We start from the raw sequence: 56754 nt of genomic DNA on the forward strand, positions 1-56754 counted from the left end.
CCCCCGGCGCTCCGCTGACCCGCCGCGAGGCCCGCGAGCGCGAGGGCCGCATCCGGCCCGCCGCACCCGCCGCCGCTCCCGCGCAGCCCTCGGCTCCCGCCCCGGTGCACCCCGCCCCGGAGGGATCGTTCTCGTCCCGCCGCGACCGCCGCGAAGCGGAGGGGCACCGGCTCCGCACGGCGCCCGCCCGCCGCGGAGCCTCCTTCTTCCGCCCGTCCCCGCGCACGCTGGCGCTCGCCGTCTCCGGCGGGCTCGTCGTCGTGGCCGTCGCGTCGAGCCTGAGCCTCACCGTCGGCACCGGCTCCTCGGCCGAGTCGGCCACCGCGACGCCCTCCGCTGCTCCGACCTCGACCAGCGTCGCCGTGCTCCCCGCGACCACTGCCTCCGCCCGGGTCGTCCTCAGCTCCGTCTCCACCACCTCCGGCACCGTCGCCGGCGGCACGAGCGTGACGCTCGAGGGATCGAACCTGGACTCGGTCGCCACCGTCCGCTTCGGCGAGGCCGAGGGCAGCGTCGCGGTCGACAACCCCGACCAGATCACGGTCACCGCCCCTCCGGCCGACGGAGAGGCAGCGGGCGAGGTCCCGGTCGCCTTCTTCGACGCCGACGGTCAGGCCATCACGTTCGACGCGGTCACCGACTCCGCCGCGGCGGTCACCGTCGACGGGACCCCGGCCGACGCGGTGCAGCCGGCCGTCGACACGTCGGGCGCCGCGGAGGGCACGACGGCCGAGGCCTCGACCGACCTCGCCGCCCCGACCGCGACCGCCACTCCCAGCCCCGCCGCGACCGGCGTGCTCGCCAGCACGAAGGTCGTCGCCTCGGCGATCACCTTCGCCTACACGCCCGACCCGGCGATCGAGGCCGCGAAGGCCCAGGCCGCGCTGGACGCGAGCCGCCTGGCCTCGCAGCTCGACTACCTCTCCACCTACTGGAACGACTACAACTCGGCCCAGTACGGCGTGATCTCGGGCAACGACTGCGTCAATTTCACCTCGCAGTCGCTGATCGCCCGCGGCTGGGAGATGGACGGCGAGTGGAGCTACTCCTCCTCCGGCGGCTACAGCTCAGCCTGGGCGTCGTCGACAGCGTTCAACGCCTACCTCGCCGCGCACCCCGAGCGCGCGACCGCCATCCCCGACTCCGAGCGGAGCCGGGTGAAGCCGGGCGACATCGTCCAGTTCGACTGGGACGGCTCGGGCGACTGGGACCACACGGGCGTCGTGACCAGCGTCGACGGCGACAGGATCCTCTACTCCTCGCACACCGCCGACAACCACGACCAGAGCATCGACGCGGCCTCCGCCGGCCGGATCATGTTCTGGGGCGTCTGACGCTCGACGCACCCGCTCCACGCACGACGACGGGGCCGTCACCGCTGATGCGGTGACGGCCCCGTCGAGGTTCCGGTCAGATCACTTCTTGAAGACGTCCTTGACGTCCTCGCCGACCTTCTTGGTGTGGGCCTTGGTCTGGTCGGCCTGGCCCTCGGCCTCGAGGCGCTCGTTGTCCGTCAGCTTGCCGACGGCCTCCTTGGCCTTGCCGACCAGGTTCTCGGCTGCGTTGCGGATCTTGTCGTCTGCACCCATGAGGGGCTCCTTCTGTTCGGTGTGACCATCCGCCGGCGGGTGCCGGGGAAGCTGCGGGACCGGGGTCAGGCGACCCGGTCCTCCTTGGAGAAGCCGGCCCGGGCGCTCGAGGCGACCTCGAGCAGGACCGGCAGGCGGGCGCCGAGCAGGGCGTCGAGCGCGTCAACCTCCTGGTGCACGGCGTCGACCACGGTGCGGGGCGAGACGCCGCCGCGGGGGAGGACGCGCACCTTCAGCGCGGTCTCGGAGCCGTGGCGGTAGGCCGCGACCGTGACGTCGAGGAGCTCCGTCCGCCCGGCGAGAGCCGTCTCGAGGACGTCCTCCGCGAAGCCGGTCGCGATCTCGATCCCTCCGGCGGGCGTGCCCTCGGCCTCGTCGCGGAGGACGGTGCCGGTGCGGCCGTGACCGTGGGCGAAGGCCATCACCAGCGCGAGGACGATGCCGAGGAGGCAGATTCCGACGACGGCGTAGAGCGGCCACAGGACGGCGGCATCGCTCCAGGCGGTGCCCTCCTCGGGGGAGAGGCGCGAGACCAGGGCCGCGCCCTCGCCGTCGGCGAAGGAGAGGACGGAGTCGCGGACCGGCTGCGAGACGGCGATCAGGACGGCTCCGGCGCTGACCAGCGCGAGCACGAGGCCCACGACGAGCAGGACGAGCCGGTTGACGAAGCGGTTGCTCGTGGTCATCAGATCCTCCCGGAGGTCGAGACGCGGACGGTGGAGCGCGGGGCGGGCTTCGCGCCGATGCGGGCGAGCTCCTCGTCGACGGCGCTCTGCACGGCGTCGCGGTCGACCGCGATGCCGGAGGCGGGGGTCACCTCGACCAGTGCGGTGCGCCGGCCGAGCGAGGCGCGGGTGTCCTCGCGGCGGGAGTGGGCGGCCGTGCGGGCTGCCCGAGCCAGGGAGGAGGCGATCACGCCGTCGTCCACGACCACGGCGAGGCGGTCGTCGTCCACGGTGTGGCGGGCCCGGGCCCCGGGCGCCAGTGCGAGCACCAGCAGGACCAGGGCGAGGACGCCCGTGCCGACGGCCACGCCGATGAGGGCGGGGTTCGCCAGCGACGCGACTCCGACGATCGCGCCCAGCAGGGCGGACGGTGCGGCGAGCAGGGGCGCGGCGCCGAGGATCGCGAGCACCGCCTCCGTACCGACGTAGGCCGCGACCAGGGCGATGAGCACCAGGACGACGATCTGCGCGGCGGAGCGGGACTTGTGGGTCTCGCGACGGAGGTAGCGGCTGTAGCGGGTGTCGGGCGCCGACAGTGCGGGGCTCATGCGACTCTCCTCGTGCTTCGGGTGCGGGTGCCCGTGACCCGGATGTCGATCCGGCTGACGGTGCGCCCGGTCAGCGCCTCCATGCGGGAGGCGATGCGGGTGCGGTCGCCGTGCAGGCGCTCGAGCAGGGAGCCGCCGGCCGGGGCGGTGCCCGGCTCGACGACGACCGGCGCGGTCACCGCGAGGGCGAGGCCGCCCCGGTCGTCGGAGAGGCGGACGCGGATCGCGGAGACCTCCACGCCCAGCTCCTCGTGGACGATCGCCACGGCGGCGCGCTCGATGGAGCGGACGGTGATGGTGACGGTGCCCGCCACCGGCGATGCGGGACGCGTGTCGAGAGCGGTCACAGTGGGCTCCTAGCGGGAGGTGGTGCGGCCGCGGAACACGTCCACGAGGCTGCGCACGTCGAGGGTGCCGTCGGCGATGCGGGCGATCACGACGCCGAGGGCCATGAAGAGGGCGGTGAGGACGAAGCCCCAGAAGCCGAACATCAGGGCCGCGAAGGCGAGGATCGCGCCGACCACGACACCGAGGACGGTGCTGCGGCCGCCGGGGGCGGTGGGCGCGGGGCGCTGGAAGTCGCTCATCGGACGCGGCTCTCGGTGGCCTCGTCGTCCTTGTCGTCGCCGGGGATGTGCACGTCGACGACGGCGACGTTGATCTCGGAGACGGCCATGCCGACCAGCTCGGTGATGGCCTCGGAGACGGCGGCGCGGACGGAGTCGGCGACCTTCTGCATCGGCACGGGGTACTCGACGACGATGGTCACGTCGGCCGCGACCTGGGTCTCGCCGACCTCGACGCTCACGCCCTGGGCGTGGTCGGCGCCGCCGACGGCCTGGCGGATCGCGCCGAAGGCACGGGCGGCGTTGTTGCCGAGGGCGAAGACGCCGGGCACCTGGCGGGCCGCGATGCCGGCGACCTTGGCCACGACGCTGTCGTCGATGACCGTGGTGCCCTGGGCGGTGCCGGAGGTCCGGGAGCCGCCGAGGCTCGTGACCGTGTCGACGGAGGTCTTGTCGACGCGGGCGGTGGAGGGGGTGCGCGTGGTGTCGCTCATGAGGTCTCCTGGACGTCTCATCGGCTGCCGTTGCTGAGCAGACCGGGGTTGAAGGCCCGGCGGAAATCCGGTCGGGCTGTGCTTTCATGAGTGAGACGGAGCCCGGACGGCGTTCGTCACGGTGCTCGGTGGACTTTTTCCTGAGCGTCACCTGAGAGGCGGCCCGAGGCCGCGTGAGCGGAGAGGGAGGAGGCGCCGTGCCCGGACTGGAAGCGGCGAGCGACGCGCTGCTCGCCGAGCGCTCCGCCGAGGGCGACGTGCGCGCCTTCGAGGTGCTCGTCAAGCGGCACCAGTCGATCCTCCGCGCCTACGCCTGGCGCCTCACCGGCTCGCAGGCCGACGCCTCCGACGCCGTGCAGAACGCGCTGATCACGGTCTGGGCGCAGCTCCCGCAGCTCAAGGAGCCGGCGAGCGTGCGCAGCTGGATGATGCGGATCGTCAGCCGCTCCAGCGTCGACCTGCTGCGCCAGCGCCGCCCGACCGACGACGTCGACGCCGTGGAGCATCCCCCGGCCCGAGAGCCCGGCCCGTTCGAGGCCGCCGAGCAGAGCGACGCCATGCGGGCTCTCGCGCACGCCCTGTCCGAGCTGCCGGAGTCGCAGCGGCAGTGCTGGGTGCTGCGCGAGGTCGGCGGGGAGTCGTACAACGAGATCGCCGATCACCTCGGTCTCACGGTGACCGCCGTGCGGGGCAAGCTGGCCCGCGCGCGCGAGTCGCTGGTCGTGGCGATGGAGGACTGGCGATGAGGGAGCAGACGCGATGAACGCGGACCAGGGTCCCGGCGACGGGCCGGAGCGCGCGGGGGAGCACGACGTCGTGCTGCCGCCCGCGCTCGAGCAGGAGGCGGACGCGACGGAGCAGGAGGGCGACGGCATCGGCATCGACGAGCTGAGCGACTACCTCGACCGCGGGCGCACGCCGTACGACCCCGCCATCGAGGAGTCGCCGGAGCACCGGCGCACTCTGCGCGCCCTCGAGCGCGTGCGCGCCCTCTCCGGCGCGCTCATCGACGACGACGCCGCACGCCTGCCCGCGCCGGAGGAGAGCTGGTTCGGCTCGATCCTCACCCAGGTCCGCCGCGAGTCGCGGGCCGGACGCGACATCCCGCTGGCGAGCGTCCAGCCCGACGTGGCGCTCACGATCACCGAGGGAGCGGTCCGCGGACTCGTGCGCGAGGCGGGGGACAGCGTCGCCGGCGTGCTGGTCGGCCGCTGCCGCCTGGTCGGCGACATCGCCGAGCCGGGCGCAGAGGTCGTGGTGGAGCTGACGATCTCGGTCTTCTGGGGGGTGCCGATCGCCGAGGCGGCCCAGCAGGTGCGCGAGCGCGTGCACTCGCGGCTGCTGACCCAGACCGAGCTGCGGGTGTCGAGGATCGACGTCCGCGTGGAGGACGTCTATGTCCCCGGGACGGAGGAGTCGTGAGCGGCCTCGAGTCGGCGGCCCCGGTCGATCCGGTGTCCGCGCTCGCTGCGGAGCTGCGCGCCCTGGACGGCGTCGCGACCCTGATGCCGGCCAGGCCCGAGGTGCGCGACGTGCTCGCGCACGCGGCGACGGCGCTGAGCGCGACCGGGATCGTGGTCGAGCCGCTGGGCACCGCGAGCGGCGGCACGTTGGCCGATCCGGTTCTGGTCCGCGTCGCGGGGGACGAGGTGTCCGTGGCCGTCGACCTCTGCGTGACCGCGGAGGCGTCCGCGCCGGACGTGGCGCGCGCGATCGGAGCCGCGGTGCGCGAGTGGTGCGTCCGGGTGCATCCGGAGCTGCGGCCGCGGGTGACAGTCCGGGTCGCCGCGATCGACTAGCCGGATCGGGGAGCGGGCGCGGCTGTCCGCCGGGCGGGACGCCCCGCCGTGAGGAGCGGAGCCGGGCCGAGCGCTCTCGTGCTTCTCCGGAGTGCACCGTGCCGACCGGAGCGACGGTGCTGCAGGGCGCCCGAGGTCGGTGTCCGCTCCGTCCTCCCTGAGGAGCTTCCCGCTCAGGCGAGCCTCCCCGAAGAGCTTCCCCCTCAGGCGCGCTCGGCGAGGAACGCGTCCGTCTCGGCCGCCGTCGGCGCGGACACCGCCGCTCCGGCGCGGGTGACCGAGATCGCCGCGGCCGCGCTCGCCCAGCGGGTGAGGGCGACCAGCTGCTCCGGATCGTCGAGCCGTGCTCCCGTGGCGGCGAGCCGGGCCGAGAAGGCGCCGCAGAAGGTGTCGCCGGCGCCGGTGGTGTCCACGGCCTCCACCCGGAAGGCCGGGGTGCGCTCCGGCTCGCGGTCGCGGACCGCCACGACGACGCCGTCGGAGCCGAGGGTGACCAGCACGAGCGGCACCAGCGCGGTGAGGGCAGCGGTTAGCGCGTCGTCGTCGGCGGCGGTGATGCCGCGATCGGCGGCGAGCTCGCGGGCCTCGTGCTCGTTGACGATCAGCACGTCGAGCACCGCGAGGAGCTCCTCCGGCAGCGGGCCGATCGGGGCGGCGTTCAGGATCGACACCGTGCCGCCGGCGCGCGCGGCGCGGGCCGCCTCCGTCACCGTCGCCGTCGGGATCTCGAGCTGGAGGAGCAGGGCGTCGGCCGCCGCCACCAGGGCCGACTCCTCGGCGGTCAACCCGACCAGGGCGGCATTCGCTCCGGAGTCGACGACGATCGCGTTCTCCCCGCGCTCGTCAACGGTGATCTGCGCGGTGCCGGTGCGGACGTCGCCGCGGCGGGCGCGCAGCTCCAGCGGCTCCTCGCCGAGGACCGCGGCGAGCCGGTCTCCCGCCGAGTCGCGTCCGAGGCTCGTGACGAAGACGGTGCCGGGCTCGGTCCGTGCGGCCGCGACGGCCTGGTTGAGGCCCTTGCCGCCCGGGAAGGTGCTCGCGTCGAGGGCGAGCACCGTCTCTCCGGGAGCGGGGATGCGGGCGACCCGGTGGACGTGGTCGAGGTTGGCGCTTCCGAGCACGAGGAGGGGCATGCCCTCGACGTTAGAGCACGCGCAAGGGGGTCCGCCGCGGGCTCGGCCGCACCTACGGTGGAGGCATGGAAACTCGAATCCTCGGACGCACCGGCGCCCCCGTCTCCGTCGTCGGCCTCGGAACCTGGCAGCTCGGTGCCGACTGGGGGGACGTCGCCGAGACCGACGCCCTCGCCGTGCTCGACGCCGCAGTGGAGTCGGGGGTGACCCTCTTCGACACCGCCGACGTCTACGGCGACGGCCGCAGCGAGCGGACGATCGGCGCCTACCGCGCGGCGCACCCCGACGCGCAGGTCTTCGTCGCCACCAAGATGGGCCGTCGCGCGGAGCAGATCCCCGCCAACTACGTGCTCGACAACTTCCGCGCCTGGACCGACCGCTCGCGCGCCAACCTCGGCGTCGACACTCTCGATCTGGTGCAGCTGCACTGCCCGCCCACCTCCGTCTACTCCGACGACGCCGTCTACGACGCCCTCGACACCCTCGTCGCCGAGGGCACGATCGCCGCCTACGGCGTCTCGGTCGAGCGCACGGAGGAGGCGCTGACCGCCATCGCCCGCCCGAACGTCGCGAGCGTCCAGATCATCCTGAACGCCTTCCGCCTCAAGCCGCTCGACGAGGTGCTGCCCGCCGCCCGCGAGGCCGGCGTCGGCATCCTCGCGCGCGTCCCGCTCGCCTCGGGCCTGCTCAGCGGCCGCTACACGACCGAGACCGTGTTCGCGCCGGAGGACCACCGCAGCTACAACCGCGACGGCTCCGCCTTCGACGTCGGCGAGACCTTCTCGGGCGTCGACTTCGCGACCGGCGTGGAGGCCGCGCAGGAGTTCTCCCGCCTCGCCGACGACCACGGCCTCGCCCCCGCGGCGGCCGCGCTCGCCTGGATCATCCAGCAGGAGGGCGTCACCTCGGTGATCCCCGGCGCCCGCTCGCCCGAGCAGGCCCGCGCCAACGCGGCCGCCGCCTCCGCCGCGCCCCTCGGCCCCGCCTTCATGGAGGCCGTGAACGCCCTCTACGACACCCACTTCCGCCCCACCGTCCACCCGCGCTGGTAGCCGGCCCCGCCTCACCGCCGCTCAGTCTCCCGAGAAGGCTCGTTCTCCACTCCGAGAACGAGCCTTCTCGGGCGACGGAGCGCAGCGCCTAGGAGTTCAGCGCCGCGTCCACGATCGTGCGCGCCTCGGCCTGGACCTCGTGCAGGTGGTCGAGGCCGCGGAAGCTCTCGGCGTAGATCTTGTAGACGTCCTCGGTGCCGGAGGGGCGCGCGGCGAACCAGGCGTCCTCGGTGACGACCTTGACGCCTCCGACGGCCGCGCCGTTGCCGGGCGCCTTCGAGAGCTTCGCGGTGATCTCGGACCCGGCGAGGGTCGTCGCCGCGATCGCGTCGCCGTCCAGCTTGCCGAGGGCCGCCTTCTGCGCCTTCGTCGCCACCGCGTCCACGCGCTCGTAGACCGGGTCGCCGAAGCGCTCGGTCAGCTCGCGGTAGAGCGCCGACGGGCTCTTCCCGGTGACCGCCACGATCTCGGAGGCGAGCAGCGCGAGGAGGATGCCGTCCTTGTCGGTGGTCCAGACGGTGCCGTCGAAGCGGAGGAACGAGGCGCCCGCGGACTCCTCGCCGCCGAAGCCGACCGAGCCGTCGACCAGCCCGGGGACGAACCACTTGAAGCCCACCGGGACCTCCCAGAGGCGCCGGCCCAGCGACTCCGCGACCCGGTCGATGATCGAGGAGGAGACCAGCGTCTTGCCGATCGCCGCGTCCTCGCGCCAGCCGGTGCGGTGGCGGTAGAGGTAGTCGATCGCGACGGCCAGGTAGTGGTTGGGGTTCATCAGCCCGCCGTCGGGGGTGACGATGCCGTGCCGGTCCGCGTCGGCGTCGTTGCCGGTGAGGATGTCGAAGTCGCCGGCGCGCGCGACCACCGAGGCCATCGCGCTGGGGGAGGACGGGTCCATCCGGATCTTGCCGTCCCAGTCGAGGGTCATGAAGCCCCAGGCCGGGTCGACCTCCCCGTTCACCACGGTCAGGTCGAGGCCGTGCATCTCGGCGATCAGCTGCCAGTAGTGCACGGAGGCGCCGCCGAGGGGGTCGGCCCCGATCCGCACGCCGGCCTTCCGGATCGCGTCGAGGTCGATGATGTTCGCCAGGTCCGCGACGTAGTGCGTGCGGTAGTCGTAGGTCTCGACCGCGGAGGGCTCGGCCGAGGTCACGCCGCGGTTGCCGTCGGCGATGAGCTCGTTGGCCCGGTCGGCGATCCAGGTCGTCGCGTCGGAGTCGGCGGGGCCGCCGTGCGGCGGGTTGTACTTGAAGCCGCCGTCGCGGGGCGGGTTGTGCGAGGGGGTGACCACGATGCCGTCGGCCCGGTCGGTGTGCGCGGGGTCGTTGTTGTAGCGGAGGATCGCGTGGCTGAGCGCCGGCGTCGGCACGAAGTCGTCGAACTCGTCCACGAGCACGCGGACCTCGTTGCCCACCAGGACCTCGAGGGCGGTGGTGAGGGCCGGGCGGGAGAGCCCGTGCGTGTCGGCGCCGATGAACAGCGGGCCGGTGATGCCCTGCTCCGTCCGGTACTCGACGATCGCCTGGGTGACGGCGGCGATGTGGTCCTCGTTGAAGGCCGTGTCGAACGAGGATCCGCGGTGGCCCGAGGTGCCGAACACCACCTTCTGAGCCGGGTCGGAGACGTCCGGCTTCTTCTCGTAGTACGCCCTCACGAGGGCCTCGACGTCGATGAGATCGGAGGCCTGTGCCGGCTTCCCTGCGCGATCGGTCATGCGGTCCATAGTGGCAGTTCGGCCCCCTCCAGGGGTACCGCGGCTGGCTAGGCTTGCGCCATGCCCGACAGCGCCCCCGAGACCCGTGCCTACAGCTATCTCGGGCCCAGCGGCACGTTCACGGAGGCGGCCCTCGCGCAGGTCCCGGAGGCGCGCGGACAGCTGTGGCGCAGCGTCGCGAACGTGGGGGAGGCGCTGAGCGATCTGGTCACCGGCCGCAGCGACGGCGCGGTGATCGCGATCGAGAACTCGGTCGAGGGCGGAGTGACGGCCGCGCAGGACGCGCTGGCGCGGATCCCGGGGCTGCGCATCGTCGGCGAGTACCTGGTGCCGGTGTCGTTCATCCTGGTCGGCCGCCCGGGGACGAGCCTCGAGGAGGTGCGCACCATCGCCGCGCACCCCGTCGCCTACGGGCAGTGCCGGGTGTGGCTCGACCGCGAGATCCCCAGCCACGAGCACCTGCCGGCCTCCAGCAACGTCCAGGCCACCGTCGACCTGCTGGGCGGATCTCCCGCGGACGCGGCCATCGCCCCTCCCGGGATCGTCGCCCACCACGACGTCGCGGTGCTCGCGGAGCGGATCGGCGACAACCCGAACGCCGTCACGCGCTTCGTGCACGTCTCGCGCTCGCACGCGCTGCCCGAGCCGACCGGCGCCGACAAGACCAGCGTGATCGCCGAGCTCCCGGCCGACCAGCCGGGCGCCCTGCTCGACATGCTCGAGCAGTTCGCGACCCGCGGGGTGAACCTGAGCATGATCCAGTCGCGGCCGATCGGCGACGCCCTGGGCCGGTACCGGTTCGTCATCGACCTCGACGGGCACGTCCAGGACGAGCGGGTCGCCGACGCGCTGATGGGGCTGCGGCGCTTCAGCCCGAAGGTGATCTTCCTCGGCTCGTATCCGCGCGCTGACCGCCGCCCGGTCACCTCCGTGCGACGCTACGACGACGAGGTGTTCCTCGAGGCCCGCGACTGGCTGCGCGGGATCCTCTCCCACGAGCCGGAGGTCGACGATGACCGGGGACGACGATGACGGGTCGCGACGATGACTGACGACGACGACCAACGGGTCGACCCGCGCTACGACCCGGCCTTCCAGCGCGGGTTCTCGGGACCGGTGGAGCGTCTGAGAGGCGACGAGCGGGCGTTCGCCAGGCCCGGCACGGGTGCCGCCCCCGGCGCTCCCGCCGCCACGTCCGGAGCCGCCGCTCGTCCCGCGCCCCCGGAGTCGCGCGTGGTCCGCCCCGGCTCCTCGTTCGCGCCGGGACCGCGCCGCATCATGGCCCTGCCCGACATCGCCGGAGCCGCCGAGGGCCGGCGGTCGCACCGCCTCGGCGCCGAGACCGCGCCCGCACCCCTGCCGGAGCCGGCCGCCGACCCCGCTCCCGCAGCTCCCGCCGAGCCCGCGCGCGAGGCGCCCCTGCTGAGGAACCCGTGGCTCCTCGTGCTCCTGCTCACCGGCCTCGCGGGGACCCTGATCGGCCTCGCGCTCCTCTACACCGGCTACTCCTCGCCGCCTCCGCCCTACTACGGCGACTCCGACGTGCCCTCGCCCGCGTGGATCCAGCGGCAGCTCCTCTACTACTCCTGCATCCCCCTGCTGGGCTGCCTGCCGGCGTCGCTGCTGCTGGCGGTCGGAGTGGCCGCGCTGCGGTGGCGCGGCGTCGTCGTGCGGCCCCGCGCCGAGGAGCCGCGCGAGTCCGCGCAGCTCCTCGAGGCCGAGGCTCAGACTCCGGACGCGCCGAAGAGCAGGCCGAGGAGGTAGGTCACCAGGGCCGCGCCGTAGCCGATCCCGAGCTGGCGCAGCGCCCGGGCCAGCGGCGGGGCGCCTGAGAGCAGCCCGACGACCGCGCCGGTGGCGAGCAGGGCGATGCCCACGAGCACGCAGGCGACGACCACCGCGGCGAGCCCCGTCAGGCCGAGCAGGTAGGGCAGCACCGGGATGATCGCGCCCGAGGCGAAGAAGCAGAAGCTCGACAGCGCCGCGCCCATGCCCGTGCCGATCGACTCGTGCTCGTCGACGTCGGGGTCTCCTGCGGGACCGCCCAGCGTGATGGGGGAGGTGACGGCGCCGCCGCGCAGGCCCGTGAAGACGGAGGCGGCACGCGCGTCGGCCTGCTCCTGGGTCATCCCGCGAGCGCGGTAGACCAGGGCGAGCTCGTTCGCGTCGACGTCCAGATCGGGGACGATGCGGTTCGCGTCGAGGTCCGGGCTGGAGGCCGAGAGCAGCTCGCGCTGCGAGCGCACCGAGACGAACTCGCCCGCGCCCATCGAGAGGGCGCCGGCGAGCAGGCCCGCGATGCCCGTGAACAGGACGACCCCCGTCCCGACTCCGCTCGCTCCCACTCCGAGCACGAGGGCGAGGTTCGAGACCAGGCCGTCGTTCGCTCCGAAGACCGCCGCGCGGAACGTCCCGGAGAGGCGGTTGCGACCGCGCTCCGCAAGCCCGCGGACGACCTCGCCGTGGATCCGCTCGTCGGCGGCCATCGCCTCGGTGGCGTCGTCGTCGTCGGCGTAGGGGGAGCGGGCCTCGGCGCGCTGGATCAGGGCGAGGACGAACACGGAGCCGAAGCGGCGGGTGAGGAAGCCCAGGAAGCGCGTGCGGAGGTCCGGGCGGGGCGCGGGCTCCGCCGCGGAGCCGAGGAGCTCGCGCCAGTGCTCCTCGTGGCGGCCCTCGGCCACGGCGAGCGCGAGCAGGATCTCCCGCTCCTCGCCGGAGCGGCGGCCGGCGAGGTCGCGGTACACGGAGGCCTCGGCGAGCTCGTCGGCGAGGTAGCGGCGCCAGCGGCGCACCTGGGCGGGACTGGGGGTGGGGGCGGTGGTCGCCATGCGATCTCCTGGCTCAGGTCCGCCGACCCGCGCGAGAGGACCGGTCAGGACGTGCGTCGACTGACCGAAGGTCTCGTTCGCCCCGGCCGGAGCCGGGGTGGAGCGCCGGGCCCGGATCGTCCCGGACCAGCATGTCGACGCGCCTCGTCGTCCGCTCGGCGGACGGTGGGAACTACTCCCCTTCGCGGGGACCACCGTAGCCGAGATCGGAGGAGAACGCCCGGCCGATCCGCGGGCCGTCGGGCGGACGTCCGCCCGGCCCGGAGCCAGAGCGTCGTCGCGCACGCTCGCGCCGGGTCAGAGCGAGGCGGTCGCCCGGGCGGCGCGGCGGGCCTGGCGCTCGTGCTCGGCGTCCAGGAGCGTGCGCGTGGCGGGGACCGCCAGGAACTCGACCAGGGTGTCCGTCTCCTCGACGATGCGCTCGGCGCGGCCGAGCGGGTCGGTGCGCAGGAGGCGGCGGGCGGCGGACGCGACGTGCGCCGGCTTCGCCGCCAGGGCGCGCACGCGCTCGTCGACGCGACCGGCGAGGTCGGCGCGCGGCACGACCTCGGTCACGAGCTGCCACTCCAGCGCTTCGGCCGCGCGGACCGGGCGGCCCGACAGCACGAAGTCCAGGGCGCGGCGGCGGCCGACGACGCGGGGGAGCGCGGCGGTGACTCCGACGTCCGGGACGAGCCCGACGTCGCCGTACGCGCTGAGGAAGAGGGCGGCGGGAGTCGCGATCACGATGTCGGCGGCCAAAGCGAAGGCGATGCCGGCGCCGGCGACCATGCCGTCGATCGCGCAGACGACGACGGCGCGGCTGTCCTCGAGCAGGCGGATCACCTGGGCGGTCGTGGTCGCGACGTCGCGCAGGTAGTGGTCCGGGTCCTCGGACCCCATGATCGCCGAGATGTCGCCGCCCGTGCAGAACGCGCGGCCGGCCGCGGCGATCACGATGACGGAGCAGCCGGCGTCGGCGTCGAGGTCGGCGACGGTGCTCAGCAGCAGTCGCGCGGTGCCGAGGTCGATCGCGTTGAGGGCGTCGGGGCGGTTGAGGGTGACCCGGGCGACGGAGCCGTCGCGCTCGAGGACGACGCCGGGGGTCGCGTCGATGAGGGGGGTGGCGTGCATGGAAGAGCCTTCAGGGGAGCAGGGGTGTCGAACGCGGGGGGACGTTCTCGGGGGACGACTCACATTCGCAGCCGTCCGCGCGATCGGATGCCTCCTCGCGGCCGATGCTCAGCCGGTCCCGGGGGTACGCGCGGGCGGCGGCCCGTCCCGGCCCTCCTCTACACTGCTGGGGTGATTGATCCCGTACTTCTGCGCGAGAACCCGGACGTCCTGAAGCGCTCGCAGGAGGCGCGCGGCGACTCCGTCGAGCTGGTCGACGAGGCGCTCGAGGCCGACCGCGTGCGCCGTGCGGCGATCACCGAGGCGGAGCGGCTCCGGGCCGAGCAGAACGCCTTCGGCAAGACCGTCGCCAAGGCTCCGAAGGACGAGAAGGCGGCCCTCGTCGCCGAGGCCCAGCGCCTCGCCGCCGCCGCCAAGCAGGCCCAGCAGGAGGCGTCCGAGGCCGACGACGCCTTCACCGTGCTGGTGAAGCGCATCGCCAACCCGATCATCGAGGGCGTCCCCGCGGGCGGCGAGGAGTCGTTCGAGCTCGTCAGGACGGTCGGCGAGCGCCCCGTCTTCGACTTCGCCCCGCGCGACCACCTCGAGCTCGGCGAGCTGCTGGACGGCATCGACATGCAGCGCGGCGCGAAGGTCAGCGGCGCGCGCTTCTACTTCCTCAAGGGCCTGGTCGCCCGCCTCGAGATCGCGCTGATGAACCTGGGCCTCGAGAAGGCGCTCGCCGCCGGCTTCACCCCGCTGATCACGCCGACCCTCGTGCGCCCCGAGATCATGGACGGCACCGGCTTCCTCGGCGAGCACGACGACGAGGTGTACCGCCTCCGCGACGACGACCTCTACCTCACCGGCACCAGCGAGGTCGCCCTCGCCGGCTACCACGCCGACGAGATCCTCGACCTCTCCGGCGGCGCGAAGCGCTACGCGGGCTGGAGCACCTGCTACCGCCGCGAGGCGGGCTCGGGCGGACGGGACACCCGCGGCATCATCCGCGTGCACCAGTTCAGCAAGCTCGAGATGTTCGTCTACACCCTCCCCGAGGACGCCGAGGCGGAGCACGCGCGCCTCCTCTCGTACCAGGAGGACGTCCTGCAGAGCCTCGGCCTGCACTACCGCGTCATCGACACGGCGGCCGGCGACCTCGGCCAGAGCGCGGCGCGCAAGTTCGACGTGGAGGCGTGGGTCCCCACGCAGGAGACCTACCGCGAGCTGACCTCGACCTCGAACTGCACCACGTTCCAGGCCCGCCGCCTCGACACCCGCTACCGCACCGAGTCGGGGAGGACGGCTCCGGTCGCCACCCTCAACGGCACGCTCGCGACCACCCGCTGGATCGTCGCCCTCCTCGAGACCCACCAGCGGGCGGACGGCTCGGTGCTCGTCCCCGAGGCGCTGCGGCCCCACCTCGGCGGCCTCGAGGTGCTCGAGCCCGTCGCATGAGCGCGGCCCGCGCCTCCGGCCGCCGCCTCGTCGCCCTCGACATCGACGGCACCGTCATGCACGAGGACGGCACCATCACCCGCGCGGTGACGGACGCGATCACCCGCGTGGCCGCCCAGGGCGACGAGGTGATGCTCGCCACCGGGCGCTCGCCCTCCTCCACCCTGCCGGTCGTCGAGCGCCTCGGGATCTCGCCCGAGTACGTGATCTGCTGCAACGGAGCGGTCACGCTCCGCCGCGACGCGTCCGGTGCGTACGTCCCCGAGACGGTCGAGACCTTCGACCCGACGGAGGTCCTCGAGACCATCCGCCGCTCCCTCCCCGACGCGCACTACGCCGTCGAGGACGCGGACGGCGCCTTCTTCTACACCGAGGCGTTCCCGGGCGGTGCCGTGATGGGTGCCGAGACGACCCACGTCCCCTTCGAGGAGCTGCTCGGCCGGCTGTGCACCCGCGTCGTCGTGATCTCGCCCGAGACCGGCATCGAGGAGTTCACCTCGCTGGTCGAGGAGATGGGCCTGCACCAGGTCAGCTACGCGATCGGCTGGACCGCCTGGCTCGACATCGCCCCGCACGGCGTCAACAAGTCCACCGCGCTCGAGGTCGTCCGCGAGGAGCTGGGCATCGAGCGGAGCGACGTGGTCGCGCTGGGCGACGGCCGCAACGACATCGAGATGCTCACCTGGGCCGCCGCCGAGGGCGCAGGGCTCGCGATGGGGCAGGCGCCCGACGAGGTGCGGGCCGTGGCCTCCGCCGTGATCCCCTCGGTCCACCAGGACGGCGTGGCGGTCGCGCTCGCGGCGCTGCGCTGACCACGGTCCCGCGCGCTCGGCGGTTACTATCGGGTGTCGCTCCTGCGGGAGTGGCCGGGAGGGCTGTCCGAGCGGCCGATGGAGCCAGTCTTGAAAACTGGTGGGCGGAAACGTCTCGTGGGTTCGAATCCCACGCCCTCCGCCACGCCGTCCGCCGCGCCGTCCGCCACGCCGTCCCGTTCTTCGCGTCGCTTCCCGCCGGCGCCTTCCGACGCCCGTCCTGGCGCGCGACGACGGAGGGCCGCCCGCTCTCCTTCGGAACGCGCCACCCCTCTGTATAGGATTGCGCGACGCCCGGGACCGACGCCCGGCCCTCACCTCCGCACCACTGACGCCTCGACACCGGGAGACGGATGCGCCGCACGGGCCCTTCGACACAGACTCGCGACACTCCGCGCACGCCGCGCCCCTTCGTACGGCACGGCCGCCAGAAGCGGCACACCCTCGCGCGGACCCTGGTGAAGGGAGCCGCCCTCGTGGGCGGTGTCGGCGTGGTCGCCTCGGTGTCGGTGGTCGCGATCGCGGCGACGCTGATCGTCCAGTCCGTGCAGCCCTCGGTCGACCTGCACCCGGGCGCGGCCGGCTCCAGCGTCGAGGCCGGAGGCGCCCCGGAGATCGGCGCACTCGAGGGCGGCTTCAACGTCCTCGTCGTCGGCAGCGACTCGCGGAAGGGCCAGGGCGACGCCTACGGCGACCCCGACGAGGAGACGAGCGTCCTCAACGACGTCAACATGCTGATGCACGTCTCGGCCGACCACAGCAACGCGACGGTCGTGAGCTTCCCCCGCGACATGTACGTCGACATCCCGGAGTGCGTGAACGCCGCCACGGGTGAGACGATCCCCGCCCGGTACGACACCAAGATCAACGAGGCGATGGGCAGCGACGTCAGCCTCGGCTGCGTGGCGGGGGTCGTCGAGGACCTCATGGGCGTCCGGGTGGACTACGGCGCGGTCGTGCAGTTCAACGGCGTGATCGAGATGTCGAACGCGGTCGGCGGAGTCGACGTCTGCGTCGCGACCGAGATCGCGGACCCCTACACGAACACCTACCTCGAGCCGGGCGTGCACTCGCTCGAGGGCATGGCGGCGCTGCAGTTCCTCCGCAGCCGCCACGGCATCGGCGACGGCAGCGACCTGACCCGCATCAGCAACCAGCAGGTCTTCCTCTCGGCGCTCGTGCGCCGGATCAAGAGCGCGGACACCCTCCTCAACCCGGTCGCGCTCTACGGTCTCGCGAAGGCGGCGCTCGGCAACATGACGCTCTCGACCGGTCTCGACAACGTGAACACGATGGTCCAGATGGGACTCGCGCTGAAGGACGTCGACCTCGCGGACGTCGTCTTCGCGCAGTACCCGACCGGGGCGACTCCGAGCGGAGTGGAGCCGGACCGCGCCGCGGGCGACGTCCTGGCGAGCGCCCTGCAGACCGATCAGCCGATCGCCATCACCGGCGGCACGGGCGCCGGCGCGACCGTGGAGGGCGAGGCGGCGGCCCCGGCCGATACCGCCGCTCCGTCGGGCCCGGCGACCGCGGATCCGCTGGCGACGGCCGAGGCGGCACCCGGCACTCCTGCACCCGGCACTCCTGCAGCGACTCCCGAGGACGGATCCAAGGTTGCCCTGCCAGAATCGGTCACCGGCCAGAGCGCCGACCAGCAGACCTGCTCGGTCGGCTTCTTCGGCTGAGCCGAGGGCGGGCGGCACCACGGGTGCTCTCCACCTCGCGCGCTGACTCCGGGACGACACGCGTCCCGCAGCCGAGAGAGAGTACGACCCGATGAGCGAACGCGCGTCCACCCGGACCACAGCAGCACGGCACGGCCGCCTGCGCCGCCCGAGCGGCGTGCGCTTCGCCGCGCGGATCCTCGCAGCCTGCGTGGGCGTCGGCGTGCTCAGCGCGGTCTGCATCGTGGCGATCGCCGCCTCGCTGATCGCCGGGAGCGCGCGTCCGTCCGTCGACCTCGGGATCGACTCGGGCGGAGGCGACGTGCCCGAGATCGGGGCGATCGAGGGCGGCGTCAACATCCTGCTCGCCGGCAGCGACAGCGCCGACGGATCGGCCGCCGGGGCCTACGGCGAGCGTGCCGAGAACCTCAACGACGTCACGATGCTCATGCACATCTCGGCCGACCACTCGACCGTGGAGGTCGTCAGCTTCCCCCGCGACCTCTACGTCCCGATCCCCTCCTGCACCGACCCGGCCACCGGCGCCGTCTCGGACGCGGTGGACTCGGCGAAGATCAACACCTCGCTCGAGGCCGGCGGGCTGGCGTGCACCGTGCAGACGGTCGAGCAGCTGACCGGGCTCGAGATCCCCTACGCGGCGCTCATCCAGTTCGAGGGCGTCATCGAGATGTCGAACGCGGTCGGCGGAGTGGACGTCTGCGTCGCCACCCCGATCCAGGACGAGTACACGGGGCTGAACCTCGACGCGGGCACGCACACGCTCGTCGGCGCCGAGGCGCTGGCGTTCCTCCGCACCCGGCACGGCGTCGGCGACGGCAGCGACCTCACCCGCATCTCGAGCCAGCAGGTGTACCTCTCATCGCTGGTGCGCAAGGTGAAGAGCGCGTCGACGCTCTCGAACCCGGTGAACCTCTACGGCCTCGCGAAGGCGGCCGTCTCGAACATGCAGCTCTCCACCTCGCTCGAGAACGTGAACACCCTCGTGTCGATCGGCCTCGCGGTGAAGGACGTCGACCTCGCGAACGTGGTCTTCGTGCAGTACCCGACCTTCATCGACGGCAACGGCGTGTACCCCAGCGAGGACGCGGCGGCGGCGCTGAACGCGGCGCTCCTCGCCGACCAGCCGATCGCGCTGAGCGGCACCACCGGCGGCGGCTCGCAGTCGACGGGGGAGGAGCCCGGGGCGACCAACGCTCCGGCGGCCACGGAGTCGCCGGCCACCGACGCCCCCGCGACCGACGCCCCCGCGACGAGCGCACCCGACGGGCCGGTCACCCTCCCGAGCGACGTCTCCGGGCAGACCGCGCAGCAGGAGACCTGCACGATCGGCCGGCCCCTGTCGGACCAGTAGGCGGCTTCTCGCCTTCCCGCGGAGGGGCGGGCGCCCGTGTCGCGAGGCCCTCGCGGGTGCGGTTATGATGGTCGTCGTGCGTCTGCCAGCGGGCGCTCGGGAGTCGTCGCATAGTCCGGTCGAGTGCACCACCCTGCTAAGGTGGAGAACCCTTTATTGGGTTCCGTGGGTTCAAATCCCACCGACTCCGCATCGTCCGAAGGCCCCGCTCAGGCGGGGCCTTCGTCGTTCCCGGCGGTGCCGGTGTCGCCGCAGTGCCGGGGTCTCGCGGTGCCGGAGCCTTCCGGCCGGTGCTCCGCCGCTCGCGCGCGGCGTCGGCGGCCGATGCGACCCGGCGCCTCAGCCGGCCGGGATCCGCCGCCGATCCGCCGGGCGGGTGCGCTCCCGGAGCGGCTACCCTGATCGGATGCCCAGCCCGATCCTCGACGCCCTGTCCGCCCCTCCCGCGCGGAGGGACGTCGCCTCGATCCGCGGTGCTCTCGCCGAGGTCGCGATCGGCGACTCGGTGCGCGTCCTCGTCCGCTCCCCGCGCTACGGCCTCTACGGGATCGAGGGGGTCGTCCGGCAGGCCGTCGGCGGCGAGCTCGTCGTCGCGGACGTCTTCCTCGGCACGGGGACCGAGATCCAGAGCGTCGCCCTGGCTCCGGACGCCGACGAGGTCGGCGGGGAGCGCTCGGCCGAGGGGCTCGAGCACGGGGACCCGGTGCGCGTGGCGTTCTCGACTCCGGCGCTCGGGTCGTTCACGATCACGGGCCCGCTGACGGCCGGCGGCCGCGACGGGTTCCTCCTCGTCGGCAGCTGGATCGTCGCGGACGGCGGCGAGCCCGGCCGCCATGTCGACCGCATCGAGCGCCTGACGGACGTCGGCGTCCACGAGAAGCACGTCCCCGGGCGCCGCTCCGCGGTCGAGGACTAGCGCCTCAGCTCTGGCAGTGCGGGCACCAGTAGGTGACCCGCAGCTGCAGCTCGTCGTCGCCGAGCTCGCCGCGTTCGATCGGAGTGCCGCAGCGCCGGCACGGCTTGCGGTCGCGGCCATAGACCCAGAGCTGCTGGCCCGGGCGCAGGTTGCCGGTCGTCGTGCGCTCGATCCGCTCGCGGTTCACGGTGATGAGCCGCTTCGCGAGCGCGGTGGTGCGCACGAGGTCGCCGCTCCCGCCGACCGGGCGCGTGGGCAGCACGCCGCGCAGGAAGCACAGCTCGGCGCGGTAGACGTTGCCGAGTCCGGCCATGATCCGCTGGTCGAGCAGCGCGAGCCCGATCGGCCGCTCCGGATCGGCGGACAGGCGTCGCAGCGCCTCGTCCGCGTCCCAGTCGGCGCCGAGCAGATCGGGGCCGAGGTAGCCGACCACGTCCTCCTCGGCCGAGCGCGGGACGATCTCGAGGAGCCCGAGCTCGAAGCCGACCGCCTGCCAGTCCTCGGTCTCGAGGACGATCCGGGCCTGGAACGCCGGCCGGTGCCACTTCGGCCGCTCGCCCTCGCCGCGGGCGTAGAGGTGCCAGCTCCCCTCCATCTTGAGGTGGGAGTGGATCAGCGCGTCGCCGACCCGCATCAGCAGGTGCTTGCCGCGGGGGACGACCTCGTCGATCGTCTCGCCGGTGAGGTCGACCGTCGCGTACTTCGGCACGCGGACGTCGCACCGGGTCAGGACCTCGCCGTCCAGCGCCTCGGCGAGGTTGTGGGCGGATCGGTAGACGGTGTCACCCTCGGGCACGCGGGCTCCCTCCGGCGCTCACGAGCGCATCCTCAGGCCGCGCGGATTCGCGACGAAGCCGGCGGCGACGAGGGCGTCGCCGAAGGGCGTGCCGAGCGCGAAGACGCCGTCGATCTTCTCGACGGTCAGCTTCTCGACCCCGCGGGAGCGCACGAGCTGCGAGAGGGCGCCGGCCGCGTCGGCGAGGGCCGCCTCGTCGGCGGTGAAGGTGAGGGCGGTCTTGCCGCCGCGCTCGAGGTAGACCGCGAGCGCTCCGTCGACGACGGCGACCAGCGCGCCGGCCTTCCGACCGGGGCGGTGCCCCTCGCCCTGCGGCCACGGCAGAGCGGCGCCGAACGGATTGGCGGGGTCGGTCGCCGCCAGCGCGAGCACCGGTCGTGAGCGCTCCTGCGCCTCGTCCTGCGGGGCGAACGTGCGGAGCCGGTCGACGCTGCCGGCTGTGCCGAACTGCGCTGCTCCCAGCTTCTCGATGAAGTAGCCCCTCCGGGCGCGGCCCTGCTGCTCGAAGCCGCTCAGCACCTTGTAGGCGAGGGCGAAGCCGCCCAGGACGCCCTCGGCCTGCACGGAGCCGCGGGTGACGATCCCGTACCGCTCGAGCAGCGTCTCGCCGAGCGCGTGCCCGCGGATCGTCGCGTCCGACTCCGCGAGCGGCACGATCGACCAGCGGCCGCCGGCGGTCGGCGGCCCCACGCGGGTGGCCATCGTGGGGCGGGCGGTCATCCGGCCCCGGGGCGCGCGGGCGCGGGCGGGGGCGCGCGGCTGGCGGTGCGCGCCGCCGGTCGAGCCGACGAGGGTGCGCAGCGGCGCCAGGGTGTCGTTCGTGACGAGCCCGGCCCAGACCAGCTCCCACAGGGCCTCGACGAGGCCCGCGTCGTCGGTGGAGCCGACCGCGTCGGAGAGCTGGCGGAAGAAGTAGCCGCCGCCCGAGCCGAGCACGCCGACGATCTCCTGCTGGAGCTCGGTCAGGGTCACGGACTCGGCGGCGGGGACGGGGAGGGTCAGCCCTGCCGTGTCGGCGAGATGGAGGCTCACCCAGCCGTCGTTGCCGGGCAGGGTGCCCGCGCCGGCCCAGAGGACCTCGCCGGTCGCGGTGAGCTCGTCGAGCATCGCGGGGGAGTAGTCGCGCACCCGGGCGGGCAGGATCAGCGACTCCCAGGCGGACGCGGGGATGGGCGCGCCGGCCAGCTGGTCGATCACGGAGGCCACGCCGTCGATACCGCGGAGCGAGCCGCCGACGTGCTGCCAGGCGGGGAGGAAGCGGGCGTACGCGGCCGCGTCCACCGGCTCCACCTCCTTGCGGAGCGCGGCGAGAGAGCGGCTGCGCAGGCGGCGCAGCACCTCGGCGTCGCACCACTCGGTCCCGGTGCCGGTGGGGCGGAACTCGCCCTCCGAGACGCGGCGCTCGCCCGCGAGGCGGCGCAGGGTGTCGGTGACGACCGCGACGCCGAGGCCCAGGCGGGTGGCGACGGCGGCGGCGGTGAAGGGGCCGTGGGTGCGCGCGTAGCGGGCGACGAGGTCGCCGAGCGGATCGCGGACGGGGTCGATGAAGGCGACGGGGACACCGATCGGCAGGGGCACGCCGAGAGCGTCGCGGAGCCGGGAGGCGTCCTCCATCGCGGCGTACCGCTGCTCACCGCCGAGGCCCACGGGCAGGACGCGCTTGGCCTTCACGAGCGCGGCCACGTCGGCCTCGAGCACCGCGCGCTCGATCGCGGGCGCCTTCGCGACGTCCGCCGAGGCGACCGATTCGTCGACCAGGCGCTCCCCGAGCTCGTCGAGCGTCAGCGGGCCGAGCAGCCGGAGCAGGTCGGCGGCGCCCTCGAGCCCGCGGAGGCGGCGCTCGGGCTCGACGCGCTGCAGCTCGCGCTCGATCTGCGCGAGGACGGCCGGGTCGAGCAGCTCGCGCAGCTCCGCCCGGCCGAGCAGCTCGCCGAGGAGCGTCGCGTCGACCGAGAGCGCCGCCGCGCGGCGCTCGGCGAGCGGGCTGTCGCCCTCGTACATGAAGGCAGCGACGTAGCCGAAGAGCATGGACCGCGCGAACGGACTGGCGGTCGGCGTCTCGACCTCGAGGATCCGCAGCTCGCGCCCGTCCAGCCGTGCGGCGAGCCGGAGCAGCGCGGGCAGGTCGTAGACGTCCTGGAGGCACTCGCGGACGGTCTCGAGGATGATCGGGAAGGTCGGGTAGGTGCGGGCGACGTCGAGCAGCTGCGCCGCCCGCTGCCGCTGCTGCCAGAGCGGGGAGCGCTTGCCCGGGTTGTACCTCGGGAGCAGGAGCGCCCGCGCCGCGCACTCGCGGAACCGGGCGGCGAAGAGGGCGGAGCCGCCGACCTCGCTCGTGACCAGCTGCTCCAGCTCCTCGCGCTCGAACAGGAACAGCTCGGAGCCCGGCGGCTCCGACTCCGTGTCGGGGATCCGCACGACGATGCCGTCGTCCCCGGCCATCGCCGCTCCGTCGACCCCGTGCCGCTCGCGGACGCGAGCGCCGATGGCGAGCGCCCACGGCGAGTGCACCTGCATCCCGTACGGGGAGTGCAGCACCAGCCGCCAGTCGCCCAGCTCGTCGCGGAAGCGCTCGAGCACGAGGGTGCGGTCGTCCGGGATCTGCCCGGTGGCCAGGCGCTGCTCGTCGAGGAAGGAGAGGAGGTTGTTGGTCGCGTACTCGTCGAGCCCGGCCGCCGTGCAGCGCTCGCGGGCCGTCTCGGGGCCGGCGGCGCCCACCTCGCGGGTGAACGCCCCGATCGCCTCGCCGAGCTCGGCGGGGCGCCCCTGCGAGTCGCCCTTCCAGAACGGGAGGCGCCCGGGCTCACCGAACGCCGGCGTCACGATCACGCGGTCGTAGGTGATCTCCTGGATGCGCCAGCTGGTGGCTCCGAGCGCGAAGACGTCGCCGACGCGGGACTCGTAGACCATCTCCTCGTCGAGCTCGCCGACGCGATTGCCGGTCGAGCCCGGCTCGCCGACCATGAACACGCCGAAGAGCCCGCGGTCGGGGATGGTGCCGCCGCTGGTGACGGCGAGGCGCTGGGCGCCGGGCCGGCCGGTGAGCGTGTTCGCGTCGCGGTCCCAGACGAGGCGCGGCCGCAGCTCCGCGAACTGGTCGGAGGGGTAGCGGCCCGAGAGCAGGTCGAGGGTCGCCTCGTAGGCGGAGCGGGGCAGGGACACGAACGGGGCGCTGCGGCGGACGGTGTCGAACCAGTCGTCCACGTCGAGGCTCTCGAGGGCCGTCGCGGCGACGGTCTGCTGCGCGAGGATGTCGAGCGGGTTCGCGGGGACGGCGATCGCCTCGATCAGGCCCGAGCGCATCCGCTCCGTCGTCACGGCGGAGTGGAGAAGGTCGGCCCGGTGCTTGGGGTAGAAGGACCCGCGCGAGACCTCGCCGACCTGGTGGCCGGCTCGACCCACGCGCTGCAGGGCGCTCGCGACCGAGGGCGGCGTCTCGACCTGGACGACGAGGTCGACCGCGCCCATGTCGATCCCCAGCTCGAGACTCGAGGTCGCGACCACGCAGCGCAGGCGGCCGGACTTCAGGTCGTCCTCGATGATCGCGCGCTGCTCCTTGCTCACCGAGCCGTGGTGGGCGCGGGCGAGCAGCGGCTCCTCGTCGGGCGCGGACTGCCCGCTGCCGCTCGTGCCCCCGGCCGCTCCCATCGCCTCGGCCGGGGAGCGGCGGACGGAGGAGGAGGCCGCCTCGGCGAGCAGGGCCCCGACGGCGACGGGCTCGCCCGCCTCGCGCGCCCGCTCCGCGGCGAGCTCGCGGCGCTCGGCGTAGATCTCGTTGAGCCGGGCGGTCAGCCGCTCGGCGAGGCGGCGGGAGTTCGCGAAGACGATGGAGGAGGTGTGCGCGAGGACCCGGTCGACGATCGACTCCTCGACGTGCGGCCAGATCGACCCGCTCTGCGGACCGGTGGCCCCCATCGTCGATCCGTCCTGCGGAGCCGCCGTCCCCAGCTCGGACATGTCCTCGACCGGGACGACGACGCTGAGGTCCCACTGCTTCTCGGACGCCGGAGCCACGATCGCGACCGGGGAGCGGCCGGCGAGGAACCGGGCCACCTCCTCGCGCGGACGCACCGTCGCCGAGAGGCCGATGCGCTGCACCGGCTTCGGGAGCAGGGCGTCGAGCCGCTCGAGGGAGACGGCGAGGTGCGCCCCGCGCTTGGTCGACGCGACCGCGTGGACCTCGTCGACGATGACCGTCTCGACGCCGCGGAGCGACTCGCGCGCCGCCGAGGTGAGCATGAGGTAGAGCGACTCGGGGGTCGTGATCAGGATGTCCGGCGGCGTCTTCTGCAGCACGCGCCGCTCGGCGGCGGGCGTGTCTCCCGACCGCACCCCGACGGTGACCGTGGCCGGCGCGCTGCCGATGCCCTCGGCGCTCAGCCGCAGCGCCGTCTGGGTGACGCCGACGAGCGGCGAGCGGAGGTTGCGCTCGACGTCGACGCCGAGAGCCTTCAGCGGCGAGACGTAGAGCACGCGCGTGCGGTGCTGCGGATCCTCCGGCGGCGGGCCCTGCACGAGCCGGTCGATCGCCCAGAGGAAGGCCGAGAGCGTCTTGCCGGAGCCGGTGGGAGCGACCACGAGGGCGTGCGCTCCACTCGAGATGGCCGACCAGGCGCCCTCCTGGGCGGCGGTCGGCGCCGGGAACGCGCCCTCGAACCACGCGCGCGTGGCGGGGGAGAAGCGCTCGAGGACGTCCGGCATGCATCCATCCTCCCTGCCACCTCCGACATTGCCGGGGCCGCGGCCCGGGGGCGAGCCCTTGACGCGGGGGAGCCCGTCCGTCAGGCGAAGCCGAGACGCACGAACGTGCCGATGTCGGCGAGCTCGGCCTGCCCGACTCCGTGGGCGACGCCCTCGTAGACCCGGGCGTCGAGCGACGTGTGCTCCGGGAACCAGGCCGCCGCGTCCCGCACGAGCTCCTCCGGGATCACCGTGTCGAGCGTCCCGCGGCCCCAGAACACCGGCGGACGCTCGCGGGCGAGCCGCTCGTCCGCGTCGTCGCCCTCGGCGAGCGGGACCACGAACCCGGACAGGGCGACCGCGAAGGCGAAGCGGCCCGGCGCGCGCCGCAGCAGCTGCACCGCCAGCGCGGCGCCCTGGGAGAAGCCCAGCAGCCCCACCGGGCCCGGGTGCTCCAGACCGTCGAGCCACTCGATCACCCCCGCCGCCGCCGCTTCGACGGCCTCGGGATCGGCCCGCGGCTCGTCCGGCACCAGCGGAACACGGAGGGGCCACCACGCGTTCGCCCCGCCGCCCAGGGCGAGAGGCGCCCGGAGGGACGCGAGGACCGGCTCCAGCGGCAGGTAGGCGCCGAGCGAGAACAGGTCCCCCTCGTGCGAGCCGTAGCCGTGCAGCAGCACCAGGAGGGGCCTGCCGACGCGGTCGCGCTCGGAGGAGGACCACAGCACCGCGTTCGCGTCGATTCCCATCGCACCATCATCCCCCTGAGTGCGGGATCGCCGCCGCCGGTCGGAACACCAGCCGCGAAGGGTGAGAATGGCTGCATGAGCGTGCGCACCCCTGACCCGAACTCCGGGTGGCTGTCCGACGACGAACTCGCCGAGATCCGCCGGCGGCTCCCGCTGCTGTACGTGGAGGCCGTGCCCGTCCGGGTCGACGGGCTCGGGCAGGTCACCGAGGTCGGCGTGCTCCTGCGCGCGACCCCCTCCGGCCAGATCACCCGCACGATCGTCTCGGGCCGCGTGATGTACGGCGAGACGCTGCGCGACGCGCTGTTCCGCCACCTCGAGAAGGATCTCGGTCCCATGGCCTTCCCCCTCCTCCCGGCGAGCCCGCTCCCCTTCCACGTCGCCGAGTACTTCCCGATGCCCGGCATGGGACCGTTCACCGACGACCGCCAGCACGCGGTCTCCCTCGCCTACGTCGTCCCCGTCACCGGCACCTGCGACCCCCGCCAGGACGCCCTCGAGCTCACCTGGATGACCCCCGACGAGGCCTGCTCCGACGCGATCTCCGCCGAGATGGAGGGCGGGCGGGGCGCGCTGATCCGCGCCGCGCTCGCTTCCGTCGGCCGCCTGTCCTAGCGGCGCGGATCGGCCGCGGCGCTCCCTTCTGCGCGCCGATAGCGGCGCGCCGCGGTCGGCTCGCAAGGACGGCGGGCCGGCTGGAGCGTCGGGCGTCCGCCTGGACCGATTCGTCGGCACGCGACCCGGCCGTTCGGCTCGTGGATCCGGCGTCCACCGGACCTCTGTGACCGGGCGAGGAGCGGCTGCGCCCCTGCCCAACGACGGCGCAGCAGGGGATCGCCTGATCATGACGCGGTGAGGACTTCCGGAACTCCCTGCGCGGGACTCCGCTCGAAGAGGTGAAGCGTGAACGACGAAGGGCCGGGGCCCGCGACCAGTAGTCGCGGGCCCCGGCCCTTCGTGATGTCGGCGCCCTGATCAGGACGAGCGTTGACGTGCGATCACCGATCGCCCAGCCCCCGGACCAGCCGCTCCCCTCGAGGCGAACGGTCGATCCGCGTGCGAGCGGATCGACCAAGCCGGTCGCGACACGCTCTGCGCGTCGCGACCATGCTTGAAGCCGACCGCGGTGCGCCGTTCCGCGGCTGCCCGCGAGGCGAACGGTCGATCCGCGTGCGAGCGGATCGGCCTAGCCGGTCGCGACACGCTCTGCGCGTCGCGACCGTGCTTGAAGCCGACCGCGGTGCGCCGCTCCGCGGCGCACAATCGGACTCAGCCCTGCGCGCGCCGGCCGCCGCGGCGGGCGCCGCCGCCGGCGGACTCGCGGGCGGGAGCGGCCGAGGCCGCTCCGCCGGTCGCGGTGCTGTAGAACGAGCGCGATCCGCCCGAGGTCGAGGGGGCACCGGCGGCCGAGCGGCTGCGGCCTCCGCGGGCGCCGCCGCGGGCGGGTCCCTCGGCGGCGGTGCGGTCGCGGCGGGGGCGGTCGCCTCCGCCGGTCGCGGCACCCGTCGAGCGTCCGCCGCGGGGTGCGGCGGTGCCCTCGGTGCGGGCCGCGCGCTTGCGCTGCGCGTTGGCGCCCTGCGAGCGTCCGCCCTGCGACTGGCCGCGGACGGGCTCGACGACGGCGCTGGGGGTGACGTACGGAGCGACGTCGCCGACGAGCTTCGCGACGGCGGCCGAGTCGGCCGTCACCTGCTGGGGCGCGACCTGGATCGCGGCCTTGCGGAGGAGGGTCTTTACGTCGCTGCGTTGCGTGGGCAGGACGACGGTGACGACGTCTCCCTCGCTGCCGGCGCGGGCGGTGCGGCCCGAGCGGTGCAGGTACGCCTTGTGCTCCATCGGCGGGTCGACGTGGATGACGAGCTCGACGTCGTCGACGTGCACGCCGCGGGCGGCGACGTCGGTGGCGACGAGGACCTTGACGGTGCCGGCGCCGAACGCGGCGAGGTTCCGGTCGCGGGCGACCTGCGAGAGGTTGCCGTGCAGGTCGACCGCGGGGATGCCCTGGCCGGTGAGCTGCTTGGCGAGCTTCTTCGCGTGGTGCTTGGTGCGCATGAAGAGGATGCGGCGGCCGGTGCCGGACGCGAGCGTCTTCACGAGCGCGTTCTTGGCGTCGAGGCCGTCGACCTCGAACACGTGGTGGGTCATCAGCGCGACCGGCGAGTTGGCCTCGTCGACCGAGTGGAGCACCTCGTTCTGGAGGTACTTCTTGACCAGCTTGTCCACGCCGTTGTCGAGCGTCGCGGAGAACAGCAGGCGCTGCCCGCCGCGGGGGGTCTTGTCGAGGATGCGCGTGACGACCGGCAGGAAGCCGAGGTCGGCCATGTGGTCGGCCTCGTCGAGCACGGTGATCTCGACGGCGTCGAGGTTCACGAAGCCCTGCTTCATCAGGTCCTCGAGGCGGCCCGGGCAGGCCACGACGATGTCGACGCCCTGCTTGAGCGCGGCGACCTGGCGCTGCTGCGAGACGCCTCCGAAGATCGTGGTGGTGACGATGCCGTAGGCGTCGGCGAGGGGCTGCATCGCGGCGGTGATCTGCGTGGCGAGCTCGCGGGTCGGCGCGAGGACGAGTCCGAGCGGGCGGCCGGGGCGGCGGCGTCCGCCGGCGAGCGAGCCGCCGAGGCGGGCGATCATCGGGATGGAGAAGGCGAGGGTCTTGCCGGAGCCGGTCTTGCCGCGGCCGAGGACGTCGCGTCCGCCGAGGGTGTCGGGCAGCGTGTCGACCTGGATCGGGAAGGGCTCGGTGATGCCGCTCGCGGTGAGCGCGGCCACGAGGGGGGCCGGCACGCCGAGGGCGCTGAAGGAGAGGGGGGTGTTCGACATGGAGTGGTGCCTTTCGGGGGCATCATGCCGATCGAGGACGCGCGGGCGGTGGCCGGGGCGCGGGTGATCGGCGTTCGGGCGAAGGTGACGGTGGTCACATCCGTTCGCCGTACGATTCGGTGCGCGCGGCCGGGGGCCTCATGCACGTGCGCCAGATGGTCGGGACGGATCCTCGACGGTCAGAGTCCTAGGGGACAAGGGGCGTTCTACGACGCGGGGGAGCGCAGTCGCTGCGCTCGCACCATTCCACTCTAGTGGATGCCGATCCATCCGCGCATCGCGGCCTGCACGCGGGAGCCGTCGCGGTCGCTCAGCTTGGTCCCGACGAAGTCGCCCGCCCAGTCCGAGGTCTGCACGCGGAAGGCCGGCTCCGGGTCGCGCAGGGTCTTCAGGATGACGGCGGCGACGTCGGACGGGTCCTGCGCGTGGGTCGAGGAGAAGGACGACGCGGCGCGGTCGAGGTAGGCGCCGAGCGCCGGCGAGTAGGGGCCGGCCTGCGCGAGCATCGCCGCCGCGTCGATGCCGACGTTCTCGACGAAGCTGCTGCGGACCGCTCCCGGCTCGATCAGCGACACGTGGACGCCGACGGAGGCGGCGACCGGGGCGAGCGCCTCGAAGAACCCCTCGACCGCGAACTTCGCCGCGCAGTAGTCCTCGTTGAACGGCTGCCCGATCGCGCCGCCGACGCTCGAGACGGTGACGATGCGACCGCGGGACGAGCGCAGCATCGGCATCGCGGCGCGGGTGACCGCGACGGTGCCGAAGAAGTTGACCTCCATCACGCGGCGCAGCTCCTCCGGATCCTCCAGCTCGAGGGTGCCGAGGTGGCCGGCTCCGGCGTTGTTCACGAGGGCGTCGAGACCGCCGAGCTCCTCCTCCACGGCGCGGAGGCAGCCCGCGACGGAGTCCGCGTCGGTCACGTCGAGCGCCCGCAGGTCGAGCTCGACGCGTGCCTCGGCGGCGGCGGCGCGCAGGCCCTCCGCCCGCTCCGGATCCCGCACGGTGGCGACCACCCGCCAGCCCGCGCGCGCGGCCTCGATCGCGGTGGCGCGGCCGATGCCGGTGGAGGTTCCGGTGACGAGGAGGACGGGACGGGGCATGCGGCTTTCCTGCTTTCCGGCGCACGACGGCGCCGCCCGGAGGCTATCGGCCGACCCTCCGAGAACGTCCAGGGTCGGTGTCAGCCCCGGTAGCGCTCGCCGACCGGCACCTCGACCGGCAGCCGGTTGCCCGCCTGGGCGAGCGGGCAGGCCCAGGCCGGGTCGTAGGCGCAGGAGGGGTTGTAGGCGAAGTTGAAGTCGAGGACCAGCGTCCCCGGGGCGGAGCCCGGACCGAGGTCGGCGCCCTTCACGGTGTCCAGGAGGTAGCGGCCACCGCCGTAGGTGCCTCCGGGTGTCCCCGCGAGGGCGTCCTTGACCGGCAGGAACAGGCCTCCTCCGTAGGACGCGAGGCGCCAGACGTCGAGGCTGCCGGCGTCCGGCACCTCGACCGTGCCGATCAGCTCGAAGGGGACGGTGCCGTCGGTGCCGGTCTCCACGTCCATCCGCCGCGCCTCCTCGGCGGGGGCCACCTCGAGCTCGAAGCGCCAGGCCGCGTCGTAGGGCGCGATCGGCAGCGAGCGGAAGTGCGCACGGTCGGGCGGGAGGAGGGGGGTGGAGGGGTGCTGCGCGAAGAGCGCGTTGCGCCCGCGGATCCAGGACGCGTGCGCGGCGAGCAGGTCCACGTTCGAGAGCCGGCGCACCTCCGCGTAGAGGGCCTGGACGTGGCGGCGCCAGTCCGACACCTCGACCGCGTTCGTGAGGCGGCGGCGGGGCGAGACGCCGTCGTCGTCCTGCTCCTCCTCGTCGGCGGAGGGCCACTGGAGGCGCAGGAGCTCCGAGCGCGACAGCTCGGTCTCCTCCTCGGCGACACCGTCGGGGCTCATGCGGCGGGCTCCCCGCGCGGGCGGGTGTCGGCACCGACATCGTGGCGCCAGGACGGGGCGAGGGAGCGGATGCGGATGCCGCGCCACTGCCAGAACGCCCACATCGACGGCCAGAGCGCGGCCGAGGCGAGGCCCGCCGAGAACTCGAGGCGGTCGCGGAAGAGCGTGCGCCCGTCGGGGAGCGGGGCGACGGCCATGCGGTGGTCCCACGCGGTGATCAGGCGGAGGGAGCCGGTGAGGGGCCCGCCGCTGTCGCGCAGGATCCGCACGTCGGGCATCGAGGGGACGCGGCGGTAGGAGAGGTCGATCTCCTGCGCGCCCATCGGCACGATCCCGAGGGCGTCCATCGCGACCTCGTGGGAGCCGAGCCCCCAGGTCGGGCGGAAGCCGCCCTCGTCCAGCGACGCGGCGGTCAGGAGCGGGGACATCACCTCCCGGAACACGGCCGGACTCTGCAGGGCGCGCCAGGCGGAGTCGGCGTCGGTGTCGAGCACGTGCTTGAGCATCACCTTCACGAGGGACATCCTCCTCCGCCCGCCCCCGCGCGGGAACCGGGTGCGCGCGGAGCCCCGGACGTGTATGCGCCTCCGGTGCTCGCTACCGTGTCAGGGTGACCGCTCCCGCCGCCTCCGTCGACCAGTCGACCTACCAGATCCGCTTCGAGTGGGGGGCCCGCGCCCTCCGCGTGCTCGCCCCCGCCCACGTCACGGTGCTCGTCGACGCTCTGCCCGGAGGCGAGAGCCCCGACCTCGGGGGAGTGGAGGGCCGCGTCGTCCGCGCGGGCCTGGCCGACCGCTCGGCCGTCGCCCGCTGGATCCTGGAGCGCCAGCACGAGAACGGCGGGCGCACCAGCGTCAACGTGATCGCCCTCGGCGACATCGATGACAGCGGAGCGGCGCGGTTCGCGATGGAGGACCAGCTGGCGGCCGGCGCCGTCGTCGACGCGCTCATCGGGCTGGGCATCGACCACGTCTCGCCCGAGGCCGCGGTGGCCTGCGCGTCCTACGAGGGCCTGCGCCGGGCGTGCGCGCATCTGCTCACCGCGTCCGAGTCCGGCCGCCTGCTCGCCGCCGAGGGGCGGGCGGACGAGGTCCGGGCCGCTGCCCGGGTCGACACCGTCGACGAGGTGGCGGTCCTCCGCTGACCCGCCGCTCCGGCGGGCGCGGCCTCCGAGCGGTGCAGGGCGTCCGCGGAGCGCACAAGCCCCTGCGGATCCGAGCCGCCGCCTCGACCACTCGCCCGCCCCCGGCGTAGCGTTCGGCGGAGGCGGTCCCTCCGTCCCCGCCCCGACCGAAAGCTGGCCCGCATGAAAGCCGTCCTCAACGACGTCGTCCTCGCCGACGCCCCCGACTCCGACCTGATCTCGATCGAGGGCAACTGGTACTTCCCGCCGTCGAGCATCGCCGAGGGCGTGCTCGTCGAGAGCCCCACGCCCTACACCTGCCCGTGGAAGGGCGAGTGCCAGTACTTCTCGGTGCAGACCGGCGACGGCCTGCAGAAGGACAAGGCCTGGTCGTACCCGCACCCCTACCCGACGGCGTTCGACCGCGTCGGCAAGGACTTCTCGGGCTACGTCGCCTTCGACCGCTCGGTCCGCGTCTCCGACTGACCCGTCCCGCCGCGGTGCCGCTCCCGGTGCCGCGGCGGTGCCTCAGCCGCGCGGTGCGTCAGCCGCGCGGGGCGGCGGCGCGCGCGCGGTAGGCCCGGACCTTCGACCGGTTCCCGCAGCGCTGCATCGAGCACCAGCGGCGCGACCCGGCTCGGGACGTGTCGAGGTAGAGCATCCGGCACTCCGGATCCGCGCAGCGCCGCAGCCGTCCGGTCGCGGCCGGACCCAGCAGCCCCACGGCCTCCCGGGCGATGGACGCGAGCGCCTGCCTGCCCGCCGCGTGGAGCCGTCCTGCCTGCCGCGATCCGCCGCTCAGCACCGGCGGGATATCGGGCATCGCCGCGACCAGGTTGACCACGTCGACGTCGCGCGGGTCGGGCGCGGTGCCGGCCTCGGCCGCGACGGCCAGCCGGGCGATCGCGCCCCGGAGCATCAGCGCGTCGTCGAGGCGCGCGTCCCGGCTCTCGGGGCCGACCGCCTCGAAGCGCTCGGCGAGCCAGGCGGCCAGGGCGGCGTCGGAGTCGAGGTGCTCGGCCGCTCCCGGAGGCAGTGCTCCCGTCGTGGCGAAGTCGAGTGCGAGGCTTCCGGAGTCGAACCACCAGCGCCGGCCGTCGGCCTCGGGGAGCCACTGCCCGGTGACCGGCGTGCGCCCGCCGTGCGGGGCCTCGTCCGCGGTCACGGCGCCGGGACCGGTCGGCGCCGCCACTGGATCGCGTTCGCGGGCTCGAACCGGCGCGCGCAGCGGCCGCAGGCCAGGGGCCGGGTGGGCCGGCGATGGCGGTAGAAGAGGTGTCCGCCCGGGCAGGTGCCGACCCACGGCGCGAGCTCGTCCGCGGTCGGGTTGCTGTGGGTGCGCGATCCCGTGTAGCCGAGCCGCGCCGCGATCCGCCGCCACTGCGGTCCGTGCCCGGCGTCGGGCCCCGCGAGCGCGTGAGCGACCTCGTGCAGGAGGGTCTGCCGGACCTCCTCGTCGCTCCAGCGGGTTGCGAGGTGGCGCGAGACCGTGATCCGGCGGCGCGTCCAGTGGCAGGCGCCGCCGCGGGTGCGCGCGTGGTCGAGCGCGAAGGACCAGGAGGGGTCGAGGTGCTCCTCGATCAGCGCGTCGGCCCAGCGGGCCACGTCCTCGAGGTCGGCCACCGGTGGCGCTGCCTAGGACTCGTCGCCGTCGGCGCGGCGGCGGCCGCGGGCGGTGCCGTCGGTGCGGGCTTCGCGGTCGGTCCCGTCCTGGAACTCGGAGGCGGCGGCGTAGCCCAGGCGCGCGACCTCGAGCTCCTCCTCGGGGACCCCGACGCGCTCGCCGAGGGCGGTCGCGGCGTCGAAGTCGCGCATCGCCCGGCCGTACTCGCCCAGCTCGAAGAAGGTGAGGCCGCGGTGCTTGAGCGCGAAGGAGTGCTCGAGGTGCCACTCGTGCGTGCGCGCCTCCTCGACGCAGAGCGCGAGCTCCGAGAGGGCCTCGTCGGTGCGGCCCCGCAGCTGCATGAGGCGGGCGCGGCGGACACGGGCGGTGAGCAGCTCGGCGCGGTCGCCGGAGAATCGGGTGCGGCGGACGGCCTCGTTCGCGAGGTCCCACGCCTCGTCGACGCGCCCGAGCAGGCGCAGCAGCTCCGCCTTCTCGGTGAGCGCGGCGAGGCTGCGCAGCGCGCCGATCTCTCCCAGGCGCTCCTGGGCGGCGTCGACGTCGATCTCCTCGTGGAGGGTCGCGGGGTCGTGGCGGATGATGATGCTCAGGGCGATGCTTCCTCGTGGAGTGCGGATCCGGGTCGTCGCGCGCGGCGGACGAGAGGACGGTCGGGGTCGCTGACCCCGGCGTCGAGTGTACCGGCGGGTCCCCGGACGGCGCCCCGACGCGCGGCCCGGATCAGCCCCGTCGCACCTGGAAGATGCTCCGCGCCGGCAGCGGCGACGGGGTGGCGGTCGCGTCCGTGACGACGAGGGCGCCGGCGATGAAGTTCTCGAGCTCCCGCCCCTGCACCAGCTTGGAGGGGGCGGGGTCGGAGGCGAGGCGCCGCGGCAGGCCGTCGAGCGGCAGCGGATCGGCCGAGGCGAGCATCACCACGTTCCCGAAGCGCTTGGCCTTGAGCATCTGGGTGTCGGTCATGATCGCGGTGTGCGCGAAGACGGAGGCGAGCGTCGCGGCCTGGGCGCGGGCGAAGGCGAGCGCGCCGCCGTCGGCCACGTTCACAGCGATCAGGCCGCCGGGGGCGAGCAGCGGCGCGATCGCCCCGTAGAACTCGGCGCTGGTCACGTGCGCGGGAGTGCGCGCGCCCGAGAAGATGTCGACGACGACCACGTCGACCGTGCCGCGCAGCCCGGGCGGCAGCTTGCCGAGCACCTCGCGGGCGTCGCCCTGGCGGATGCGGATCTGCGCCCCGCGGGGGAGCGGGAGCGCCTCGCGCACCAGCTCGACCAGAGCGCCCTCGATCTCGACGACCTGCTGGCGCGAGCCCGGCCGGGTCGCGGCGACGTAGCGGGGGAGGGTCAGCGCTCCGGCGCCCAGGTGGAGCGCCGTGACGCTCTCGCCCTCGGGGGCGACGAGGTCGATCGCGTGGCCGATCCGGCGGACGTACTCGAACGAGAGGTGCGTCGGATCCGCGAGGTCGACGTGCGACTGCGGAGTGCCGTCGACGACCAGGGTCGCCGCCTCGGGCGAGTGGCGGTCGGGCTCGATCCGCGCGGTGTACCCGCTGGCGAGCACGGCGCGGGGGTGCTCGGAGTCGTCTCCGCGTCGGCGGCCGGTGCGTTCCTGCATCCGACCAGTCTGCCGCGGCGGCGGGACGGCGGGGCTCCGCGCCCGGCCTGGTCGGATCGATCCGGGAGGCCGTGGCCTCGTATACCGGACCCCGCGGGGCGGCGCAAGCATCCGCACTTGCGCGGCGTGGCGCGATGCGGCTATATTCGTACTTTGCGCTCCCGAGTACCCATGCCCTCATATCGCGGTCGGCAGGTCACCGGAACCCGGCATCAGATGGTGGATGCCGTTGCCACACTCTAGCCCCGCCCCCAAGACCGAGTCGCCTCGGTCCGCACGGCGTGCGGGCAGGGGTGGCGGCCCGTCCGGCGGGAGCCCACTCCACACATCCCACAGATTGAGACCCGCGAGGGTCTACGGAGGTTCCTTCCTTGGCTGCTGCGTCCACCGCGACCACCACCTCACCCAAGAACGGACGCGGAGCTTCGCGTCTCTCGTTCGCCAAGATCAGCGACACCCTGACCGTTCCGGATCTGCTCGCGCTGCAGACCGAGAGCTTCGACTGGCTCGTCGGCTCGGAGGCGTGGAAGACCCGCGTCGCCGAGGCGAAGGCCGCCGGCCGGGAGGACCTCCCCGCCAACTCCGGCCTCGACGAGATCTTCGAGGAGATCTCCCCGATCGAGGACCTCAGCGAGACGATGCAGCTGAGCTTCACGAACCCGTACCTCGAGCCCGAGAAGTACACGATCGAGGAGTGCAAGGAGCGCGGCAAGACCTACGCCGCTCCGCTGTACGTCGAGGCCGAGTTCATGAACCACCTCACGGGTGAGATCAAGACCCAGACGGTCTTCATGGGCGACTTCCCGCTGATGACCGAGAAGGGCACGTTCATCATCAACGGCACCGAGCGTGTCGTCGTGTCCCAGCTCGTGCGCAGCCCCGGCGTCTACTTCGAGCGCCAGCAGGAGAAGACGTCCGACAAGGACATCTACTCCGCCCGCGTCATCCCGAGCCGCGGCGCCTGGCTCGAGTTCGAGATCGACAAGCGCGACCAGGTCGGCGTGCGCATCGACCGCAAGCGCAAGCAGTCGGTCACCGTGTTCCTCAAGGCCCTCGGCCTGACGAGCGAGGAGATCCTCGAGCAGTTCGCCGGCTACGAGTCGATCGAGCTGACCCTCGAGAAGGACAACATCCTCACCAAGGAGGACGCCCTCCGCGACATCTACCGCAAGCTCCGTCCGGGCGAGCAGGTCGCCGCCGAGGCCGCCCGCGCGCTGCTGGACAACTTCTACTTCAACTCCAAGCGCTACGACCTCGCGAAGGTCGGCCGCTACAAGATCAACCGCAAGCTCGGCATCGACAAGGCGCTGTCCGACTCGGTGCTCACGGTCGAGGACATCATCGCGACCATCAAGTACCTGGTCGCCCTGCACGACGGCCGCACCGCCCTCCCCGGCGTGCGCGACGGCGAGCCGGTCGAGCTGCGTCTCGACGTCGACGACATCGACCACTTCGGCAACCGCCGCATCCGCGCGGTCGGCGAGCTGATCCAGAACCAGGTCCGCACCGGACTGTCCCGCATGGAGCGCGTCGTCCGCGAGCGCATGACCACGCAGGACATCGAGGCGATCACCCCGCAGACCCTGATCAACGTGCGCCCCGTCGTCGCCGCGATCAAGGAGTTCTTCGGGACCAGCCAGCTGTCGCAGTTCATGGACCAGAACAACCCGCTCGCGGGTCTGACCCACAAGCGCCGCCTGTCGGCGCTCGGCCCCGGCGGACTCTCCCGTGAGCGCGCCGGCGTCGAGGTCCGCGACGTCCACCCCTCGCACTACGGCCGCATGTGCCCGATCGAGACCCCGGAAGGCCCGAACATCGGCCTGATCGGATCGCTCGCGTCCTTCGCGCGCATCAACTCGTTCGGCTTCATCGAGACCCCGTACCGCAAGGTCGTCGACGGCACCGTCACCTCGCAGATCGACTACCTCACCGCGTCCGAGGAGGACGAGTACCTGGTCGCCCAGGCGAACGCCCCCCTCACGAAGGACTTCCGCTTCGCGGAGGGCAAGGTCCTCGTCCGCCCCAAGGGCGGAGAGGTCGAGCTCGTCGACGCCGAGCGCGTCCACTACATGGACGTCTCGCCGCGCCAGATGGTCTCGGTCGCGACCTCGCTGATCCCGTTCCTCGAGCACGACGACGCGAACCGCGCGCTCATGGGAGCGAACATGCAGCGTCAGGCCGTCCCGCTGCTGCGCAGCGAGTCGCCCGTCGTCGGAACCGGCATGGAGGGCTTCGCGGCCATCGACGCCGGCGACGTCATCACCGCCGACAAGGCCGGTGTCGTCCAGGAGGTCTCCGCCGACTCCGTCACCGTCCAGCTGGACGAGGGCGGCACGCAGACCTACTTCCTCCGCAAGTTCGACCGCTCCAACCAGGGCACCTCGTACAACAACCGCGTGGTCGTCTCGGCCGGCGAGCGCATCGAGGTCGGCGAGGTCGTCGCCGACGGCCCCGCCACCGAGAACGGCGAGCTCGCGCTGGGCAAGAACCTGCTCGTCGCGTTCATGCCGTGGGAGGGCCACAACTTCGAGGACGCGATCATCCTCAGCCAGAACCTGGTGAAGGACGACGTCCTCTCCTCGATCCACATCGAGGAGTACGAGGTCGACGCCCGCGACACCAAGCTGGGCAAGGAGGAGATCACCCGCGACCTCCCCAACGTCAGCCCGGAGCTCCTGGCCGACCTGGACGAGCGCGGCATCATCCGCATCGGCGCCGAGGTCCGCCCCGGCGACATCCTCGTCGGCAAGGTCACGCCCAAGGGCGAGACCGAGCTCTCGGCCGAGGAGCGCCTGCTCCGCGCGATCTTCAACGAGAAGAGCCGCGAGGTCCGCGACACGTCGCTGAAGGTGCCCCACGGCGAGCAGGGCACGATCATCGGCGTCAAGGTGTTCGACGCGCAGGACGGCGACGACGAGCTCGGCTCGGGCGTCAACCAGCGCGTGGTCGTCTACATCGCCCAGAAGCGCAAGATCACCGAGGGCGACAAGCTCGCCGGCCGCCACGGCAACAAGGGCGTCATCTCGAAGATCCTGCCGGTCGAGGACATGCCGTTCCTCGCCGACGGCACCCCGGTCGACATCGTCCTCAACCCGCTCGGCGTCCCCGGCCGCATGAACTTCGGCCAGGTCCTCGAGATCCACCTCGGGTGGATCGCGAAGCAGGGCTGGAAGGTCGAGGGCCAGCCGGAGTGGGCCGCGCGCCTGCCCGAGCACGCCCGCGAGGCGGCGCCCGGCACCAAGGTCGCGACCCCCGTCTTCGACGGCGCGGCGGAGGAGGAGCTCGCAGGGCTCCTCGACTCCACCACCCCGACCCGCGACGGAGAGCGCCTGATCGGCTCGTCCGGCAAGACGCAGCTGTTCGACGGCCGCTCCGGGGAGCCCTTCCCGGACCCGGTCTCGGTCGGCTACATGTACATCCTGAAGCTGCACCACCTCGTCGACGACAAGATCCACGCGCGCTCGACGGGCCCGTACTCGATGATCACCCAGCAGCCGCTCGGTGGTAAGGCGCAGTTCGGCGGCCAGCGCTTCGGCGAGATGGAGGTGTGGGCCCTCGAGGCCTACGGCGCCGCCTACGCCCTCCAGGAGCTCCTCACCATCAAGTCGGACGACATCCTCGGCCGAGTGAAGGTGTACGAGGCCATCGTCAAGGGCGAGAACATCCAGGAGCCCGGCATCCCGGAGTCCTTCAAGGTCCTCATCAAGGAGATGCAGTCCCTGTGCCTGAACGTCGAGGTCCTCTCGGCCGACGGCACCGCGGTCAGCCTGCGCGACACCGATGACGAGGTCTACCGCGCCGCGGAAGAGCTCGGCATCAACATCTCCTCCCGGTTCGAGTCGTCCTCCGTCGACGACATCTGATCCGCGCCAGCATCTGACGACCTCCCGTCTCTGACGAGACACCCTGTTTTCCGACAAGGAGAAAACATTGCTCGACGTAACCACTTTCGATGAGCTGCGCATCGGCCTCGCAACGGCCGATGACATCCGTCGCTGGTCGCACGGTGAAGTGAAGAAGCCCGAGACCATCAACTACCGCACCCTGAAGCCCGAGAAGGACGGCCTGTTCGGCGAGCAGATCTTCGGACCCTCTCGCGACTGGGAGTGCTCCTGCGGCAAGTACAAGCGAGTCCGCTTCAAGGGCATCGTCTGCGAGCGCTGCGGCGTCGAGGTCACCAAGTCCTCGGTCCGCCGCGAGCGGATGGGCCACATCGAGCTCGCCGCCCCCGTCACCCACATCTGGTACTTCAAGGGCGTCCCCTCGCGCCTCGGATACCTGCTGGACATGGCGCCGAAGGACCTCGAGAAGGTCATCTACTTCGCGGCGTACATGATCATCGACGTGGACGACGACGGCCGTCACGCCGACATGCCCGGCCTCGAGAACGAGCTCCGGCTCGAGATCAAGACCCTCTCGGACCAGCGCGACTCCCGCATCGCGGACCGCCTGGCGCGCCTGGAGACCGACCTCGCCGCCCTGGAGGCGGAGGGCGCCAAGAGCGACCAGAAGCGCCGCACCAAGGACGGCGCCGAGAAGGAGATGGGCCAGATCCGCAAGTCCTTCGACGAGGACATCGCGCGGCTCGAGAGCGTGTGGGAGCAGTTCCGCACTCTCAAGGTCGGCGACCTCAAGCCCGAGGACGCGGTCTTCAACGAGCTCGTCGACCGGTACGGCGTCTACTTCGAGGCCTACATGGGCGCCGAGGCGATCAAGAAGCGCCTCGAGCAATTCGACCTCCAGGCCGAGGCCGAGACGCTGCACCTGCAGATCGCCGAGGGCAAGGGTCAGAAGAAGATCCGCGCCATCAAGCGCCTGCGCGTCGTCAACTCGTTCCTCGCCACCGGCAACTCGCCGGCCGCGATGGTCCTCGACGTCGTCCCGGTCATCCCGCCGGAGCTGCGCCCGATGGTGCAGCTCGACGGAGGCCGGTTCGCGACCAGCGACCTGAACGACCTCTACCGTCGCGTGATCAACCGCAACAACCGACTCCGACGCCTGCTCGACCTCGGTGCCCCCGAGATCATCGTGAACAACGAGAAGCGCATGCTCCAGGAGGCGGTCGACGCCCTCTTCGACAACGGCCGCCGCGGCCGCCCCGTCACCGGAACCGGCAACCGCGCCCTGAAGTCCCTGAGCGACATGCTCAAGGGAAAGCAGGGTCGCTTCCGCCAGAACCTGCTGGGCAAGCGCGTCGACTACTCGGGCCGCTCGGTCATCATCGTCGGCCCGCAGCTCAAGCTGCACCAGTGCGGTCTGCCCAAGCAGATGGCGCTGGAGCTGTTCAAGCCGTTCGTGATCAAGCGCCTGATCGACCTGTCGCACGCGCAGAACATCAAGGCCGCCAAGCGCATGGTGGAGCGCTCGCGCCCGCAGGTGTGGGACGTGCTCGAGGAGATCATCCGCGAGCGCCCCGTCCTGCTGAACCGCGCGCCCACGCTGCACCGTCTCGGCATCCAGGCCTTCGAGCCCCAGCTGGTCGAGGGCAAGGCGATCCAGCTGCACCCGCTCGTCTGCGCCGCGTTCAACGCGGACTTCGACGGCGACCAGATGGCCGTCCACCTGCCGCTGTCCGTCGAGGCCCAGGCCGAGGCGCGCATCCTGATGCTCGCGTCGAACAACATCCTCAAGCCCTCGGACGGCCGTCCGGTCACCCTGCCCACGCAGGACATGATCATCGGCCTCCACCACCTGACGACGATCCGCGAGGGCGCCGCCGGCGAGGGCCGCGCGTTCTCCTCCGTCTCGGAGGCGATCCTCGCGAAGGACCAGGGCTCGCTGCACCTGAACTCGAAGGTCAGGATCCGCATGTCGGACGTGTACTTCGCGCAGGGTCAGGCACCCGAGGGCGTCGAGATCGACGAGAACGGCAAGGTCACCGCGCCGGTCCTCCTCGAGACCACGCTCGGCCGCGCCCTCTTCAACGAGGCGCTGCCGGTCGACTATCCCTACTTCGAGCAGGTCGCCGACAAGACGACCATCTCCGGGATCGTCAACGACCTCGCGGAGCGCTACCCGAAGGTGGAGGTCGCCGCCTCCCTCGACCGGATCAAGGACGCCGGCTTCTACTGGGCCACCCGCTCGGGTGTCACCGTGGCGCTGTCCGACATCCTCACGCCTCCGTCGAAGCCCGAGATCATCGCGGGCTACGAGAAGAAGGCCGCGAAGGTCGAGTCCGAGTACGACAAGGGTCTGACCACTCAGGCCGAGCGCCGCCAGGAGCTCGTGAAGATCTGGACCGAGGCGACCGACGAGGTCGCCAAGGCCATGCGCGCGAACTTCCCGACGGACAACACCATCAACCGCATGGTCACCTCCGGTGCCCGCGGCAACTGGCTGCAGGTGCGCAACATCGCCGGCATGCGAGGCCTGGTGAACAACCCGAAGGGCGAGATCATCGCCCGACCGATCATCTCCTCGTACCGCGAGGGCCTGTCGGTCGCCGAGTACTTCATCGCCACGCACGGTGCCCGCAAGGGCCTGGCCGACACCGCGCTCCGCACCGCGGACTCGGGCTACCTGACGCGTCGACTCGTCGACGTCTCGCAGGACGTCATCATCCGCGAGGAGGACTGCGGCACCTCGAAGGGCCTCGACCTGCCGATCATGCTCCAGGACGCCACCGGCGCCTGGATCAAGGACTCCAACGTCGAGAACTCCGTCTACGCCCGTTCGCTCGCCACCCCGGCGTCGAACGAGGCCGGCGAGCTCGTCGCCGAGGCCGGCGAGGACGTGGGCGACGTGCTCATCGAGAAGCTGGTCGGAGCGGGCGTGCGCCACATCAAGGTGCGCTCCGTCCTGACCTGCGAGTCCGCCGTCGGCGTCTGCGCGGCCTGCTACGGCCGCTCGCTCGCCACCGGCAAGCTCGTCGACATCGGAGAGGCCGTCGGCATCATCGCGGCCCAGTCGATCGGCGAGCCCGGCACGCAGCTCACGATGCGCACCTTCCACACCGGTGGATCGGCCTCGGCCGACGACATCACGCAGGGTCTTCCCCGCGTGCAGGAGCTCTTCGAGGCCCGCACCCCCAAGGGCGCGTCGCCGATCGCGGAGGCCGCCGGCCGGATCACCATCGAGGACACCGACCGTGCCCGCCGCGTCATCCTCCAGCCGGACAACGGCGACGAGGCGGTCATCTACCCGGTGCTCAAGCGCTCGCAGCTCCTCATCGAGGACGGCCAGCACGTCGAGCTCGGGCAGCAGCTGCACGTCGGAACGGTCGACCCCAAGGAGGTCCTGCGCGTGCTGGGCGTCCGCGAGGTCCAGAAGCACCTGGTGGGCGGCGTCCAGGGCGTCTACCGCTCGCAGGGTGTGCCGATCCACGACAAGCACATCGAGGTCATCGTGCGTCAGATGCTCCGCAAGGTCACCGTGGTCGACCACGGCGACACGGAGCTGCTGCCGGGCGAGCTCGTCGACCGCTCGCGCTACAGCGAGGTCAACCGTGCGGCTCTGACCGAGGGCAAGCGGACCGCGTCCGCCCGCCAGGAGGTCATGGGCATCACCAAGGCCTCGCTCGCGACCGAGTCGTGGCTGTCGGCCGCGTCCTTCCAGGAGACCACCCGCGTCCTGACGCAGGCGGCCATGGAGGGCAAGCGCGACCCGCTGATGGGCCTGAAGGAGAACGTGATCATCGGAAAGCTGATCCCGGCGGGAACCGGTCTGCCCAAGTACCGGAACGTGTCGGTCGAGGCGACCGAGGAGGCGAAGGCCGAGCGGTACCCCAACCGCATCTTCGCCGACGACGCCGCGTTCAGCGACGCCGACCTCTCGTTCGTCGACTTCGACTCGTTCTCGAGCGACGGCTACGAGCCGGGCAACTACAGCTGATCCAGGTGAGCTGAACGATCGAAGGCCCCGTCGGGACACCGGCGGGGCCTTCGTCGTCCCCGACCCGCGGTCACCCGCACGGGGGGCCGCCCGTTCGCGACGAGCGGCCTTCCCCGCAGGAGCGGGGTGATTGACTCGATGGGTGCTCGTCGGGTCGAGCCTGTACCCGTTCCCCGTCCTGGTCGCGGCACGTGAGGAAACGCGCGGATGAGACTCGTGATCGTCGTGCTGGCCGCACTGCTCGTGGTGGTCGGCGTCGTCGTGGTGCCCGCGGGGCGGGCGGAGGCGGCAGAGGCGGTCGCACCCTCGTCCTGCGGCGTCGCGGAGCTGGCTCCTGTGCTCGCGGGCGACGACGTCCGGCCGCGCTCCGCCGCCGCGCTGGTCCCCATCGTGATGCTGCACGGCTGGCTGGGCACGGCGACGCACGACGCCGACCGCACAGGGGCCTTCTCCCATCTCGTCGACATGGTGTCGTCGGAGTCGGCGACCGCTCCGCTCGATGCTCCCGAGCCGTCCCTCCTCGGCCGGCTGCAGCAGATCGACGGCGCCGCGGTCTACACCTTCGACTACCGCCGGCTCGCCGCGCGCTGGGTCACCGACCCGGGGATCAGCGACGCGCTCGCCTCCTCGATCGCCTGCCTCGTCTCCGCGACCGGGCACCGCGCCGTCGTCGTCGCGCACTCGATGGGAGGGCTCGCCGCCCGCCAGGCGCTGAGCGGCTCAGTCGACGGGACCGCCGTCGCCTCGATGGTCTCGTCCGTCCTCACCTTCGGCACCCCGAACACGGGATCCGACGTCGCGGAGCGCCTCGGACGAATGGTCGACGACTCCGGCCAGGTCAGCCCCGCGGTGATCGCAGGACTGGACCCGCAGAGCCGGCTGAGCGTCTCGGCGATGCTCGCCTCCTGCGGGGACGCCGTCTCGGAGGACGCCGAGCACGCGGGGGAGTGCACGGGAGTGCCGATGATCGACGCCCTCGCCTCGGCGGCGGGCAAGGGCCTGCGGACGGGATCGACCGAGCTCGGCTCCCTGCCGCCCTGGCCCGCCGGCGTGCACGTGACGGCACTGGTGGGTGACATCCAGGTGACCGCCGCGGTGGCGCTCGGCCTCGCCACCGCGCCGGTCGACCTCGGCGACATCATGGTCGCAACCGGATCGGCGACGGCCGGAGTCGACGACTACGTGGTCTCGACCTGCCGCTACACCTACCTCGCCGCGGCGGACGTGCCGTCCCTCGTCGCCGAGCTCTCGCCGTTCGCGCGGCTCGGCGATGCTCTGCGCTTCGCGAAGCTCGTGGTCGACGTCGACGCGAGCCCGTGCCACCACGCGCGGCTGACCCGGAACGTCGACCTCGTCGAGCACGCCACCGGCGTCGTGTCGGACGTCGTCGCGGGCGAGCTGTCCGCTCCGCACGCCTCTCGAGCGCAGACCGCGGCGAGGGCGCTCCCGGCGGCGGAGGAGTCCCGGAGGCGGTCCTCGTGACCGGTCGGCGGACACCGCCGAGGAGACACCATGTCGCGTCAGTTGACGGACGTCTGTCGGGAAGCATACGGTCGGACCGGCCCATGGGGAGGCCGCCTGGGGGACAGGCAGCGCGGCCCGCGCGGCACCCGAGCCGCATGCGCGGGCCGCGCCCGTCTCCGATCTCCTCTCACGTTCCGCGCTCCCTCCGGGTACGCTCGGCTGGACAGTAGATGTCGGAGGCTCCTCCGTGCATCCCGGCGCCGGAGGCCTGATGAGCGACGACCCCCTCGATGCGGAGGAGCCGGCGCGTCCTCCCCGCCTGACCCGCGAGCAGGTCCGCACCCGCCTGCTGGACGCCGCTCTCGCGGTCGTCCGCGCCGAGGGCCTGCGCGTCGGAGTCGCCCACCTGCCCCTCGAGGACGTCATCCGCTCGGCGGGTGTTCCGCGCAGCACCGTGTACCGGATCTGGCCCACTCGCCAGGCGTTCTACGACGAGCTGATCGCCGCGATCCCGGAGCGGGTCCTCGCCACCCGCCTCGACCAGCCGTCCCTGCGGGCCGGGAACTCCCACCTCCACCGCAGCCTCGACCCCGAGCCGACCCCGGCGCAGCGCCGCGAGGCCCTGATCGCCTCCGTCCGGGTCGCCGTCGATGCGAACGTCGACAACGTCTTCTCGTCGCAGCACTGGCGCAACTTCATCGCTCTCGCCGGCGCGGTGGGCTCGCACGAAGAGCCGGCGCGGACCGCCATCGGATCCGCTCTGCGCGCCCGCCAGCTGCACTTCATCGACAACATGGCGAAGTACTACGAGCACACCCTCGCCGAGGCGGGGCTCCGGCTGCGCCCGGACCGCGGCTCCGCCGCTCTCGCCTCCGCCGTCTCGGCCCTGATCGAGGGGCTGTGCATCGCGCGGATCGCGGCACCGGAGCTGGTGACCGGCCCGCTCGACCCGGCCGATCCCGAGGGGCCGTCACTGGCGGTGGTGTCGGTGCTGCTGCTGATCGACGGGTTCACCGAACCGGACGAGTGATCCGGGTCGCGGGGTCCGCTCAGTCCTCCGCGACCGGCTCCAGCATCCCGTCGACGATCGAGCGGATCGTCCAGGCCGCCAGAGTCCACTCGACCGGCTCGCCGTCGAGGCCGGGGGCGGTCACCGGAGCGTCGAGGTCGTCGTCGAGGAGCCGGCCGCGGTGCGCGAGCCCGTCGATCACGATCGCGGTGAGGTGGGCGAGCTGGAGCGTCGTGAATCCCGGGCGCATCGTCCCGCCGAAGACCTGCAGCGTCTCCTCGTAGAAGTCGCGCATCCGGCGCGTGAGCATGCCCTCGATCCGCTTCGCCGTGGCGCGCACGGCGTCGCGTGCAGGCCCCTCCTCCATCGAGAAGGTGCAGGCGAGCAGCGCGTTGTACGACGACCAGTCGGCGGAGCGGCGGAGCGACTCGGCATTGGCCCGCGCGCCGATGCGGATGGTCTCCCAGGCGACCCGGCGGCGGCCGGCGGCCGTGGAGAGCAGATCGGTGGAGCGCTCGTAGACCTCGCGCATCTCCTGCTGGGCCTCGGGATCGGCGCCCTCCGCGTACCGGTCCCGCACGAAGACCTCGCCGACCAGGTCGGCCACGAACTCCTCGCGCGTGCTCCAGATCCGGTAGACGGAGCTGCGCGGCACGCCGGCCAGGCGGATGTACTCCTCCATGGGCAGGTGCGCGAAGCTCACCGTGAGGCCGTGGTTCGAGACGACGTCGCGCGCCGTGGCGATCATGCGGCTGCGGACCTGCTCCGCGGGGATCCTCCGGGCCCGCCGGGAGCCCTCTGCGCTGTCGTCCATGGAGAGGGACACTAGCCGGAGACGGTGCCGCGGGTGGTCCTCCACGCGCTCCGTGAGCCGATCCGGAGTGCTCTGGGGGCGTCCTCCCACTGAGACGGAATGTCCCATCACGTGCACGACGACGTCGCGGACCGCTACGGTGCAGCCGGGGCGGACCCGAACCTGCCCCTGCTAGGGGACCCCCGTGACCGGATTCGATCGGTTCACGCTGGCCGTCGTCGACGGACCAGCGATCGAGCGCGCCGCGCTGCAGGCGCTGCTCGCGCAGCTGCTGCCGCAGTTCTCGCACGACGAGCAGGGCGTCGACCGTATCGCGGTCCTCGACCTGGACGGCGTGCCCGGCGAGGAGGTGGCCGACACCCTCGAGCGTGCGGCGGCCCGGACCGTCGGCCTCGTCGTGCTCTCCTCCTCCGACTCCCTGGAGCCGGTGCGGGCCGTGCTGCGACGGGAGAGGGCGGCCTACGTCTGGAAGGGCGACGACCCCAGCGAGCTCGCGGCGGCGGTCGTCTCGGTCGCCTCCGGCCGGACCTGGATCTCGGACACCGCCCGCCACCGGCTCGTGCACGGGCGCGAGGAGCGCCGCCCGGTGCTGAGCCCGCAGGAGAGCCGGGTGATGCGCGCCTACGGAGCGGGTGCCGCGGTCCGCACCGTCGCGGTCGACCTCAGCGTCGCCGAGCACACCGTCCGCACCTACATCAAGCGGATCCGCGCCAAGTACCTCGAGACCGGCGTCACTCTCGACTCACGTGTCGACTTCTACCGCCACCTCGGCGACCACGACGTCGCCATCCGCCGCGGCGGAGACCGGGTGCGGGCCGGCCTGCAGCAGGCGGCCGGCGACGTGGTCGGCGAGCGCCGAGCCTGAGGCGAGCAGGATCGCGTTCCCGCCGGTGCGCCCCTCGACGAAGGCGGTCGATCCGACCGCTGCGGTCACCGGGAGCAGCTCGCGGACCACCCCGCGCAGGCGGTCCAGCCTCCGGTGGTCGGCGTCGTCGGCGACGTTGACCGCGAGGAGCCCGTCGGCGCCGACCCGGGCGGCGAGCGGAGCGAGGACGGACGCGCGGTAGAACGCCTCCGGGATCTCGTCCCCGTCGTAGACGTCGAGCACGACGAGGTCGGCGCTCCAGGGCGGCAGGGGCCCTGCGGCGTCGGCCGTGAGGAGTCGGACGCGCGCGCCGCGGGGGAGCGGCGCGTGCTCGAGCACGAACTCCACGAGTCCCGCCGCGCTCTCCACGGCGAGCTGCTCGGAGCCCGGCCGGGTCGCGGCGACGTACCGGGCCAGGGCCAGGGCTCCGGCTCCGAGGTGCAGCACGCGCAGCGGCTCGCCGGGCGGGGCGGCGGCGTCGACCACCGCGCCGAGGCGCGCGAGGTACTCGAGGTGCAGAGCACGGGGATCGCCCGGATCGATCAGCGACTGCTCCGCGCCGTCGACCGTGAGCAGCAGCGCCTCCGGCCGCACGGGATCCGGCCCCAGCACAGCTGTGCGGCCTCCCGGCAGCAGGAGGGACGGAGGCATCCCGTCACGCTAGCGCTCCTCGCGCGATCCGCCCCGCCGCCGCTACGGTGACAGGCATGGCCGCCCTGATCCTGCTCGACGTCGACGGCGTCCTGAACCCCTCCGTCAGCAGCGATCGCGCCTCGGGCTCGCACCGCCTGGAGCTCGAGCCCGAGCGGGCGGCGCTCGTCGCCCGCCTGGCCGCGGTCGGCACGATCGTGTGGGCCACGACCTGGCCGCCGAGATTGACGCGGGTCCTCGCCCAGGACCTCGGGCTGCCGGCGGGCACGGAGGCGATCGTCTTCGACGGCGGCCTCCCGCGCGACCCGCGGTTCCCGGGCCGGACGGGCAAGCTCCAGCCCATCGCGGTGTGGTTGGAGGCGGCCGCCGAGCGCGGCGCGATCGACGCCGTGGTGTGGATCGACGACAACCTCCACGAGGACGCCTACGACTGGGCCCGCGAGCAGAGCACCCCCTTCCACCTGGTGCGTCCGGAGTCGGCGACGGGCCTCACGAGCGACGAGGTCGCCGGTGCCGAGCACTTCCTGGCCGGACTCCCGGCGTCACACGGCGACATGCGGGAATAGGGCCGCCCCCTCCACTGGTTATCGTCACTCCGGGCGGTTCCGCCGAGCAGCGGTCCGCCCCGGGACGACCCGTCCCCTCGTCGATCCCCGCGCCGCATCCGGCGCAGCGGGACCGCCACGACTCCGTGATGCACCGAAGGACAACACCGTGACCCTCTCCGCCCGCACCTCCCTGCGCGTCCTGCTCGGCACGACCGCCGCCGCCGCCGCCCTGGTCCTCGCCGGCTGCGCGCCCGCCTCGACCGACGACGTGGTCTCCGGCTCGAGCGGCGAGGGAACCGCCTCCGCGAGCTCCGGTCTGACCCTGGCCGAGGTCGAGGACTCGGGGAAGCTCACCATCGGCACCGAGGGCACCTACCCGCCCTTCTCCTTCCACGCCGACGGCGGGACCGGAGCTCTCACCGGCTACGACGTCGACGTGATCACCGCCGTGGCCGAGAAGCTGGGCGTCGAGCCCGACTTCCAGGAGACGCAGTGGGACGCGATGTTCGCGGGCCTGGACGGAGCGCGCTTCGACGTGATCGCGAATCAGGTCTCGATCAACGACGAGCGCGAGGCGAAGTACGACTTCTCGGAGCCGTACTCGGTCAGCCCCGGCGTCGTGATCGTCCCCTCGAGCGACACCTCGATCACCGACCTCGCCGGCCTCTCCGGCAAGACCACCGCGCAGTCGCTCTCGAGCAACTGGTACACCGTCGCGCAGGAGAACGGCGCCGAGGTCGAGGGCGTCGAGGGCTGGGCGCAGGCCATCGCCCTCGTCGAGCAGGGCCGCGTCGACGCGACCGTGAACGACCGCCTCACCTGGCTCGACTGGTCCACGACCTACCCCGACCAGGCCGCGGGCCTCAAGGTCGCCGTCACCACCGACGACACCTCCGAGAGCGCCTTCACCTTCCCGAAGGGCTCGGACGACCTCGTCGAGGCCGTCGACTCCGCCCTCGACGAGCTGCGCGAGGACGGCACCCTCGCCTCCATCTCCGAGCGCTACTTCGGAGCCGACGTCTCCCAGTAGCCCCACCCCGAGGCGGCTCCTCCCCTTCCGGGAGGGGCCGTCTCGTGCGTGAGCGGCCCCGACGCGGGGGAGCGGCGGAGCGGCTCAGGCAGCGGGTCCGCCCGCAAGGGCGCCCGCCCCGGCGCGAAGCGTGCCAGCATTCCCCAGGAGGCGGACACGATCCGCCCCCGACGCCACCACCCGATCGAGCCGACCGCGGATCCTCCCGCGAAGGCGGGAGAACACAATGGACCTCGTCCTCCGGTCGTTCTGGCCGATCCTCTCCGGGGGCATCGTCGGGACGATCCCGCTCTCGCTGGCGAGCTTCGCCATCGGGCTGGTGCTCGCGCTGGCGGTCGCCCTGATGCGGCTCTCGCGGGTGCGGATCCTCTCCTGGATCGCGCGCGCCTACATCTCCGTCATCCGGGGCACGCCGCTCCTGGTGCAGCTGTTCGTGATCTTCTACGGGCTGCCGAGCCTCGGACTGAAGATCGACCCCTGGCCCAGCGCCACCATCGCGTTCGCCCTCAACGTGGGCGGCTACGCGGCGGAGGTGATCCGCGCGGCGATCCTCAGCGTCCCGAAGGGGCAGTGGGAGGCGGCGCACACGATCGGCATGAGCCGCTCGCTCTCGCTGCGGCGCATCATCCTCCCGCAGGCCGCGCGCGTCTCCGTCCCCCCGCTGTCTAACACCTTCATCTCGCTGGTGAAGGACACCTCGCTGGCCTCCCTCATCCTGGTGACCGAGCTCTTCCGGCAGGCGCAGAAGATCGCCACCGCGTCGAGCGAGTTCATGCTCCTCTACCTCGAGGCCGCTCTGATCTACTGGCTCATCTGCCTGGTGCTCTCCAGCGGCCAGGGCCTGCTCGAGAAGCGATTGGACCGCTATGTCGCCCGCTGACACTCCGACCGACGCCCGGCCCGTGCTCACGGCCCGCGGCCTCCGCAAGTCGTTCGGCGGGGTGGAGGTGCTGCGCGGCATCGACCTGGAGGTCCACCGCGGCGAGGTCGTCGCCCTGATCGGGCCGTCCGGCTCGGGCAAGACCACCGTCCTGCGCTCGCTGAACAGCCTCGAGGTGCCGGACGGCGGGGTGGTCGAGCTCGCCGACGGCAGTGTCCTCGACTTCGACCGCGGCGTCGGACGGAAGGCGCTGACCGGGCTGCGCGACCACTCCGCGATGGTCTTCCAGCACTTCAACCTCTTCCCGCACCTGACCGTCCTCCAGAACGTGACGGAGGGGCCGCTGCGAGTGCAGCGCCGTCCCGCGTCCGAGGTGGTCCCGGAGGCGGAGCGCCTGCTCGAGCGCGTCGGCCTCGGCGGCCGGGGGAGCGCCTACCCCTTCGAGCTCTCCGGCGGTCAGCAGCAGCGCGTGGGCATCGTCCGGGCGCTCGCGCTGCGGCCCGATCTGCTCCTCTTCGACGAGCCCACCTCGGCGCTGGACCCGGAGCTGGTCGGCGACGTGCTCTCGCTGATGCGGGAGCTGGCGGGGGAGGGCTGGACCATGCTCGTCGTGACGCACGAGCTCGAGTTCGCCCGGCAGGTGGCCTCGGAGGTCGTCTTCATGGCCGACGGCGTGGTCGTCGAGCGGGGCGCCCCTGCGCAGATCCTCCGGGAGCCGCGCGAGCCGCGCACACGGCAGTTCCTGCACCGCCTCCTCCACCCGCTCGAGTAGACGGTCGGCGCTGTCCCCCGTCGACGGGGAGCCGCGCGGCGCACCGGGCGCGGCGGAAGGCGTGCCTATGCTGTCCGGGTGACCTGGAGCAGCGACGCCGAGACCACGCGGATCCCCTCCGCGACCGAGACGTCCGGCGGAACCGGACCCCAGCCGACCCGGGAGTACGTCTGGCCCGAGCCCGTGACGGGTCGGCAGCCGACCGTCGAGCCCGCCGCCCCGGCCGCCGCGGCGTCCGCCCCCAGCGCCCTCGGGCCGGTCGAGGCCGAGCCCGAGCCGGTCCGGCGCTCCGGCAACCGCCTCGCGGGCCTCGCGCTCGCCCTCCTGACGACCGCGGTCTTCGCCGTCCTGTACCTCGTCGCCCTGACGGCGATCCGCCTCCTCGTCGACCGCGTCGGCGGCGACCCGGTCGCCCTCGCGCTCGACGCTGCGCCGACCGCGCTCTTCCTCGCCCCGGTGGCCGCGTTCCTGGTCGGCCTGGCGCTGATCGTGCTGGTCGTGAACCGCGCGGGCTGGTGGGCCTACGTCCTCGGCGGCTTCCTCGTCGCCCTCCTCACGGCCGCGGCCGCGCTGGTCGGCGGCTGGAGCGCCGTCGGACCGCTCGCCCTGCCGATCGACCGCTCCCTCGCGCTCGACTACGTCAGCGATCCCGCCGTCCTCGCGGCGGTCCTCGCCGCCGGCGTCCTCGGCCGGGAGGCGAGCGTCTGGGGCGGCGCCGCGATCGCCGGCCGCGCCCGGGGCGTCAAGCGCCGCAACGCCGAGCGCGAAGCGGCCGCGCAGTCGTGACTCCGGAGGGGCAGGGGCAGGGCCGCGGAGCCGGCCTGGGCTACGGCCTCGCGCTGGCCGGCTTCGCCGCGTTCCTCTACCTCGCCCTGGTCGTCTGCGCGTTCGGGGTCCTCAGCCTCCTGCTGGACCAGGACGTCGTGCCCGAGCGCGACGCCGGCCCGCTGCTGGGGCCGGTGTCGGTGGCGGTCTGCGTCGTCGCCGTGCTGGTCGCGATGGTGACCCTCGCCGCCCGTCCCGCCGTCCACCGCGTCCTCGGCCCGTCGCTGCTGACCGGGGTCGTCGTCTACCTGCTCTTCCTCGTCACGGGCGGAGCGCTCTACGGGCTCGGCCGCCAGGAGCCGGGGGAGATCCTCGGCTGGATCCTCGACCACGCCCCCACTGTCTTCGCGATCGCGACCGGCGTGCTCGCGGCCGCCGTCCAGCTCGTGTTCCTCCTGCTCCTGGCCCGTCGCGACGCCGGCGGCCGCAGCCCCCACTGGGGCTGGGAGGGCGACGAGCGGGAGTGACGGCGGAGTCCCGGCGCGGCTCGTCGCGGCGCTGCGGCATCTCCCAGGGCGAACGCCGCTCGGTTGACCGGCCCCGTCACTCCCCGTAATGTTCTTCGGGTGTGCGCTTTGCCGTGCGCTCGTGTCGTGCCTCCGGGTCGATGCGGTCGCCGCACTTCGCTCCACCGGGTCCGCGAGGATCCGCGGGTTCGTCCGATCGGGCGGCCCCCACGGCATACCCCTCACCCTCCCGGTCCCGCTCGCGGGGCCGCGGGGTGCGTCGGGTCCAGATGAACTCGGCCGTTCCCGGAGACGGGAGGGCCGAATGTCGACCATCGATCCGCTGTCACCGTGCAGCATTCAAGGAGCAAAACCAGTGCCAACGATTCAGCAGTTGGTCCGCAAGGGACGCACGCCGAAGGTCACCAAGACCAAGGCGCCCGCCCTGAAGGCCAACCCCCAGCAGCGCGGCGTCTGCACGCGCGTCTACACGACCACGCCCAAGAAGCCGAACTCGGCCCTCCGCAAGGTGGCCCGCGTGAAGCTCTCCAACGGCACCGAGGTCACCGCCTACATCCCCGGCGAGGGCCACAACCTGCAGGAGCACTCGATGGTGCTCGTGCGCGGCGGTCGCGTCAAGGACCTCCCCGGTGTCCGCTACAAGATCGTTCGCGGCGCCCTGGACACCCAGGCCGTCAAGAACCGCAAGCAGGCTCGCAGCCGGTACGGCGCGAAGATGGAGAAGAAGTAATGCCTCGTAAGGGCCCCGCTCCCAAGCGCCCCGTCGTCGCAGACCCCGTCTACGGCGCCCCCATCGTCAGCCAGCTCGTCAACAAGATCCTCCTGGACGGCAAGAAGGGCCTCGCCGAGCGCATCGTCTACGGTGCCCTCGAGGGCGTCGCCGGCAAGAACGGCCAGGACGCGGTCGTCACCCTCAAGAAGGCGCTCGACAACGTCCGCCCGACCCTCGAGGTCCGCAGCCGCCGCGTCGGCGGCTCGACCTACCAGGTCCCGGTCGAGGTCAAGCCCCACCGCGCCAACACCCTTGCGCTCCGCTGGCTCACCAGCTACGCGAAGGCCCGTCGCGAGAAGACGATGACCGAGCGTCTCATGAACGAGATCCTCGACGCGTCGAACGGTCTGGGCGCCGCTGTCAAGCGTCGCGAGGACACCCACAAGATGGCCGAGTCGAACAAGGCCTTCGCGCACTACCGCTGGTAGCGCACCCCGCGGCCGCCCCCGGGCGACCGCGACCACCGGGCCCGCGGCGTCACCGCTGCGGGCCCGGTCCCGGCGGCGGATCGCCCGATCCCCGCGACCGGGCGACCGCCACCACCAGAATCCCAGCCATTCGGCCATGAACCCGGTGCGCTGGCTCCATCACCTATCGGAGGAACTCCGTGGCACAAGATGTGCTCACCGACCTGAACAAGGTCCGCAACATCGGCATCATGGCCCACATCGATGCCGGCAAGACCACCACCACCGAGCGCATCCTGTTCTACACGGGTATCACGCACAAGATCGGCGAGGTCCACGACGGCGCCGCGACGATGGACTGGATGGCGCAGGAGCAGGAGCGCGGCATCACGATCACGTCCGCCGCGACGACCTGCTTCTGGAACAAGAACCAGATCAACATCATCGACACCCCCGGTCACGTCGACTTCACGGTCGAGGTCGAGCGCTCGCTCCGCGTCCTCGACGGCGCCGTCGCCGTCTTCGACGGCAAGGAGGGCGTCGAGCCCCAGTCCGAGACCGTCTGGCGTCAGGCCGACAAGTACGACGTCCCGCGCATCTGCTTCGTCAACAAGATGGACAAGCTCGGCGCCGACTTCTACTACACGGTCGACACGATCATCAAGCGCCTCGGCGCGAAGCCGCTGGTCATCCAGCTGCCCATCGGCGCGGAGTCCTCCTTCGAGGGCGTCGTCGACCTGGTCGAGATGCGCGCGCTCACCTGGCGCGGCGACTCGAAGGGCGACGTCGCGCTCGGCGCGAAGTACGAGATCGAGGAGATCCCGGCCGACCTCGCCGACAAGGCGGCGGAGTACCGCGAGAAGCTCCTCGAGACCGTCGCGGAGACCTCCGACGAGCTGCTCGAGAAGTACTTCGGCGGCGAGGAGCTCACCGTCGCGGAGATCAAGGGCGCCATCCGCAAGATGACCGTCAACTCCGAGATCTACCCGGTGCTCTGCGGCTCGGCGTTCAAGAACCGCGGCGTCCAGCCGATGCTCGACGCTGTCGTGGACTACCTCCCCTCCCCGCTCGACGTCCCCGCCATCGAGGCGCACGACGTCCGCGACGAGGAGAAGGTCATCATGCGCCACGCGGACTCGACCGAGCCCTTCTCGGCGCTCGCGTTCAAGGTCGCCGTGCACCCGTTCTTCGGCCGCCTGACCTACGTCCGCGTCTACTCGGGCAAGCTCGACTCCGGCGCCCAGGTCATCAACTCGACCAAGGGCAAGAAGGAGCGCATCGGCAAGATCTTCCAGATGCACTCCAACAAGGAGAACCCGGTCGACTCGGTCACCGCCGGCCACATCTACGCCGTCATCGGCCTCAAGGACACCACCACCGGTGACACCCTGAGCGACCCGGCCGCGCAGGTCGTGCTCGAGTCGATGACCTTCCCGGAGCCCGTCATCGAGGTCGCCATCGAGCCCAAGACGAAGGCGGACCAGGAGAAGCTCGGCACCGCGATCCAGAAGCTCGCGGAGGAGGACCCCACCTTCCGCACCGAGCAGAACCAGGAGACCGGTCAGACGGTCATCAAGGGAATGGGCGAGCTGCACCTCGACATCCTGGTCGACCGCATGAAGCGCGAGTTCAACGTCGAGGCCAACGTGGGCAAGCCCCAGGTCGCGTACCGCGAGACGATCCGCCGCACGGTAGAGAAGTACGACTACACCCACAAGAAGCAGACGGGTGGCTCCGGCCAGTTCGCGAAGGTCCAGATCACCATCGAGCCGATGGAGGTCGAGGCCGACAAGACCTACGAGTTCGTCAACGGCGTCACCGGTGGCCGCGTCCCGCGCGAGTACATCCCCTCCGTCGACGCGGGCATCCGCGACGCCATGCAGGTCGGCGTGCTCGCCGGCTACCCCATGGTCGGCGTGAAGGCGACCCTGGTCGACGGAGCGGCGCACGACGTCGACTCCTCCGAGATGGCGTTCAAGATCGCCGGCTCGATCGCGTTCAAGGAGGCCTCGCGCAAGGCGCAGCCGGTCCTCCTCGAGCCGCTCATGGCCGTCGAGGTCCGTACTCCCGAGGAGTACATGGGCGACGTCATCGGCGACATCAACTCGCGTCGCGGGATGATCCAGTCGATGGAGGACGCCACCGGCATCAAGGTCATCCGGGCCAACGTCCCGCTGTCCGAGATGTTCGGCTACATCGGAGACCTGCGCTCGAAGACCTCGGGCCGCGCCGTCTACTCGATGACGTTCGAGACCTACGCCGAGGTCCCCAAGGCCGTGGCCGAGGAGATCGTCCAGAAGAACAAGGGCGAGTAGCTCCGCCCCTGGGCCGTCGCCGTTCCCCGGAACGGCGGCGGCCTGGTAGTGTCGTGCGGGTTTGCTGCCGAGTGCAGCGCGCCCCCTGTCGCAGCGGGACGGCCGCACGACCACTGCCGGTAACATACGTACACAAAACCCCCGCAAGTCCTCCTGTCCTCGTGCCGCCCCGTGCGGCCGCCCGGATGCGGATGCTTGCACCTAAGTCCTGAGGAGGACCCACAGTGGCTAAGGCCAAGTTCGAGCGGACCAAGCCGCACGTCAACATCGGAACCATCGGTCACGTCGACCACGGAAAGACCACGCTCACCGCGGCGATCTCGAAGGTTCTGGCGGACAAGTTCCCGTCCGCGACCAACGTCCAGCGTGACTTCGCGTCGATCGACTCCGCTCCCGAGGAGCGCCAGCGCGGCATCACGATCAACATCTCGCACGTCGAGTACGAGACGCCGAAGCGCCACTACGCGCACGTCGACGCCCCGGGTCACGCCGACTACATCAAGAACATGATCACCGGCGCGGCCCAGATGGACGGCGCGATCCTCGTGGTCGCCGCCACCGACGGCCCGATGGCTCAGACCCGTGAGCACGTCCTCCTCGCCAAGCAGGTCGGCGTCCCCTACCTCCTCGTCGCGCTGAACAAGGCCGACATGGTGGACGACGAGGAGATCCTGGAGCTCGTCGAGCTCGAGGTCCGCGAGCTCCTCTCGTCGCAGGGCTTCCCCGGCGACGACGCCCCCGTCGTGCGCGTCTCCGGCCTCAAGGCCCTCGAGGGCGACGACACCTGGACCCAGTCGATCCTCGACCTGATGGACGCGGTCGACGAGTCCATCCCGGACCCGGTGCGCGACAAGGACAAGCCGTTCCTCATGCCGATCGAGGACGTCTTCACGATCACCGGTCGTGGAACCGTCGTCACCGGCCGTGCGGAGCGTGGAACCCTCGCTCTGAACTCCGAGGTCGAGATCGTCGGCATCCGCCCGACGCAGAAGACCACGGTCACCGGAATCGAGATG

General features: G+C 72.6%; 52 protein-coding genes and 2 tRNA genes (1 of these 54 only partly in view). 32 read left to right on the forward strand and 22 right to left on the reverse strand.

All coding sequences use genetic code 11. From position 1 onward, the window contains the following. The coding region (locus tag C5B95_RS12655; RefSeq protein ID WP_104349331.1) for an amidase domain-containing protein at positions 1-1334 on the forward strand (1334 nt) is incomplete at its 5' end. An 81-nt stretch (positions 1335-1415) separates the two neighbouring features. Here C5B95_RS12655 and C5B95_RS12660 read toward each other — a convergent pair. The 6 genes from C5B95_RS12660 to C5B95_RS12685 all read right to left on the reverse strand — a co-directional run bounded on the left by C5B95_RS12660 (position 1416) and on the right by C5B95_RS12685 (position 3922). Next, positions 1416-1589: a CsbD family protein gene (locus C5B95_RS12660; RefSeq protein ID WP_104226788.1), complete on the reverse strand. Its 174-nt coding sequence runs from the start codon at positions 1587-1589 to the stop codon at positions 1416-1418. Positions 1590-1654: 65 nt separating this feature from the next. Then, on the reverse strand, positions 1655-2275 hold the full coding sequence (locus C5B95_RS12665) for a hypothetical protein (RefSeq protein WP_104255675.1): 621 nt from the start codon (positions 2273-2275) through the stop codon (positions 1655-1657). Continuing rightward, the gene (locus tag C5B95_RS12670; protein WP_104349332.1) at positions 2275-2862 is read right to left on the reverse strand and encodes a DUF6286 domain-containing protein; all 588 of its coding nucleotides are present in this window, start codon (positions 2860-2862) and stop codon (positions 2275-2277) included. The genes C5B95_RS12665 and C5B95_RS12670 overlap by 1 nt, the downstream gene beginning before the upstream one ends. After that, a complete protein-coding gene (locus C5B95_RS12675) occupies positions 2859-3209 on the reverse strand; it encodes a hypothetical protein (RefSeq protein ID WP_104224953.1) in 351 nt (116 codons plus the stop codon). The genes C5B95_RS12670 and C5B95_RS12675 overlap by 4 nt, the downstream gene beginning before the upstream one ends. A gap of 9 nt (positions 3210-3218) precedes the next feature. Continuing rightward, positions 3219-3449 carry a DUF2273 domain-containing protein gene (locus C5B95_RS12680; protein ID WP_104224954.1) on the reverse strand — a complete coding sequence of 77 codons (231 nt, stop codon included), beginning with the start codon at positions 3447-3449 and terminating at the stop codon, positions 3219-3221. Next, complete coding sequence (locus tag C5B95_RS12685; protein WP_104349333.1) at positions 3446-3922, reverse strand: Asp23/Gls24 family envelope stress response protein; 477 nt, start codon at positions 3920-3922, stop codon at positions 3446-3448. The genes C5B95_RS12680 and C5B95_RS12685 overlap by 4 nt, the downstream gene beginning before the upstream one ends. Positions 3923-4119: 197 nt before the next feature. Here C5B95_RS12685 and C5B95_RS12690 point away from each other — a divergent pair, with 197 nt between their 5' ends. Genes C5B95_RS12690 through C5B95_RS12700 form a run of 3 tightly spaced genes read left to right on the forward strand, consistent with a single transcriptional unit; the run spans position 4120 to position 5721 of the window. Then, entirely contained in the window at positions 4120-4668 is a 549-nt protein-coding gene (locus tag C5B95_RS12690) for an RNA polymerase sigma factor (RefSeq protein WP_104224956.1), read from the forward strand. Between the two features lie 13 nt (positions 4669-4681). Further along, positions 4682-5344 carry an Asp23/Gls24 family envelope stress response protein gene (locus C5B95_RS12695; protein ID WP_104233947.1) on the forward strand — a complete coding sequence of 221 codons (663 nt, stop codon included), beginning with the start codon at positions 4682-4684 and terminating at the stop codon, positions 5342-5344. Next, positions 5341-5721, forward strand: a complete 381-nt coding sequence (locus C5B95_RS12700; protein WP_104349334.1) for a hypothetical protein — start codon at positions 5341-5343, stop codon at positions 5719-5721. Before C5B95_RS12695 ends, C5B95_RS12700 begins: the two co-directional genes overlap by 4 nt. Positions 5722-5924: 203 nt before the next feature. Here the strand turns inward: C5B95_RS12700 and C5B95_RS12705 are convergent, their stop codons facing one another. Then, entirely contained in the window at positions 5925-6854 is a 930-nt protein-coding gene (locus C5B95_RS12705; RefSeq protein ID WP_104349335.1) for a ribokinase, read from the reverse strand. 65 nt (positions 6855-6919) lie between these two features. Between C5B95_RS12705 and C5B95_RS12710 the strand changes: the two genes are divergently transcribed. Continuing rightward, positions 6920-7906: an aldo/keto reductase gene (locus tag C5B95_RS12710; RefSeq protein ID WP_104349336.1), complete on the forward strand. Its 987-nt coding sequence runs from the start codon at positions 6920-6922 to the stop codon at positions 7904-7906. A gap of 88 nt (positions 7907-7994) precedes the next feature. On the opposite strand, the gene pgm is transcribed toward C5B95_RS12710, so the two are convergent. Then, a complete protein-coding gene (gene pgm / locus C5B95_RS12715; RefSeq protein ID WP_104224971.1) occupies positions 7995-9617 on the reverse strand; it encodes a phosphoglucomutase (alpha-D-glucose-1,6-bisphosphate-dependent) in 1623 nt (540 codons plus the stop codon). Between the two features lie 60 nt (positions 9618-9677). Here pgm and pheA point away from each other — a divergent pair, with 60 nt between their 5' ends. Together pheA and C5B95_RS12725 are read left to right on the forward strand one after the other, a co-directional pair. Next, on the forward strand, positions 9678-10649 hold the full coding sequence (gene pheA, locus C5B95_RS12720; protein WP_104349337.1) for a prephenate dehydratase: 972 nt from the start codon (positions 9678-9680) through the stop codon (positions 10647-10649). Between the two features lie 12 nt (positions 10650-10661). Further along, the gene (locus C5B95_RS12725; protein WP_104349338.1) at positions 10662-11381 is read left to right on the forward strand and encodes a hypothetical protein; all 720 of its coding nucleotides are present in this window, start codon (positions 10662-10664) and stop codon (positions 11379-11381) included. Here the strand turns inward: C5B95_RS12725 and C5B95_RS12730 are convergent. Further along, entirely contained in the window at positions 11342-12445 is a 1104-nt protein-coding gene (locus C5B95_RS12730) for a VIT1/CCC1 family protein (protein ID WP_104224963.1), read from the reverse strand. The two genes, C5B95_RS12725 and C5B95_RS12730, sit on opposite strands and share 40 nt — an antisense overlap. Positions 12446-12742: 297 nt before the next feature. After that, a complete protein-coding gene (locus tag C5B95_RS12735; protein ID WP_104349339.1) occupies positions 12743-13558 on the reverse strand; it encodes an enoyl-CoA hydratase/isomerase family protein in 816 nt (271 codons plus the stop codon). Between the two features lie 171 nt (positions 13559-13729). On the opposite strand from C5B95_RS12735, the gene serS reads away from it, so the two are divergent. From serS to C5B95_RS12770, 7 genes are all read left to right on the forward strand, one after another. Next, positions 13730-14995 (forward strand): serine--tRNA ligase, encoded by a 1266-nt coding sequence (serS, locus tag C5B95_RS12740; protein ID WP_104233941.1) that lies wholly within the window; start codon positions 13730-13732, stop codon positions 14993-14995. Next, positions 14992-15807 carry an HAD family hydrolase gene (locus C5B95_RS12745; RefSeq protein WP_104263216.1) on the forward strand — a complete coding sequence of 272 codons (816 nt, stop codon included), beginning with the start codon at positions 14992-14994 and terminating at the stop codon, positions 15805-15807. Before serS ends, C5B95_RS12745 begins: the two co-directional genes overlap by 4 nt. 57 nt (positions 15808-15864) lie before the next feature. Next, positions 15865-15952, forward strand: a tRNA-Ser gene (locus C5B95_RS12750). A gap of 313 nt (positions 15953-16265) precedes the next feature. Continuing rightward, complete coding sequence (locus tag C5B95_RS12755; protein ID WP_258059994.1) at positions 16266-17495, forward strand: LCP family protein; 1230 nt, start codon at positions 16266-16268, stop codon at positions 17493-17495. A gap of 91 nt (positions 17496-17586) precedes the next feature. Then, positions 17587-18846, forward strand: coding sequence for an LCP family protein (locus tag C5B95_RS12760; RefSeq protein WP_104226775.1), 1260 nt, complete (start codon positions 17587-17589; stop codon positions 18844-18846). Between the two features lie 99 nt (positions 18847-18945). After that, a tRNA-Ser gene (locus C5B95_RS12765) sits at positions 18946-19036 on the forward strand. Between the two features lie 216 nt (positions 19037-19252). Then, a complete protein-coding gene (locus C5B95_RS12770; protein WP_258059995.1) occupies positions 19253-19762 on the forward strand; it encodes a hypothetical protein in 510 nt (169 codons plus the stop codon). 4 nt (positions 19763-19766) lie between these two features. Here C5B95_RS12770 and C5B95_RS12775 read toward each other — a convergent pair whose 3' ends face one another. From C5B95_RS12775 to C5B95_RS12785, 3 genes are all read right to left on the reverse strand, one after another. Next, the gene (locus C5B95_RS12775; RefSeq protein WP_104349340.1) at positions 19767-20558 is read right to left on the reverse strand and encodes a DNA-formamidopyrimidine glycosylase family protein; all 792 of its coding nucleotides are present in this window, start codon (positions 20556-20558) and stop codon (positions 19767-19769) included. A gap of 18 nt (positions 20559-20576) precedes the next feature. Continuing rightward, entirely contained in the window at positions 20577-25259 is a 4683-nt protein-coding gene (locus tag C5B95_RS12780) for an ATP-dependent helicase (protein ID WP_104349341.1), read from the reverse strand. Between the two features lie 80 nt (positions 25260-25339). Next, a complete protein-coding gene (locus tag C5B95_RS12785; protein WP_104295955.1) occupies positions 25340-25987 on the reverse strand; it encodes an alpha/beta hydrolase in 648 nt (215 codons plus the stop codon). Between the two features lie 75 nt (positions 25988-26062). On the opposite strand from C5B95_RS12785, the gene C5B95_RS12790 reads away from it, so the two are divergent. Continuing rightward, positions 26063-26602 (forward strand): NUDIX hydrolase family protein, encoded by a 540-nt coding sequence (locus C5B95_RS12790; protein WP_104225113.1) that lies wholly within the window; start codon positions 26063-26065, stop codon positions 26600-26602. 654 nt (positions 26603-27256) lie between these two features. On the opposite strand, the gene C5B95_RS12795 is transcribed toward C5B95_RS12790, so the two are convergent. From C5B95_RS12795 to C5B95_RS12810, 4 genes are all read right to left on the reverse strand, one after another. Further along, complete coding sequence (locus C5B95_RS12795; protein ID WP_104225114.1) at positions 27257-28807, reverse strand: DEAD/DEAH box helicase; 1551 nt, start codon at positions 28805-28807, stop codon at positions 27257-27259. 251 nt (positions 28808-29058) lie between these two features. Continuing rightward, complete coding sequence (locus C5B95_RS12800; RefSeq protein WP_104233932.1) at positions 29059-29907, reverse strand: SDR family oxidoreductase; 849 nt, start codon at positions 29905-29907, stop codon at positions 29059-29061. An 80-nt stretch (positions 29908-29987) separates the two neighbouring features. Beyond that, positions 29988-30731 carry a DUF1684 domain-containing protein gene (locus tag C5B95_RS12805; RefSeq protein ID WP_104349342.1) on the reverse strand — a complete coding sequence of 248 codons (744 nt, stop codon included), beginning with the start codon at positions 30729-30731 and terminating at the stop codon, positions 29988-29990. Then, positions 30728-31255: a hypothetical protein gene (locus C5B95_RS12810; protein ID WP_258059996.1), complete on the reverse strand. Its 528-nt coding sequence runs from the start codon at positions 31253-31255 to the stop codon at positions 30728-30730. Before C5B95_RS12810 ends, C5B95_RS12805 begins: the two co-directional genes overlap by 4 nt. Before the next feature lie 86 nt (positions 31256-31341). Here C5B95_RS12810 and C5B95_RS12815 point away from each other — a divergent pair, with 86 nt between their 5' ends. Next, positions 31342-31875, forward strand: a complete 534-nt coding sequence (locus tag C5B95_RS12815; RefSeq protein ID WP_104292493.1) for a 2-phosphosulfolactate phosphatase — start codon at positions 31342-31344, stop codon at positions 31873-31875. A gap of 162 nt (positions 31876-32037) precedes the next feature. Further along, a complete protein-coding gene (locus C5B95_RS12820) occupies positions 32038-32340 on the forward strand; it encodes a DUF427 domain-containing protein (RefSeq protein ID WP_104224584.1) in 303 nt (100 codons plus the stop codon). 58 nt (positions 32341-32398) lie between these two features. Here C5B95_RS12820 and C5B95_RS12825 read toward each other — a convergent pair whose 3' ends face one another. The 4 genes from C5B95_RS12825 to C5B95_RS12840 form a co-directional block, all read right to left on the reverse strand. After that, the gene (locus C5B95_RS12825; protein WP_258059997.1) at positions 32399-33046 is read right to left on the reverse strand and encodes a CGNR zinc finger domain-containing protein; all 648 of its coding nucleotides are present in this window, start codon (positions 33044-33046) and stop codon (positions 32399-32401) included. Beyond that, the gene (locus C5B95_RS12830) at positions 33016-33477 is read right to left on the reverse strand and encodes a SprT-like domain-containing protein (protein WP_104349343.1); all 462 of its coding nucleotides are present in this window, start codon (positions 33475-33477) and stop codon (positions 33016-33018) included. Before C5B95_RS12830 ends, C5B95_RS12825 begins: the two co-directional genes overlap by 31 nt. 12 nt (positions 33478-33489) lie before the next feature. Beyond that, positions 33490-33819 (reverse strand): hypothetical protein, encoded by a 330-nt coding sequence (locus C5B95_RS17560; RefSeq protein WP_181027192.1) that lies wholly within the window; start codon positions 33817-33819, stop codon positions 33490-33492. A gap of 379 nt (positions 33820-34198) precedes the next feature. Then, a complete protein-coding gene (locus tag C5B95_RS12840; RefSeq protein ID WP_104349344.1) occupies positions 34199-35089 on the reverse strand; it encodes a spermidine synthase in 891 nt (296 codons plus the stop codon). Positions 35090-35460: 371 nt separating this feature from the next. Here C5B95_RS12840 and rpoB point away from each other — a divergent pair, with 371 nt between their 5' ends. From rpoB to C5B95_RS12860, 4 genes are all read left to right on the forward strand, one after another. Next, entirely contained in the window at positions 35461-38952 is a 3492-nt protein-coding gene (gene rpoB, locus C5B95_RS12845) for a DNA-directed RNA polymerase subunit beta (RefSeq protein ID WP_104224581.1), read from the forward strand. Between the two features lie 67 nt (positions 38953-39019). Beyond that, positions 39020-42919, forward strand: coding sequence for a DNA-directed RNA polymerase subunit beta' (locus tag C5B95_RS12850; protein WP_104224580.1), 3900 nt, complete (start codon positions 39020-39022; stop codon positions 42917-42919). 207 nt (positions 42920-43126) lie between these two features. After that, a complete protein-coding gene (locus C5B95_RS12855; protein ID WP_104224579.1) occupies positions 43127-44401 on the forward strand; it encodes a triacylglycerol lipase in 1275 nt (424 codons plus the stop codon). 253 nt (positions 44402-44654) lie between these two features. Then, on the forward strand, positions 44655-45413 hold the full coding sequence (locus C5B95_RS12860) for a TetR/AcrR family transcriptional regulator (RefSeq protein WP_104292491.1): 759 nt from the start codon (positions 44655-44657) through the stop codon (positions 45411-45413). Between the two features lie 19 nt (positions 45414-45432). On the opposite strand, the gene C5B95_RS12865 is transcribed toward C5B95_RS12860, so the two are convergent. Next, complete coding sequence (locus C5B95_RS12865; RefSeq protein WP_146076607.1) at positions 45433-46206, reverse strand: hypothetical protein; 774 nt, start codon at positions 46204-46206, stop codon at positions 45433-45435. 184 nt (positions 46207-46390) lie between these two features. Here C5B95_RS12865 and C5B95_RS12870 point away from each other — a divergent pair, with 184 nt between their 5' ends. From C5B95_RS12870 to tuf, 11 genes are all read left to right on the forward strand, one after another. Beyond that, positions 46391-47071, forward strand: coding sequence for a LuxR C-terminal-related transcriptional regulator (locus tag C5B95_RS12870; RefSeq protein WP_104349345.1), 681 nt, complete (start codon positions 46391-46393; stop codon positions 47069-47071). A 707-nt stretch (positions 47072-47778) separates the two neighbouring features. Next, positions 47779-48288, forward strand: a complete 510-nt coding sequence (locus tag C5B95_RS12875; protein WP_104349346.1) for an HAD domain-containing protein — start codon at positions 47779-47781, stop codon at positions 48286-48288. A gap of 148 nt (positions 48289-48436) precedes the next feature. Then, the gene (locus C5B95_RS12880; protein WP_374953121.1) at positions 48437-49300 is read left to right on the forward strand and encodes an amino acid ABC transporter substrate-binding protein; all 864 of its coding nucleotides are present in this window, start codon (positions 48437-48439) and stop codon (positions 49298-49300) included. 226 nt (positions 49301-49526) lie between these two features. Then, positions 49527-50180 carry an amino acid ABC transporter permease gene (locus C5B95_RS12885; protein ID WP_104349347.1) on the forward strand — a complete coding sequence of 218 codons (654 nt, stop codon included), beginning with the start codon at positions 49527-49529 and terminating at the stop codon, positions 50178-50180. After that, a complete protein-coding gene (locus C5B95_RS12890) occupies positions 50167-50952 on the forward strand; it encodes an amino acid ABC transporter ATP-binding protein (RefSeq protein ID WP_104224573.1) in 786 nt (261 codons plus the stop codon). The genes C5B95_RS12885 and C5B95_RS12890 overlap by 14 nt, the downstream gene beginning before the upstream one ends. A gap of 78 nt (positions 50953-51030) precedes the next feature. Then, complete coding sequence (locus C5B95_RS12895; protein ID WP_104329127.1) at positions 51031-51738, forward strand: hypothetical protein; 708 nt, start codon at positions 51031-51033, stop codon at positions 51736-51738. Continuing rightward, a complete protein-coding gene (locus C5B95_RS12900; RefSeq protein WP_104224572.1) occupies positions 51735-52244 on the forward strand; it encodes a DUF6121 family protein in 510 nt (169 codons plus the stop codon). Before C5B95_RS12895 ends, C5B95_RS12900 begins: the two co-directional genes overlap by 4 nt. Positions 52245-52599: 355 nt before the next feature. After that, on the forward strand, positions 52600-52974 hold the full coding sequence (rpsL, locus tag C5B95_RS12905) for a 30S ribosomal protein S12 (RefSeq protein WP_011186743.1): 375 nt from the start codon (positions 52600-52602) through the stop codon (positions 52972-52974). Then, positions 52974-53444, forward strand: coding sequence for a 30S ribosomal protein S7 (gene rpsG, locus C5B95_RS12910; RefSeq protein WP_068251443.1), 471 nt, complete (start codon positions 52974-52976; stop codon positions 53442-53444). The genes rpsL and rpsG overlap by 1 nt, the downstream gene beginning before the upstream one ends. A gap of 179 nt (positions 53445-53623) precedes the next feature. Further along, positions 53624-55738, forward strand: a complete 2115-nt coding sequence (fusA, locus tag C5B95_RS12915; RefSeq protein ID WP_104224571.1) for an elongation factor G — start codon at positions 53624-53626, stop codon at positions 55736-55738. Between the two features lie 224 nt (positions 55739-55962). After that, positions 55963-56754, forward strand: partial view of an elongation factor Tu gene (gene tuf / locus C5B95_RS12920; RefSeq protein WP_104224570.1) — the 5' portion only. The gene runs 402 nt beyond the window's last position; only the first 792 of its 1194 coding nucleotides appear in the window; its start codon is at positions 55963-55965; its stop codon lies off the right edge, out of view.

It is taken from the genome of Rathayibacter sp. AY1A7, from assembly GCF_002930845.1.
Taxonomy (GTDB): domain Bacteria; phylum Actinomycetota; class Actinomycetes; order Actinomycetales; family Microbacteriaceae; genus Rathayibacter.

What these genes read in the sequence shown, in the direction of transcription:
- C5B95_RS12660 (WP_104226788.1), bottom strand. Translation starts at nt 1,589, where the DNA reads ATGGGTGCAGACGACAAGATCCGCAACGCAGCCGAGAACCTGGTCGGC.
- C5B95_RS12665 (WP_104255675.1), bottom strand. Translation starts at nt 2,275, where the DNA reads ATGACCACGAGCAACCGCTTCGTCAACCGGCTCGTCCTGCTCGTCGTG.
- C5B95_RS12670 (WP_104349332.1), bottom strand. Translation starts at nt 2,862, where the DNA reads ATGAGCCCCGCACTGTCGGCGCCCGACACCCGCTACAGCCGCTACCTC.
- C5B95_RS12680 (WP_104224954.1), bottom strand. Translation starts at nt 3,449, where the DNA reads ATGAGCGACTTCCAGCGCCCCGCGCCCACCGCCCCCGGCGGCCGCAGC.
- C5B95_RS12685 (WP_104349333.1), bottom strand. Translation starts at nt 3,922, where the DNA reads ATGAGCGACACCACGCGCACCCCCTCCACCGCCCGCGTCGACAAGACC.
- C5B95_RS12695 (WP_104233947.1), top strand. Translation starts at nt 4,682, where the DNA reads ATGAACGCGGACCAGGGTCCCGGCGACGGGCCGGAGCGCGCGGGGGAG.
- C5B95_RS12705 (WP_104349335.1), bottom strand. Translation starts at nt 6,854, where the DNA reads ATGCCCCTCCTCGTGCTCGGAAGCGCCAACCTCGACCACGTCCACCGG.
- C5B95_RS12710 (WP_104349336.1), top strand. Translation starts at nt 6,920, where the DNA reads ATGGAAACTCGAATCCTCGGACGCACCGGCGCCCCCGTCTCCGTCGTC.
- pgm (WP_104224971.1), bottom strand. Translation starts at nt 9,617, where the DNA reads ATGACCGATCGCGCAGGGAAGCCGGCACAGGCCTCCGATCTCATCGAC.
- pheA (WP_104349337.1), top strand. Translation starts at nt 9,678, where the DNA reads ATGCCCGACAGCGCCCCCGAGACCCGTGCCTACAGCTATCTCGGGCCC.
- C5B95_RS12725 (WP_104349338.1), top strand. Translation starts at nt 10,662, where the DNA reads ATGACTGACGACGACGACCAACGGGTCGACCCGCGCTACGACCCGGCC.
- C5B95_RS12730 (WP_104224963.1), bottom strand. Translation starts at nt 12,445, where the DNA reads ATGGCGACCACCGCCCCCACCCCCAGTCCCGCCCAGGTGCGCCGCTGG.
- C5B95_RS12735 (WP_104349339.1), bottom strand. Translation starts at nt 13,558, where the DNA reads ATGCACGCCACCCCCCTCATCGACGCGACCCCCGGCGTCGTCCTCGAG.
- C5B95_RS12745 (WP_104263216.1), top strand. Translation starts at nt 14,992, where the DNA reads ATGAGCGCGGCCCGCGCCTCCGGCCGCCGCCTCGTCGCCCTCGACATC.
- C5B95_RS12760 (WP_104226775.1), top strand. Translation starts at nt 17,587, where the DNA reads ATGAGCGAACGCGCGTCCACCCGGACCACAGCAGCACGGCACGGCCGC.
- C5B95_RS12770 (WP_258059995.1), top strand. Translation starts at nt 19,253, where the DNA reads ATGCCCAGCCCGATCCTCGACGCCCTGTCCGCCCCTCCCGCGCGGAGG.
- C5B95_RS12780 (WP_104349341.1), bottom strand. Translation starts at nt 25,259, where the DNA reads ATGCCGGACGTCCTCGAGCGCTTCTCCCCCGCCACGCGCGCGTGGTTC.
- C5B95_RS12785 (WP_104295955.1), bottom strand. Translation starts at nt 25,987, where the DNA reads ATGGGAATCGACGCGAACGCGGTGCTGTGGTCCTCCTCCGAGCGCGAC.
- C5B95_RS12790 (WP_104225113.1), top strand. Translation starts at nt 26,063, where the DNA reads ATGAGCGTGCGCACCCCTGACCCGAACTCCGGGTGGCTGTCCGACGAC.
- C5B95_RS12795 (WP_104225114.1), bottom strand. Translation starts at nt 28,807, where the DNA reads ATGTCGAACACCCCCCTCTCCTTCAGCGCCCTCGGCGTGCCGGCCCCC.
- C5B95_RS12800 (WP_104233932.1), bottom strand. Translation starts at nt 29,907, where the DNA reads ATGCCCCGTCCCGTCCTCCTCGTCACCGGAACCTCCACCGGCATCGGC.
- C5B95_RS12805 (WP_104349342.1), bottom strand. Translation starts at nt 30,731, where the DNA reads ATGAGCCCCGACGGTGTCGCCGAGGAGGAGACCGAGCTGTCGCGCTCG.
- C5B95_RS12810 (WP_258059996.1), bottom strand. Translation starts at nt 31,255, where the DNA reads ATGTCCCTCGTGAAGGTGATGCTCAAGCACGTGCTCGACACCGACGCC.
- C5B95_RS12820 (WP_104224584.1), top strand. Translation starts at nt 32,038, where the DNA reads ATGAAAGCCGTCCTCAACGACGTCGTCCTCGCCGACGCCCCCGACTCC.
- C5B95_RS17560 (WP_181027192.1), bottom strand. Translation starts at nt 33,819, where the DNA reads ATGCAGCTGCGGGGCCGCACCGACGAGGCCCTCTCGGAGCTCGCGCTC.
- C5B95_RS12840 (WP_104349344.1), bottom strand. Translation starts at nt 35,089, where the DNA reads ATGCAGGAACGCACCGGCCGCCGACGCGGAGACGACTCCGAGCACCCC.
- C5B95_RS12855 (WP_104224579.1), top strand. Translation starts at nt 43,127, where the DNA reads ATGAGACTCGTGATCGTCGTGCTGGCCGCACTGCTCGTGGTGGTCGGC.
- C5B95_RS12860 (WP_104292491.1), top strand. Translation starts at nt 44,655, where the DNA reads ATGAGCGACGACCCCCTCGATGCGGAGGAGCCGGCGCGTCCTCCCCGC.
- C5B95_RS12865 (WP_146076607.1), bottom strand. Translation starts at nt 46,206, where the DNA reads ATGGACGACAGCGCAGAGGGCTCCCGGCGGGCCCGGAGGATCCCCGCG.
- C5B95_RS12875 (WP_104349346.1), top strand. Translation starts at nt 47,779, where the DNA reads ATGGCCGCCCTGATCCTGCTCGACGTCGACGGCGTCCTGAACCCCTCC.
- C5B95_RS12885 (WP_104349347.1), top strand. Translation starts at nt 49,527, where the DNA reads ATGGACCTCGTCCTCCGGTCGTTCTGGCCGATCCTCTCCGGGGGCATC.
- C5B95_RS12890 (WP_104224573.1), top strand. Translation starts at nt 50,167, where the DNA reads ATGTCGCCCGCTGACACTCCGACCGACGCCCGGCCCGTGCTCACGGCC.
- rpsG (WP_068251443.1), top strand. Translation starts at nt 52,974, where the DNA reads ATGCCTCGTAAGGGCCCCGCTCCCAAGCGCCCCGTCGTCGCAGACCCC.